At 64.2% G+C, this 57,242-nt stretch carries 59 protein-coding genes and 1 other RNA gene (2 of these 60 only partly in view); 45 read left to right on the forward strand and 15 right to left on the reverse strand.

The features are described from left to right. The 10 genes from T31B1_RS10765 to T31B1_RS10810 all read left to right on the forward strand — a co-directional run. A protein-coding gene (locus tag T31B1_RS10765; protein WP_353249471.1) for a sodium-dependent transporter crosses the window boundary here: on the forward strand, positions 1-827 show its 3' portion. It extends 514 nt beyond the left edge of the window; the window shows 827 of its 1,341 coding nt (coding positions 515-1,341); the start codon falls outside the window, past its left edge; it ends in the stop codon at positions 825-827. Positions 828-884: 57 nt separating this feature from the next. Next, a complete protein-coding gene (locus T31B1_RS10770; protein WP_353249472.1) occupies positions 885-2,225 on the forward strand; it encodes an alanine/glycine:cation symporter family protein in 1,341 nt (446 codons plus the stop codon). Positions 2,226-2,331: 106 nt separating this feature from the next. Then, a complete protein-coding gene (hemH, locus tag T31B1_RS10775) occupies positions 2,332-3,333 on the forward strand; it encodes a ferrochelatase (RefSeq protein WP_353249473.1) in 1,002 nt (333 codons plus the stop codon). Between the two features lie 43 nt (positions 3,334-3,376). Then, the gene (sohB, locus tag T31B1_RS10780) at positions 3,377-4,438 is read left to right on the forward strand and encodes a protease SohB (RefSeq protein WP_353249474.1); all 1,062 of its coding nucleotides are present in this window, start codon (positions 3,377-3,379) and stop codon (positions 4,436-4,438) included. Between the two features lie 137 nt (positions 4,439-4,575). Next, a complete protein-coding gene (locus tag T31B1_RS10785) occupies positions 4,576-5,994 on the forward strand; it encodes a DegQ family serine endoprotease (RefSeq protein ID WP_353249475.1) in 1,419 nt (472 codons plus the stop codon). Positions 5,995-6,162: 168 nt separating this feature from the next. After that, positions 6,163-6,360, forward strand: a complete 198-nt coding sequence (locus tag T31B1_RS10790; RefSeq protein WP_353249476.1) for a hypothetical protein — start codon at positions 6,163-6,165, stop codon at positions 6,358-6,360. A 37-nt stretch (positions 6,361-6,397) separates the two neighbouring features. After that, a complete protein-coding gene (locus T31B1_RS10795) occupies positions 6,398-6,727 on the forward strand; it encodes a cell division protein ZapA (protein ID WP_353249477.1) in 330 nt (109 codons plus the stop codon). 23 nt (positions 6,728-6,750) lie between these two features. After that, positions 6,751-6,932, forward strand: a non-coding RNA gene (ssrS, locus tag T31B1_RS10800) — 6S RNA. Between the two features lie 63 nt (positions 6,933-6,995). Continuing rightward, entirely contained in the window at positions 6,996-7,595 is a 600-nt protein-coding gene (locus T31B1_RS10805; protein WP_353249478.1) for a 5-formyltetrahydrofolate cyclo-ligase, read from the forward strand. A gap of 196 nt (positions 7,596-7,791) precedes the next feature. Next, a complete protein-coding gene (locus tag T31B1_RS10810; RefSeq protein ID WP_353249479.1) occupies positions 7,792-8,268 on the forward strand; it encodes an EVE domain-containing protein in 477 nt (158 codons plus the stop codon). Between the two features lie 140 nt (positions 8,269-8,408). Here T31B1_RS10810 and T31B1_RS10815 read toward each other — a convergent pair whose 3' ends face one another. From T31B1_RS10815 to ilvA, 4 genes are all read right to left on the reverse strand, one after another. Further along, positions 8,409-9,527 (reverse strand): glycosyltransferase family 9 protein, encoded by a 1,119-nt coding sequence (locus T31B1_RS10815; RefSeq protein WP_353249480.1) that lies wholly within the window; start codon positions 9,525-9,527, stop codon positions 8,409-8,411. A gap of 71 nt (positions 9,528-9,598) precedes the next feature. Further along, the gene (locus T31B1_RS10820) at positions 9,599-10,540 is read right to left on the reverse strand and encodes a cation diffusion facilitator family transporter (protein ID WP_353249481.1); all 942 of its coding nucleotides are present in this window, start codon (positions 10,538-10,540) and stop codon (positions 9,599-9,601) included. 119 nt (positions 10,541-10,659) lie between these two features. Then, complete coding sequence (locus tag T31B1_RS10825) at positions 10,660-11,631, reverse strand: cation diffusion facilitator family transporter (RefSeq protein ID WP_353249482.1); 972 nt, start codon at positions 11,629-11,631, stop codon at positions 10,660-10,662. Positions 11,632-11,658: 27 nt separating this feature from the next. Next, complete coding sequence (gene ilvA, locus T31B1_RS10830; protein WP_353249483.1) at positions 11,659-13,236, reverse strand: threonine ammonia-lyase, biosynthetic; 1,578 nt, start codon at positions 13,234-13,236, stop codon at positions 11,659-11,661. A 152-nt stretch (positions 13,237-13,388) separates the two neighbouring features. Here ilvA and proC point away from each other — a divergent pair, with 152 nt between their 5' ends. The 5 genes from proC (at position 13,389) to T31B1_RS10855 (ending at position 17,003) form a co-directional block, all read left to right on the forward strand. Further along, entirely contained in the window at positions 13,389-14,219 is an 831-nt protein-coding gene (gene proC, locus T31B1_RS10835) for a pyrroline-5-carboxylate reductase (protein WP_353249484.1), read from the forward strand. Beyond that, complete coding sequence (locus tag T31B1_RS10840; RefSeq protein WP_353249485.1) at positions 14,216-14,782, forward strand: YggT family protein; 567 nt, start codon at positions 14,216-14,218, stop codon at positions 14,780-14,782. The genes proC and T31B1_RS10840 overlap by 4 nt, the downstream gene beginning before the upstream one ends. 6 nt (positions 14,783-14,788) lie before the next feature. Then, on the forward strand, positions 14,789-15,934 hold the full coding sequence (gene metX / locus T31B1_RS10845; protein WP_353249486.1) for a homoserine O-succinyltransferase MetX: 1,146 nt from the start codon (positions 14,789-14,791) through the stop codon (positions 15,932-15,934). Continuing rightward, positions 15,931-16,566 (forward strand): methionine biosynthesis protein MetW, encoded by a 636-nt coding sequence (gene metW, locus T31B1_RS10850; protein ID WP_353249487.1) that lies wholly within the window; start codon positions 15,931-15,933, stop codon positions 16,564-16,566. Before metX ends, metW begins: the two co-directional genes overlap by 4 nt. 68 nt (positions 16,567-16,634) lie before the next feature. Then, the gene (locus tag T31B1_RS10855; protein WP_353249488.1) at positions 16,635-17,003 is read left to right on the forward strand and encodes a DUF4426 domain-containing protein; all 369 of its coding nucleotides are present in this window, start codon (positions 16,635-16,637) and stop codon (positions 17,001-17,003) included. Positions 17,004-17,065: 62 nt separating this feature from the next. On the opposite strand, the gene T31B1_RS10860 is transcribed toward T31B1_RS10855, so the two are convergent. The 4 genes from T31B1_RS10860 to T31B1_RS10875 form a co-directional block, all read right to left on the reverse strand. Then, positions 17,066-17,512, reverse strand: a complete 447-nt coding sequence (locus T31B1_RS10860; RefSeq protein ID WP_353249489.1) for a tellurite resistance TerB family protein — start codon at positions 17,510-17,512, stop codon at positions 17,066-17,068. A 75-nt stretch (positions 17,513-17,587) separates the two neighbouring features. Continuing rightward, positions 17,588-18,223 (reverse strand): alpha/beta hydrolase, encoded by a 636-nt coding sequence (locus T31B1_RS10865; RefSeq protein WP_353249490.1) that lies wholly within the window; start codon positions 18,221-18,223, stop codon positions 17,588-17,590. A 3-nt stretch (positions 18,224-18,226) separates the two neighbouring features. Next, positions 18,227-20,110, reverse strand: coding sequence for a cation:proton antiporter (locus T31B1_RS10870; protein ID WP_353249491.1), 1,884 nt, complete (start codon positions 20,108-20,110; stop codon positions 18,227-18,229). Between the two features lie 122 nt (positions 20,111-20,232). Then, positions 20,233-20,898 carry a TIGR04211 family SH3 domain-containing protein gene (locus T31B1_RS10875; RefSeq protein WP_353249492.1) on the reverse strand — a complete coding sequence of 222 codons (666 nt, stop codon included), beginning with the start codon at positions 20,896-20,898 and terminating at the stop codon, positions 20,233-20,235. A 174-nt stretch (positions 20,899-21,072) separates the two neighbouring features. On the opposite strand from T31B1_RS10875, the gene T31B1_RS10880 reads away from it, so the two are divergent. The 4 genes from T31B1_RS10880 (at position 21,073) to T31B1_RS10895 (ending at position 24,292) form a co-directional block, all read left to right on the forward strand. After that, the gene (locus T31B1_RS10880) at positions 21,073-21,864 is read left to right on the forward strand and encodes a TatD family hydrolase (protein WP_353249493.1); all 792 of its coding nucleotides are present in this window, start codon (positions 21,073-21,075) and stop codon (positions 21,862-21,864) included. 73 nt (positions 21,865-21,937) lie between these two features. After that, entirely contained in the window at positions 21,938-22,207 is a 270-nt protein-coding gene (locus T31B1_RS10885; protein ID WP_353249494.1) for an ElaB/YgaM/YqjD family protein, read from the forward strand. 3 nt (positions 22,208-22,210) lie between these two features. After that, positions 22,211-22,699 carry a hypothetical protein gene (locus T31B1_RS10890; protein WP_353249495.1) on the forward strand — a complete coding sequence of 163 codons (489 nt, stop codon included), beginning with the start codon at positions 22,211-22,213 and terminating at the stop codon, positions 22,697-22,699. A gap of 441 nt (positions 22,700-23,140) precedes the next feature. Next, positions 23,141-24,292 carry a carbohydrate porin gene (locus T31B1_RS10895; protein ID WP_353249496.1) on the forward strand — a complete coding sequence of 384 codons (1,152 nt, stop codon included), beginning with the start codon at positions 23,141-23,143 and terminating at the stop codon, positions 24,290-24,292. Between the two features lie 94 nt (positions 24,293-24,386). Here T31B1_RS10895 and ilvD read toward each other — a convergent pair whose 3' ends face one another. Continuing rightward, positions 24,387-26,081, reverse strand: a complete 1,695-nt coding sequence (gene ilvD, locus T31B1_RS10900) for a dihydroxy-acid dehydratase (RefSeq protein WP_353249497.1) — start codon at positions 26,079-26,081, stop codon at positions 24,387-24,389. A 110-nt stretch (positions 26,082-26,191) separates the two neighbouring features. Continuing rightward, positions 26,192-26,827 carry a peroxiredoxin gene (locus T31B1_RS10905; protein WP_353249498.1) on the reverse strand — a complete coding sequence of 212 codons (636 nt, stop codon included), beginning with the start codon at positions 26,825-26,827 and terminating at the stop codon, positions 26,192-26,194. A 293-nt stretch (positions 26,828-27,120) separates the two neighbouring features. Between T31B1_RS10905 and dsbD the strand changes: the two genes are divergently transcribed. The 10 genes from dsbD to T31B1_RS10955 all read left to right on the forward strand — a co-directional run bounded on the left by dsbD (position 27,121) and on the right by T31B1_RS10955 (position 38,524). Beyond that, positions 27,121-28,854, forward strand: coding sequence for a protein-disulfide reductase DsbD (gene dsbD, locus T31B1_RS10910; RefSeq protein ID WP_353249499.1), 1,734 nt, complete (start codon positions 27,121-27,123; stop codon positions 28,852-28,854). Then, on the forward strand, positions 28,851-29,396 hold the full coding sequence (locus T31B1_RS10915; RefSeq protein ID WP_353249500.1) for a TlpA family protein disulfide reductase: 546 nt from the start codon (positions 28,851-28,853) through the stop codon (positions 29,394-29,396). The genes dsbD and T31B1_RS10915 overlap by 4 nt, the downstream gene beginning before the upstream one ends. Before the next feature lie 162 nt (positions 29,397-29,558). Beyond that, the gene (gene aroQ, locus T31B1_RS10920) at positions 29,559-30,014 is read left to right on the forward strand and encodes a type II 3-dehydroquinate dehydratase (protein WP_353249501.1); all 456 of its coding nucleotides are present in this window, start codon (positions 29,559-29,561) and stop codon (positions 30,012-30,014) included. 7 nt (positions 30,015-30,021) lie between these two features. After that, entirely contained in the window at positions 30,022-30,495 is a 474-nt protein-coding gene (accB, locus tag T31B1_RS10925; protein WP_353249502.1) for an acetyl-CoA carboxylase biotin carboxyl carrier protein, read from the forward strand. Then, positions 30,495-31,850, forward strand: coding sequence for an acetyl-CoA carboxylase biotin carboxylase subunit (gene accC / locus T31B1_RS10930; protein ID WP_353249503.1), 1,356 nt, complete (start codon positions 30,495-30,497; stop codon positions 31,848-31,850). The genes accB and accC overlap by 1 nt, the downstream gene beginning before the upstream one ends. Further along, complete coding sequence (prmA, locus tag T31B1_RS10935; protein ID WP_353249504.1) at positions 31,843-32,739, forward strand: 50S ribosomal protein L11 methyltransferase; 897 nt, start codon at positions 31,843-31,845, stop codon at positions 32,737-32,739. Before accC ends, prmA begins: the two co-directional genes overlap by 8 nt. Before the next feature lie 87 nt (positions 32,740-32,826). Next, positions 32,827-33,099 (forward strand): DNA-binding transcriptional regulator Fis, encoded by a 273-nt coding sequence (gene fis, locus T31B1_RS10940; RefSeq protein ID WP_353249505.1) that lies wholly within the window; start codon positions 32,827-32,829, stop codon positions 33,097-33,099. Between the two features lie 73 nt (positions 33,100-33,172). Further along, complete coding sequence (purH, locus tag T31B1_RS10945) at positions 33,173-34,780, forward strand: bifunctional phosphoribosylaminoimidazolecarboxamide formyltransferase/IMP cyclohydrolase (protein WP_353249506.1); 1,608 nt, start codon at positions 33,173-33,175, stop codon at positions 34,778-34,780. Between the two features lie 175 nt (positions 34,781-34,955). Further along, the gene (locus T31B1_RS10950) at positions 34,956-37,508 is read left to right on the forward strand and encodes a galactose oxidase early set domain-containing protein (protein ID WP_353249507.1); all 2,553 of its coding nucleotides are present in this window, start codon (positions 34,956-34,958) and stop codon (positions 37,506-37,508) included. After that, on the forward strand, positions 37,505-38,524 hold the full coding sequence (locus T31B1_RS10955) for a serine/threonine-protein kinase (protein ID WP_353249508.1): 1,020 nt from the start codon (positions 37,505-37,507) through the stop codon (positions 38,522-38,524). The genes T31B1_RS10950 and T31B1_RS10955 overlap by 4 nt, the downstream gene beginning before the upstream one ends. 31 nt (positions 38,525-38,555) lie before the next feature. Here T31B1_RS10955 and T31B1_RS10960 read toward each other — a convergent pair whose 3' ends face one another. From T31B1_RS10960 to gatC, 4 genes are all read right to left on the reverse strand, one after another. Then, positions 38,556-38,972 carry a secondary thiamine-phosphate synthase enzyme YjbQ gene (locus T31B1_RS10960; RefSeq protein WP_353249509.1) on the reverse strand — a complete coding sequence of 139 codons (417 nt, stop codon included), beginning with the start codon at positions 38,970-38,972 and terminating at the stop codon, positions 38,556-38,558. Between the two features lie 62 nt (positions 38,973-39,034). Continuing rightward, complete coding sequence (gene gatB, locus T31B1_RS10965; protein ID WP_353249618.1) at positions 39,035-40,498, reverse strand: Asp-tRNA(Asn)/Glu-tRNA(Gln) amidotransferase subunit GatB; 1,464 nt, start codon at positions 40,496-40,498, stop codon at positions 39,035-39,037. Further along, the gene (gatA, locus tag T31B1_RS10970; protein ID WP_353249619.1) at positions 40,498-41,943 is read right to left on the reverse strand and encodes an Asp-tRNA(Asn)/Glu-tRNA(Gln) amidotransferase subunit GatA; all 1,446 of its coding nucleotides are present in this window, start codon (positions 41,941-41,943) and stop codon (positions 40,498-40,500) included. The genes gatB and gatA overlap by 1 nt, the downstream gene beginning before the upstream one ends. Positions 41,944-41,957: 14 nt before the next feature. Next, entirely contained in the window at positions 41,958-42,245 is a 288-nt protein-coding gene (gatC, locus tag T31B1_RS10975) for an Asp-tRNA(Asn)/Glu-tRNA(Gln) amidotransferase subunit GatC (RefSeq protein WP_353249510.1), read from the reverse strand. 397 nt (positions 42,246-42,642) lie between these two features. Between gatC and T31B1_RS10980 the strand changes: the two genes are divergently transcribed. The 16 genes from T31B1_RS10980 (at position 42,643) to T31B1_RS11055 (ending at position 56,872) form a co-directional block, all read left to right on the forward strand. Then, complete coding sequence (locus T31B1_RS10980; protein WP_353249511.1) at positions 42,643-43,683, forward strand: rod shape-determining protein; 1,041 nt, start codon at positions 42,643-42,645, stop codon at positions 43,681-43,683. A gap of 275 nt (positions 43,684-43,958) precedes the next feature. After that, positions 43,959-44,885 carry a rod shape-determining protein MreC gene (gene mreC, locus T31B1_RS10985; RefSeq protein WP_353249512.1) on the forward strand — a complete coding sequence of 309 codons (927 nt, stop codon included), beginning with the start codon at positions 43,959-43,961 and terminating at the stop codon, positions 44,883-44,885. Next, a complete protein-coding gene (gene mreD, locus T31B1_RS10990; RefSeq protein WP_353249513.1) occupies positions 44,882-45,367 on the forward strand; it encodes a rod shape-determining protein MreD in 486 nt (161 codons plus the stop codon). Before mreC ends, mreD begins: the two co-directional genes overlap by 4 nt. Positions 45,368-45,583: 216 nt before the next feature. Beyond that, positions 45,584-47,467 (forward strand): penicillin-binding protein 2, encoded by a 1,884-nt coding sequence (gene mrdA / locus T31B1_RS10995; protein WP_353249514.1) that lies wholly within the window; start codon positions 45,584-45,586, stop codon positions 47,465-47,467. Continuing rightward, positions 47,464-48,582, forward strand: a complete 1,119-nt coding sequence (gene rodA, locus T31B1_RS11000) for a rod shape-determining protein RodA (RefSeq protein ID WP_353249515.1) — start codon at positions 47,464-47,466, stop codon at positions 48,580-48,582. Before mrdA ends, rodA begins: the two co-directional genes overlap by 4 nt. Continuing rightward, the gene (gene mltB, locus T31B1_RS11005) at positions 48,579-49,595 is read left to right on the forward strand and encodes a lytic murein transglycosylase B (protein WP_353249516.1); all 1,017 of its coding nucleotides are present in this window, start codon (positions 48,579-48,581) and stop codon (positions 49,593-49,595) included. Before rodA ends, mltB begins: the two co-directional genes overlap by 4 nt. After that, positions 49,592-50,542 (forward strand): septal ring lytic transglycosylase RlpA family protein, encoded by a 951-nt coding sequence (locus T31B1_RS11010; RefSeq protein WP_353249517.1) that lies wholly within the window; start codon positions 49,592-49,594, stop codon positions 50,540-50,542. Before mltB ends, T31B1_RS11010 begins: the two co-directional genes overlap by 4 nt. A gap of 88 nt (positions 50,543-50,630) precedes the next feature. Continuing rightward, positions 50,631-51,776 (forward strand): D-alanyl-D-alanine carboxypeptidase family protein, encoded by a 1,146-nt coding sequence (locus T31B1_RS11015; RefSeq protein ID WP_353249518.1) that lies wholly within the window; start codon positions 50,631-50,633, stop codon positions 51,774-51,776. A gap of 67 nt (positions 51,777-51,843) precedes the next feature. Beyond that, positions 51,844-52,689 carry an aminotransferase class IV gene (locus T31B1_RS11020; RefSeq protein ID WP_353249519.1) on the forward strand — a complete coding sequence of 282 codons (846 nt, stop codon included), beginning with the start codon at positions 51,844-51,846 and terminating at the stop codon, positions 52,687-52,689. Further along, positions 52,682-52,966 carry a YbeD family protein gene (locus T31B1_RS11025; RefSeq protein WP_353249520.1) on the forward strand — a complete coding sequence of 95 codons (285 nt, stop codon included), beginning with the start codon at positions 52,682-52,684 and terminating at the stop codon, positions 52,964-52,966. The genes T31B1_RS11020 and T31B1_RS11025 overlap by 8 nt, the downstream gene beginning before the upstream one ends. Next, a complete protein-coding gene (gene lipB / locus T31B1_RS11030; protein ID WP_353249521.1) occupies positions 52,963-53,619 on the forward strand; it encodes a lipoyl(octanoyl) transferase LipB in 657 nt (218 codons plus the stop codon). Before T31B1_RS11025 ends, lipB begins: the two co-directional genes overlap by 4 nt. Before the next feature lie 33 nt (positions 53,620-53,652). Beyond that, positions 53,653-54,498, forward strand: coding sequence for an ABC transporter ATP-binding protein (locus T31B1_RS11035; RefSeq protein ID WP_353249522.1), 846 nt, complete (start codon positions 53,653-53,655; stop codon positions 54,496-54,498). Continuing rightward, positions 54,495-55,280: a lipid asymmetry maintenance ABC transporter permease subunit MlaE gene (gene mlaE, locus T31B1_RS11040; protein ID WP_353249523.1), complete on the forward strand. Its 786-nt coding sequence runs from the start codon at positions 54,495-54,497 to the stop codon at positions 55,278-55,280. Before T31B1_RS11035 ends, mlaE begins: the two co-directional genes overlap by 4 nt. A 21-nt stretch (positions 55,281-55,301) precedes the next feature. Beyond that, a complete protein-coding gene (mlaD, locus tag T31B1_RS11045) occupies positions 55,302-55,823 on the forward strand; it encodes an outer membrane lipid asymmetry maintenance protein MlaD (protein ID WP_353249524.1) in 522 nt (173 codons plus the stop codon). Positions 55,824-55,921: 98 nt separating this feature from the next. Next, positions 55,922-56,557 carry an MlaC/ttg2D family ABC transporter substrate-binding protein gene (locus T31B1_RS11050; protein ID WP_353249525.1) on the forward strand — a complete coding sequence of 212 codons (636 nt, stop codon included), beginning with the start codon at positions 55,922-55,924 and terminating at the stop codon, positions 56,555-56,557. A gap of 3 nt (positions 56,558-56,560) precedes the next feature. Further along, positions 56,561-56,872, forward strand: a complete 312-nt coding sequence (locus T31B1_RS11055; RefSeq protein WP_353249526.1) for an STAS domain-containing protein — start codon at positions 56,561-56,563, stop codon at positions 56,870-56,872. A gap of 92 nt (positions 56,873-56,964) precedes the next feature. Here the strand turns inward: T31B1_RS11055 and T31B1_RS11060 are convergent, their stop codons facing one another. After that, positions 56,965-57,242, reverse strand: partial view of an acetoacetate--CoA ligase gene (locus tag T31B1_RS11060; protein WP_353249527.1) — the 3' end only. It continues 1,696 nt past the right edge of the window; the window shows 278 of its 1,974 coding nt (coding positions 1,697-1,974); the start codon falls outside the window, past its right edge; it ends in the stop codon at positions 56,965-56,967.

Consider the following 57,242-nt stretch of genomic DNA (forward strand, 5'->3'; position numbering starts at 1 on the left):
AGATACTCATGCCGCTTTTATTCTTGATACTGATCGCGCTGGTCGTGCGGGCGCTGACCCTGCCCGGTGCCGCCGCCGGACTCGAATTTTTCCTCATTCCAGATTTCAGCAAGGTGACGGGGGCGACCTTCACTGCCGCCATCGGACAGGCATTCTTCTCGCTGTCACTGGGCATGGGGGCGATGCTCACCTATGGCTCCTACATGCCTCGTGAGCGCAATCTGCCCACCGATGCCCTTGCAGTGGTCTCGCTGGATACCCTGATCGCGGTACTTGCCGGGCTGATGGTGATACCGGCAATGTTCGCCGCCGGCATGACCCCGGGCGAAGGCGGCGCCGGCACCACGTTCAAGGTACTGCCGGCCGTGTTCGACGCCATGCCCGGCGGCATGTGGTTTGCGCTGGGTTTCTTCCTGCTCCTGGCGGTCGCCGCGCTGACGTCGTCGGTATCGCTGCTGGAGACAGTGGTCTGCTATTTCGTGGACGAACATGCCGTCAGCCGACGCAAGGCGACCGCATATAGCGCCGTGGCGGTGTTCGCGCTGTCTCTGCCGGCGGCCCTGTCGTTCGGCCTGATGGCCGATACAAAGCTCTTCGGCATGACGTTCTTCGCGCTAATGGACTATCTCTCGAGTTCGATCACCCTGCCGCTGGGCGGACTGCTGACCGCGCTATGCGTGGGCTGGGTCATGGGCCCGCGGGCAATCGACGCATTGTCCAATCAGGGCCGTATCCATGCGCCGTGGGCGCCCGTATGGCTGTTCATACTTCGGTTCGTGGCACCGCTGGGCATCGGCTGGATACTGCTCCAGGGACTGTTCAGCTGAAACAACTCGCGGGTCATGGTGGCCCGCTCAATCAAGGGACTAAGGGGAACAACGCTCATGGAAACGCTATCGAACGCGCTGAGCACGCTCAGCGGCTGGGTCTGGGGCCCGGTCATGCTCATCCTTCTGCTGGGCACCGGTATCTATCTGACCATCGGCCTGAAAGGTATCCCGCAGCGCAAGCTGTTCTACGGCTTCTCGATGATGTTCGCCGGGCGCAAACAGACCACCGAGCCCGGCGATATCACCCCCTTCCAGGCTCTGGCAACCGCTCTCGCGGCCACCGTCGGTACCGGCAATATCGCGGGCGTGGCCACGGCGATCCACCTGGGCGGCCCGGGCGCCATCTTCTGGATGTGGGTCACCGCCATCGTCGGCATGGCCACGAAATACGGCGAAGCCGTGCTTGCGGTCAAGTATCGCGAAACCAACCGTGACGGCGCCTATGTAGGCGGGCCGATGTACTACATCCGCAACGGCCTCGGCGCGAACTGGAAATGGCTGGCCTTCGCGTTCGCGCTGTTCGCCACCGTGGCGGCGTTCGGTATCGGCAACACCGTACAGTCCAACTCCGTGTCGCAGGTGTTCGACGAAACTCTGTCGATACCGCGCTGGCTGACCGGGCTGGTCATGGCCGCCGCCGTGTTCGCGGTGATCATCGGCGGCGTCAAACGGCTGGCCAATGTTACCGACAAGCTCGTGCCGGTCATGGCCATCATCTATGTGCTCGGCGCCCTGCTCGTGCTGATTCTCAACGCCGGCGAAGTGCCCGGTGCCATCGCCCTGATCTTCTCCGATGCCTTCACCGGCACGGCCGCTACCGGCGGTTTCGCGGGCGCCGGCATCATCATGGCGATACGTTTCGGTGTGGCACGCGGCATTTTCTCCAACGAGGCCGGCCTGGGGAGCGCGCCCATCGCGCATGCGGCCGCTCGTACCGACAGTCCGGTACGCCAGGGCGTGGTCGCCATGCTCGGCACCTTCATCGACACGATCATCGTCTGCACCATGACCGCACTGGTCATTATCGCCACGGGTGCGTGGTCGTCGGGTACGACCGGCGCACAGCTGTCGGCCGAGGCCTTCACCACCGGCATGCCCGGGCCGGGCGGCTGGATCGTGAGCTTCGGTCTCGTGATCTTCGCCTTCTCGACCATGCTGGCCTGGAGCTACTACGGCGAGCGCACAGCCGAGTATCTGTTCGGAACCGGTGTCGTGATGCCGTACCGGATCCTTTGGGTGATCGCCGTGTTCGTGGGCGCGATCGCCCAACTGGATTTCGTCTGGCTGGTAGCAGACGTGATGAACGCCATGATGGCGATCCCGAACCTGGTCGCGCTGATCCTGCTGGCGCCGGTCGTGTTCAAGCTCACTCGAGCCTATTTCAACCCGTCCTGAACCCTGTCAGGCTGGCGCGAACTCGGACGGGATGCAGCCCGCTGGTTGCATCCCGTCTTATTGCCCCTACGTATCGCATTCCGCGACACGATAGCGAGATGACATCATGAGTTCCCGCCACGCGCCGCGCCCGATCGGGGTGCTGTTCACCAATCTCGGCACGCCCGACGACACGTCGGTATCGGCGGTACGCCGCTATCTCGCGGAATTTCTAAGTGATCGGCGCGTGGTCGATCTCAACCGCGCGTTGTGGCTGCCGATCCTCTACGGTGTGATCCTCACGTTTCGACCAAAGAATTCGGCCGAGGGCTACCGCTCGGTCTGGATGGACGAGGGCTCGCCGCTCATGGTCTATGCCCGGCGCCAGGTCGATGCGATCCAGAAACGGCTGGACGCCGACGTTTCGACGCCGGTTCATGTGGCACTGGCGATGCGCTATGGCAACCCGTCGATTGAGGCCGGCCTGCGTGAACTGGATGCAGCGGGCTGCAAGCAGGTGCTGGTGCTGCCGGCCTATCCGCAGTACTCGGCCACCACGGTGGCCACCACCTTCGACAAGGTCGGTGAAGTGCTGGCCGACTGGCCGGAGCCGCCACAGCTGCGACAGATCAATCGCTATCACGATCATCCGGCCTATATCCAAGCGCTGGCCCAGTCCGTACGCGAACACTGGCAGCAGCATGGCCGCGGTGAAAAGCTGGTGATGTCGTTTCACGGCATTCCCAAGCGCTATGTCAAACAGGGCGATCCCTATCCGCGCGATTGTGGAGTGACCGCGCAGCTGCTGGCCAGCGAGCTAGGGCTGGGGCGCAACGACTACAAAGTGTGTTTTCAAAGTCGCTTCGGACGCGAGCCCTGGTTGCAGCCCTATCTCGACGAGACGATGAAGGCCTGGGGCAAGGCCGGCATGAAGCGCGTCGATGTCATGTGCCCGGGGTTTTCGGCGGACTGTCTGGAAACACTGGAAGAGATCCGCGAGGAAAACCGCGAGTATTTCGAAAACGCGGGCGGCGGAGAGCTGCGCTATATCCCGGCGCTCAACGCGCGCGAAGATCATATCGAGATGTTCACCCAGCTGATCCAGCGCGAACTCGCCGGCTGGCTGTAAGCACACACCGACCCCGCCCGCCTGAGCAACCGAGACACTGTCCATGGAGCTGATCGCCGATTTCGCCGTCAACTACGGCCTGTTTCTAGCCAAGGCCGCTACGGTGGTGATTGCCATCGGGCTGTGCGTCACCTGGATCGTATCGGCCCTCGCCCAGGCGCGGGCCGCTCGCCAGGGCGAGTCGCTACAGGTCAACCACGTGAACGAGCGGCTCGATCGCATGGCCGATACGCTCAGCCATGCACTGCTCAACGACACCGAGCGCAAGGCGCGGTCCAAACGTCGAAAGGTCGAGGCGAAGCAGAAGGCCAAGGCGGAAAAACTCGGTAAACGGCATGAGTCGCGCCGATTGTTCGTACTGGATTTCGACGGCGATATCCGCGCCAGCGCGGTGGAATCGCTACGTGAGGCGATCACCGCCGTCCTTCAGGTCGTCGAGGCCGAAGATGAAGTCCTGCTGCGGCTGGAATCCGCGGGCGGCATGGTACATAGCTATGGTCTGGCCGCCTCGCAGCTGGCCCGCCTACGCGATGCGGGCGTACGCCTGACAATAAGCGTCGACCGGCTTGCCGCCAGTGGCGGCTACATGATGGCCTGCGTGGGCGAGCGGATCGTCGCCGCGCCCTTTGCGATCATCGGCTCGATCGGAGTGGTTGCTCAGATCCCCAACTTCAACCGCCTGCTCAAGGACAAGCAGATCGATTTCGAACTGCATACGGCCGGCGATCACAAGCGCACCTTGACCGTCTTCGGCGAGAATACCGACGAGGGCCGGGCAAAGTTCCGCGAGGAGCTGGAGCAGACGCACGGCCTGTTCAAGGATTTCGTTCAGCGATATCGACCGACGCTGGATATCGACCGGGTGGCCACTGGCGAACACTGGTACGGCACCCGGGCGCTCGAACTGGAGCTGGTCGACGAACTCGCCACCAGCGATGACTTGATGCTCGCTGCGGCTCGGGACGGTCGCGATGTATTCACCCTCGAGGTTCAGACCCGGCGCAGCCTGCTCAGCCGACTGACCCATCAATCTCGCCTGGCCGTGCACCGGGGGCTGGTCGACAGCGGTCTGGCGAGAGTGGTGCATCGCTCGCACGAGGCATGAGCCACATGCGCCCAGGGGCTTCATCGGGGCATAGCTGCCAGATGCAATGAAACTCGCGGCAGGGTTGACGGTCTGACACCACGGGACGACCCGGGGATTGCCGGTCGTATGGTCACCACGCCAACGAGTACGAATCTATGAGGACACATGCTTCAACGCGCCTGCAGGCGTTCATTCTTCTTGTTTTTCTGATGCTGGCCGGCGCCAGCGCTCAGGCCACAGTGCCCAGCGGCATGCTGGCCGGCGACAATCCGTCGCTCGCGCCGATGCTGGACAAGGCCCTGCCCGCGGTCGTGAACGTCGTGGTCACCGGCAAGCCGCAGCAGATGCCGGATAACCCGTTGTTCAACGACCCGTTCTTTCGCCGCTTCTTCGATATGCCCGACCAGCAGAAGCGTCAACAGGCGCCGAGCCAGCCGACCGCGACCGGCTCGGGCGTGATCGTCAACGCCGACAAGGGCGTGGTGATCACCAACCACCACGTGGTCAAGGACGCCGAGAAGATCGTGGTCCGGCTCAACGACAACCGTGAATACGATGCCAAGGTCATCGGCGACGATCCGGAAACCGATATCGCCGTGCTCAAGATCGACGCGGGCAACGACAAGCTCACCCAGCTGCCGATCGCCGACTCCGACAACCTGCGCGTAGGCGATTTCGTGGTGGCCATCGGCAATCCGTTCGGGCTGCGCCAGACGGTGACCTCGGGCATCGTCAGCGGTCTGGGCCGCCATGGCCTGGGCAATCGCTACGAGGACTTCATTCAGACCGACGCCTCGATCAACCCGGGTAACTCCGGTGGCGCGCTGGTCAATCTAGACGGCGAGCTGGTCGGCATCAACAGCGCCATCCTGTCGCGCACGGGCGGCAATATCGGCATCGGCTTCGCGATTCCCAGCAATCTGGTGAACACGGTCTACAAGCAGATCTCCAAGTACGGCGAGGTCAAGCGCGGGCGGCTTGGTGTAGTCGGCCAGGACCTGACGAGCGACCTGGCCAAGGCGTTCGATCTGGATATCAATCAAGGCGTCGTCGTAGCGCAAGTCATGCCGGATTCGCCGGCCGAAAAGGCCGGGCTCAAGGAGCGCGACGTGATCACTCAGGTCAACGGCAAACCGATCAACGACTTCTCCGAGCTGGCCAATGCAATCGGGCTGAAATCGCCGGGCGAGAAAGTCAAGATCACGATTTTGCGTAACGGCAAGCAGCAACAGGTCGAGGCCACGCTCGCCAACGCCGAGGACGTCGCCTCGGCCGACTCGGCCGGCGGCAACGCGGGGGGCGATCTGGCCAAAGGGCTGGCCGGGGCGAGCTTCGGCCCCATCGGCGACGACAATCCGCTGGCCGGCGAAGTCGAAGGCATCGCCGTGACCGATATCCAGCCCGGCAGCCCGGCGGCACGTGCCGGTTTGCAGCCCGGTGATGTGATCACCTCCATCAACCGCCAGCCGATCACCGATGTATCGCAGTTATCGGAGCTGGCAGGCCCTGATACCAAGCAGCTGCTGCTGCACGTCAGACGCGGACGCGGCGCGCTGTTCCTGCTCATCCGCTGATCGTCCGATCTCGGGATCGGCATCGGGCCTGGCGTCCTCGGACGCCGGGCCTTTTTGCTGCAATCATCCGGCATCGCGGCCGCAGGTCACGGCCTGTTTCAACCGGCCGCGACCTGCGGCTATACTCATTCAGGCGGTGCCGCAGCCAGCGGCGCCCATGGAGCGTTCATGAGCCAGTTCGATATCGGGCAATTCGAAGACAGCGTCGATACGCTGCTCAGAGCCCACCAGCGGCTGTTGGCCGACTACCGCGCCCTGCGCGAGGCACTCGAAGCCGAGCAGCAGCGCACTCGCGAGACGCGCGAACGACTCAACGGTGTGATCGAGCGTATCAAGGCGCTCGAAACCGAAGCCGATAACGTCTGATCGGCCCCCCAATTCTTCCACGCGCGACAGAGAGACCATGCCTCCAGAAAAAAAACAGACCGCGCTGACGATTCGTATTCTGGGCCGGGATTATTCGGTCGCCTGCCCGGACGGTGAACGCGAAACTCTGTTGAACTCCGCCGAGTATCTTTCGCGCCGCATGCAGGCGATCCAGCGACAGGGAAAGACATTGGGCATCGAGCGCATCGCCGTCATGGCCGCGCTCAATATGGCCCGCGACCTGATCGCCGCCGAGCGCCGGCTGGAAGCACGCAACGCGCCCGCGTCAGACTCGCCACGCGATCTCGACGAACGTCTCACCCAACTGCAACTGCGCATCGACACCGCGCTTGATGAGCAGCCCTGAGCACGCGTATTATCGAGTGGCCGACACTCCTGCGGTGTTCGACGACCTCCCGGTTCCCCTTGAGCCTAATTACCTAAACCGGGGTGGAAAACGTCGCAGGTGAGTACGCCCGCCTCGCTGCGGGAAACCTAATGCGGCGTGGAACGCCCCACTTGAGCGTCTGTCTCAAGGATAGTGGACGGTCGACGGCACAGGCGGGAGTGGCGGTCCTTATTTGCCAGCATTTCAACGCACACGCCTCGGCGTGTTTTTTTATGCGCAGGTTTACGTGAGTGATCCGGCCGATCAACGCCGCTGTGCGCTTGCCGCACGGCGCCGGCTCACCCCCGCCGTTCGACGGCGGTTCAGCCACCGTGCCTGTACCCGACTGTCCCGGCTGGCGGTATTCCGTCGTGCGCGGCGGATCGGCCTGTATTGGCCGTTGTCTAGCGAAATCGATCCTCGCCCCCTGCTGGCCGCATGCCGGGCCGAACAACGTGTGTATCTGCCGCGCGTGCAGGCACATCACCTGCGTTTTGTAGCGATCACCGGCCCCGACTTTCCCAGTCGTAACAGCTCGTTGGGCGTACGGGAGCCGCGCGGCGGACGTAGCGTGGCCGTCCACACCCTCGACCTGCTGATCATGCCGCTGGCCGCATTCGATGCCCGAGCCCACCGGATCGGGCTGGGCGGCGGATTCTACGACCGCACACTGTCCGGGTATCGCCAACGTCCATATGCCTGTCCACAGCTGGTGGGCTTGGCCTATGACGTGCAGCGGGTCGACGCCATACGGCCGAAGCCCTGGGACGTCAGCCTCGATATGGTCGTCAGCGAACGCGCCGTCTATCCAGGTTATCGCCGAGTTGACGGGCCTGGGCTGTATTGAAAGAACATATAGCGCGACCCGTCCATATGGCGTCCGGCGCTGGCCCCGGCACTCGCCATACGTGCTCGACGTCCGGCCACTCCGCGCCTTGCAAAGACCACGGCGGCGCCGTTGGGCGCAGCGTTGGACAGCTCTGGACCCGGAGCCAGTGTCGGCTAGAATGGCGGTCGTTTGAAAGCATATTAAGGATCGCCGCATGCGCTACTGGCTGATGAAATCCGAGCCCGACGAGTTCAGCATTCAGGATCTGCAGGAACGCGCCGAGCAGACCGAGGGCTGGGACGGGGTGCGTAACTATCAGGCCCGCAATTTCATGCGCGACGACATGTCGGAAGGCGATCTGGCGCTGTTCTATCATTCCAACACCAAGGTGCCGGGGGTGGCTGGAATCATGCGTATTTCGCGTGCCGGCTATCCGGACGATACGGCGTTCGACCCGAATGATCCGCACTACGATCCGAAATCGGACCCGGCCAACCCGCGCTGGTACCGCGTCGACGTTACATTCGAACGTGAACTCGATCGGCTCGTCCCGCTGGCTGAAATCAAGGATCACGCCGACGCGCTGGAGGGCTTCCCCTTGGTGCGCAAGGGCAACCGTCTGTCGGTGATGCCGGTCGACAAGCGGCACTGGGACTTCATTCTCGAGCTGGAGAAAAAACCGGCCGAGTGAATTCGCCTGCCCCCTCGATGCGCGCCGCTTTCCGGCGGCATATCGCCGCTGATCGACGCCCTGCCGCCCGTTAGGCGGACAATGACAACACGATGTACCGCATCAAGCCCGGCTGTTGCAGGGGGGACGCGTGGCTATAATCAGCGCGTGATGCGTTCGCGGCAGACGGGCATGTCGGACGACACGCGCGCACGGGGCGGGCGCGCCATGGCCTGGTCGATACGCTCGGTGACCGCGGCGACCGGGATTAGCGCCATCACGCCGTCGTCGTCTTCGATCCGTGTCCCCCACTTCAGCGTATCCGGCGTCGCGTTTCGATAGACCCGAGCGGCCTCTGCGAAATAATCGACACATAGTTGGCGGCTGCGATAGGCACCGCTTCGTCGCGGATCGGTGGCCGCATGCAGCGAGATCGTGTCGATATTGCTGGCATTGGCCATATGAGCCGGCCCGGAATCCGGAGTGAGCAGAATCCGACCCTGCTCGAACACCGCCAGCAGCTGCTTGAGTGACGTCTGGCCGATCAGATTCAGCGCCGGCGACTGCATCGCGGCTTCGATATCCGACCCCATCCGGCGTTCGATATCGCTGGGCCCGCCGACAAGCACCACACGCAGACCGTGGGCGCGTGCGGCATGGTCGGCCGCGGCCGCATACCGCTCGGCCAGCCAGTTGCGGCGGGTATGGCTGGAACAGGGGCTGATCAACAAAAGCTCGCCGGGTGTCTCGGCGACCAACGCCTGCGCGTGTGCACGATCGGCATCGCTGATGGGCACGCGCCAGTCCATGATCGGAGCGCGCGCACCGAGCCGTCCGGCGAACGCGAGGAAACCGTCGACTACGTGTCGACTCGCGATCGCCGATATGCGCTCGCGCACGAACAGCCGCTGTGCATCGCGAGCGCGCCTGGCATCGAAGCCGATCCGGCGCCGGGCCCGAATGAGCAGGCTGATACGGTTGGCCCGCCAGCTGGCATGCATATCAAGCAACGCATCGAAGCGCCGGCCGGCCAGCGACCGCTTGAGCTCGCTGATCGCGGATCGGCCGCCCCGCTTGTCATAGGCCACGCATTCCACGCCCGGTAGATCGGCAACCAGCCCGGCCTCGGCGCGGTTGACCACCCAGGTGATACGAATATCCGGCCGCGCCGCCTGTAATGTATGGATCGTGGGTACGACGTTGGCACAGTCGCCAAGCGCCGAGAGCCGCAGAATACAAACCTCCCGCGGCACTTCGTACGTATCGGACAGATCGGTCATCGGCAGTCAGCAACGAATGGGCGACCCGGCAGGTTCCCGGGCCGTGCACCGAGCAGGCATAGACACACGGCTCACGCCGGCTGACCGGCCGGCTTGCCGTTCGGGCGATCGGCCTCGCGCTCGGCCTCGATGAATATACGCTCGACGTGCTCGCAGCCGGCCTTGATCTCGCCATCCATCCGTTCGATCGCCTGCTGGATCTGCTCGCCGGTCAGCCCGGCCCGGAAACGTACGCTGATATTGGCCAGGATGTATTCGGGCCCGACATGCATGGTCAGCACCTCGTTGACCCGTGCCACTACGTCTTCGCGGCCGACGATGGCGCGGATCTTCTGTACGACGTGCTGATTGGCCGCCTCGCCCAGCAACAGGCCCTTGGTCTCGATGGCAAGCCATACGGCGGTCACCGCCAGGATCAGGCCGATACAGATCGAGGCCGCACCGTCGAACCAGGCGATGCCGGTGAGCTGACCGGCGAGCAGCGCGGCAAACGCGACGACCAGCCCCAGCATGGCGGCGCTATCCTCGAACAGCACCAGAAACGAGGCCGGATCCTTGCCACGGCGAACCGCCTCGAATACGCCCCACTTGCCGCGCACCCGATTGAATTCGCGCGCGGCGATGAACCAGGCAGCGCCTTCAAACAACATCGCAAGACCGAGGACGACATAGTTGACGATCGGGCTTTCCACCGGATGCGGATGCAGCAACCGGTTGACCCCTTCATAGATCGAAATGCCCGAACCCACGGCAAAGATGAGCACGGCCACCATGAAGCTCCAGAAGTAGATCTCCTTGCCGTAACCGAACGGGAAACGCGCGTCCGCCGGGCGCTTTGCGCGTTTCATTCCGTAGAGCAGCAGTCCCTGGTTGCCGGTATCCACCGTGGAATGAATCCCTTCGGCCATCATCGCGGCACTGCCGGTGAACGAGGCAGCGATGAACTTGGTGATCGCAATCAGCAGATTACCGGCCAATGCCGCATAGATGACGGTCTTGGAACCTTTGGCCATGAACTCTGCCCCCCTTTCAGACGCGATGCGCCGGTTGTCGACGCGTTCTCACGTCATGATCGGAATGAGTCTGACACAAATCGAACCTGCCCCCGCAAGCCAAGTGCCGGGCCGTACGGTCAGGCGGGCGTTGTGGAATCTTCGCCGATCTTGTCGGCCGTCTGGCCGTGCGCCGGCGACCGATCGGCCTCGTATTCGGCTTCGATGAACACCCGTTTGACCGTGGGACAACGCTGCTTGATGTTGCGATCCATGCGCGCAATCGCATCCTGCAGCTCCCGACCCGACAGGTCCGGCTTGAATCGCAGGCTGATATTGGCGAGCACGTACTCCGGGCCGATATGCATGGTCGGGATCTCGTTGATCCGCTCGACGGCCGGATCCGCGGTCAGCACCTCATGAATATCGCTGACCACGTATTTGTTGGCAGCCTCGCCGATCAAAAGTCCCTTGGTCTCGATGGCCAGGCCCACCGAGGCCACGGCCAGGATCAACCCGATGCCGATCGAGGCCACGCCATCGAACAACTCGATGCCGGTGATCTGTACGAGCGCCAGTCCAGCGATCGCCAGCAGCAGGCCGGCGATCGCGGCCGTATCCTCGAACAGCACGAGAAACTTGTTCGGATCCTTGCCGCGCCGAACCGCCTCGAACACGCCCCAGCTGCCCTTGATTCGTCGGAACTCGCGCGCCGCGATCAGCCAGCTGGTGCCCTCGAAGACGATGGCGAGCCCCAGGACCAGGTAGTTGATGTAAGGATGCGAGATCGGGTGCGGGTGCAGGATCTTCTCCACCCCTTCGAAAATCGACAGCCCGGCGCCGAGCGTAAACAGCAGCACGGCCACCATGAAGCTCCAGAAGTAGATCTCCTTGCCGTAGCCGAACGGATATTTCGCGTCCGGCGGCTTGGCGGCACGCTTCATGCCGAACAGCAGCAGACCCTGGTTGCCGGTATCGATCACCGAGTGGATACCTTCGGCCAGCATGGCAGTACTGCCGGTGAATATGGACGCCACGAACTTGCTTACCGCAATCAGGCTGTTGCCCGCCAGTGCAGCCAGAATGACGGTCTTGGAACCCGATTCAGACATCGGCGACGCTACCTCGAAACAACGACATCAGGCGTCGTGGAGAAACAGCTGATAGGCGGGATTGCCGGTCTCCTCGGCATATTCGTAGCCGAGTGCGTCCAGCGCGGCACGGCAGTCGGCCTGCTCGTGCGCGCCGACCTGCATGCCTACCAGTACCAGGCCATGGGCATGGCCATGATTTCGGTAGTGGAACAACGAGATGTTCCAGCGATCGCCGACACTTTCCAGGAATTTCAGCAACGCCCCGGGACGCTCCGGGAACTCCACCCGGAACAGAATCTCGTCGCCGGCACCACGCGCCCGGCCACCAACCATATGGCGCACATGGAGCTTCGCCATTTCGTTACGGCTCATGTCCAGCACGGCATAGCCGCCGTCCTGGAGCTCGCCGATCAGGGCATCGCGCTCGGCGACGCCGTTGGTCAGCTTCACGCCCACGAAGATCTGGGCAGAGGCAGCATCGGCATACCGATAGTTGAACTCGCTGATCGAGCGATCGCCAATGATCGTGCAGAACCGGCGAAACGAGCCCGGTTTCTCGGGAATGGTGACCGCCAGCAGAGCCTCGCGTTGCTCGCCCAGCTCGGCGCGCTCGGCGATATAGGACAGCCGATCGAAATTGACGTTGGCTCCGGACTGTATGGCGACCAGATGTTCGTCGATGATGCCGGTTTCGGCGGCATACTTCTTGGCTCCGGCGACCGCCAGGGCCCCGGCCGGCTCGGCGAGCGACCGCGTGTCTTCGTAGATGTCGCGCACGGCCGCGCAGATCTCGTCGACCGAGACCGTCATCATCGCGTCCACGTGCTTGGAGCACAGCCGGAACGGCTCCACACCCGCCTGTTTGACCGCCACGCCGTCGGCAAACAGGCCGACGTCCTTGAGCATGACGCGTTCGCCCGTGGCCAGCGCTGCACCCATACTGGCCGCATCCTCGGGCTCGACGCCGATCACCCGTATCGACGGCCTCACGCTCTTGATATAGGCCGCGACACCGGCCAGCAGGCCCCCGCCACCCACGCAGACGAACACAGCATGAATATCCTGCGGATGCTGGCGCACGATCTCCATGCCGATGGTCCCCTGCCCGGCGATCACGTCCGGGTCGTCGTAGGGATGTACATAGACCAGTCCGTCGCGCTTCTGCAATTCGGCAGCGTGGGCGGCGGCCTCGTCGTAGCTATCGCCATGGAGCACGATCTCGCCGCCGAATCCGGCCACCGCGCGTACCTTGATCGCCGGTGTGGTGCGCGGCATGACGATCACCGCACGAATCCCCATGTTGCGCCCGGACAGCGCCACACCCTGGGCATGATTGCCGGCCGAGGCACAGATCACGCCACGCGCCCGTTCCTCCGGACTCAGCTGCGCGATCTTGTTGTAGGCACCGCGCAGTTTGAACGAATGGACGGGCTGCAGATCCTCACGCTTTAGAAACAGCCGATTGCCGATACGCTGGCTGAGCTGCTCGGCAGCGACCAGCGGCGTTTCGATCGCGACATCGTAGACACGGGCCGTGTTGATACGCTTGAGATACTCGGCGTCGCCGATATCAACGGGCGATGCCGATACGGCTTCTGCGGTCTGTTTGAGACTGCTGTTCATGACGAGCAACGGTTGGAACAGGCGTCAATGCTAAATGAAGCCACCACCTATTCATATATGTCTGTCGCCGACGGGGCGCCCGGCTCGCCCTGTGCGCACGCGATCACGTATCATGCGCCGAGTTTGAAGGCACTGGAATTCCGGGTTCCCCAATGAACCAGACCATCGTATTCGTGGGCGGCGGCAACATGGCCACCAGCCTGATCAGCGGCCTGCGTAGCGCCGGCCATCCGGGCGAGCGGATCACCGTGGTCGAGCCCGATGCCGACAAACGCACCACGCTGACCGAGCGCTGGGACGTATGCGCCGTCGCCGAGGCTTCGTCGGAGGCGCTCGACGCCGACGTGGTGGTGCTCGCAGTCAAGCCACAGATGATGCGTGCCGTGGCCACCGATCTTTCCGAGCGACTGGACGGGGCCTCGCCACTGGTGATTTCCATCGCGGCCGGCGTCCCCCTGGCGGGTTTGCGCACGTGGCTGGGCGAGCACCTGGCCTACGTACGCTGCATGCCCAACACGCCGTCACTGATCGGTGCGGGCGCGACCGGACTGTATGCCGACGACAGCGTGACCGCCGACCAGCGGGAGGTCGCGGAAACGATGCTCGCCAGCGCGGGCATGACCGCCTGGGTCGGGCAGGAGTCGCTACTGGATGCGGTCACCGCCACATCGGGCAGCGGGCCGGCCTATTTCTTCGCTTTCATGGAAGCCATGGTCGAAGGCGCACGCGCTCTGGGGCTTGATGAAGACGCTGCCCGAACGCTGGTGCTCAACACCGCCCTGGGCGCGGCCCGCATGGCGATCGAATCCGGCGACGACCCGGCCACGCTGCGTCGCAACGTCACCTCACCCGGCGGTACCACGGAACAGGCGTTGAACACCTTTTCCGAAGGCGATCTGGCCGGGCTGGTCGCGCGCGCGATGCGCTCGGCGGCCGAACGCGCCGATACGCTGGGCCGCGAACTGGTAGACGACGCGTCATGATGCTCGGTCACGCCAACAACGCGCTGCTGTTCCTGGTCGATACGGTCTTCGCGCTGTATATCGTCGTGGTACTGCTGCGGGTCATCCTGCAGCTCGTGCACGCTGATTTTCGCAACCCCATCTCGCAGTTTGTCTGGCGGTTCACAGCCACACCGGTGGGCCTGATCGGACGCTTGGTGCCACGCTGGCGCAATCTCGATGTGCCTGCATTGGTCTTCGCTATCGCGCTTTGCTTTATCAACATCGAGATCGACCTGGCCTTGGCAGCGCCCGGATTCGGGGCACAGCCGGCCATGGCCGTTGTATGGGCGGTGCTCAAGGCCGGCGTGCTCATCTGCAACTTCTATTTCTTCACCATCCTGATCCAGGCGCTGATGTCGTGGATATCGCCGAACCAGTATTCGCCCGCGACCGCCATGCTGTTCACGATCAACGAGCCGCTGCTGCGGCCGGTACGCAACATCCTGCCACCGCTGGGCGGGCTCGATCTGTCGCCGCTGGTGGTGATCATCGGCCTGCAGGTCATAAGCCGTCTGTTGCCGCTACCGGGCCTGTTCCGCTGATCGATCATGGCTGAGCGACGCTCTCACTCGGTCGGGCTGGTCGAGCCCCAGACACTGCATGTGGATACGCCGATGGGGCTGGACTGCGGCAAGACCCTGTCGCAGTTCGACCTCGTCTACGAAACCTACGGAAAGCTCAACGCAGCCCGCTCCAACGCGATCCTCATCTGCCATGCGCTGTCAGGCAATCACCATGCCGCGGGGTATCACAGCGAAGCCGACGTGAAACCCGGCTGGTGGGACAAATGCATCGGCCCCGGCAAGATGATCGATACCGACCGCTTTTTCGTGGTCAGTCCAGCCAATCTGGGCGGCTATAACGGCTCGACCGGGCCACACAGCCTGCACCCCGAAACCGGGCGCCACTACGGCCCCGACTTCCCGGTGCTGACCTGTGCCGACTGGGTCCGCTCGCAGGATATTCTTCGCCGCGCGCTGGATATCGAGCAGTGGGCTGCCGTGGTCGGCGGCAGTCTCGGCGGCATGCAGGTCATGCAGTGGTCGATCGACTACCCGGACCGGCTGGCCCACGCCATCGTGATCGCGGCCGCGCCGAAACTCTCGGCCCAGAACATCGCCTTCAACGAAATCGCCCGTCAGGCGATCGTCACCGACCCCGAGTTCCACGGCGGACGCTACTACGAACACGATGTCGTTCCCCGGCGCGGGTTGATGCTCGCGCGCATGCTGGGCCATATCACCTACCTGTCGGACGAAGCCATGCGGGCCAAGTTCGGCCGCGATCTACGTGCCGGGCGGATCAACTACGGGTTCGACGTCGAGTTCCAGGTCGAATCCTATCTACGCTATCAGGGCGCATCGTTCGTCGACCGGTTCGATGCCAACACGTATCTGCTGATGACCAAGGCGCTGGACTATTTCGATCCGGCCTATGCCACCGGGGGCGATCTCGCAGCAGCGTTCGCACCGGTGACCGCTCGGTTCATGGTGGTGTCGTTCACTTCGGACTGGCGCTTCTCGCCGGCGCGCTCACGCGAGATCGTCGATGCGCTCGTCGATGCCGGCAAGGAGGTCAGCTATGCGGAGGTGACCTCCGATCTGGGCCATGACGATTTTCTCTTGACCATGCCGCATTATGTGAACTCGCTGCGTGCTTATCTGGGGCGAGTCGCCGACGAGGCCGGTACGTGAACACGCTGCTCACCCAGACCCACGACGGCCTGCGCGATGATCTCGCGCTGATCTCGAACTGGATCACCCCGGGCGCGCGCGTGCTCGATCTGGGCTGCGGCGACGGCACCCTGCTCGCCCATCTGCAGCGCACCAAGAACGTCACCGGCTACGGCCTGGAAATCGATCCCGACAACGCCATCGCCTGCATCGGCCTCGGCGTGAACGTGCTCCAGCTCGATCTCGACGCGGGCCTGGATCAGTTCGAGGACAATAGCTTCGATTTCGTGGTCATGAGTTCGGCGCTACAGGAAGTCCAGCGACCGGATCAGCTCATCGAGGAAATGCTTCGCATCGGCCGTGATTCGATCGTGACCTTTCCCAACTTCGGTCACTGGCGGCCACGGCTGTCGCTGGGCCTGCGTGGTCTCATGCCGGTGTCCAAGGCCCTGCCGAACCGGTGGTACGATACGCCCAATATCCATCTGTGTACCGTTCGGGACTTCGAGGGACTATGTCGGGACAAACAGGTCGATATCGTACGGCGCCATGTCGTCAATCATGCCCACCGCAGCAATCTGGGCATGCGCGCGTTTCCCAATCTTCTGGGCGAGATCGCGCTCTACCAGCTGCGTCGTACCGTGGGCTTCTGAATCTGATCCTGCTGGCCGGGCTGGTCGCCGGCCAAGTCGCCGCGAACCTCGCACATGCGGCTGGCTCGGTGGGCAGCGGCGCGTTTACCGTCCAGTACAGCGCGGTCAACAGCCTGCAGATTCCACCGGCGGTCGCCCAGGCCAACGGCATCGAGCGCGACGGCGAAACCGCGGTCGTCATGATCACGCTGCAAAAACCCGCGCCGGACGCTCCGCTACAAGCGGTACCCGCGACGGTCACCGGCAGCGCGAGAACCCTGATGGGCGATCGCCGTACGCTGACGTTCCGCCGCGTCGAAGGCGCGGGCAGTGTCTATTCCCTGGCCCGCGTCGCCGTCGAGGACGATCTGACCCTGACCTTCGATCTGACCGTAAAAGCCAGCGACGGCAGTGCGACCATCCCCGTCCGCTTCAACCAGACGTTCTATACCGAATAGTGATCTGCGCCCGAACGGGTGGGACCGACCGCTGGGACCGACCGCGGCATGGCCCCCGAGGCCTACTCGCCGGTTACGGCCAGCTTGGCGCGAATGAACTCGCTGTGCGGCAGATAGAGCAGCTCGGCGAGCTCGCGCAGCAGATGTTCTTCCTGAGCGTCGAGACGCTGGTCGGCGTAGGCCACGCGCCATAGCATCTCCAGTACTTCGCGCTTTTCCTCCGGCGCGAGCCCATCGTTGAGCGTTTTCAGATAGCTGTAGAGCGATACCGATTGTTCCGCGCGCGGCGCCGCAGCGTCGATGAGGTCTTCGACTTCCACGTCATCGAGCGAGAAATGCGTTTTCAGCTGGCGACGGATCTCGTCGTATTCTGCCAAATCGTGCTCGTGATCGGCGTGCGCCATTTCCAGCAGAAGCACGGCCGCTGCAATACGTTTTGCCCGTTCCGGGTCACGCTCGGTGTGGTGCTCGGGCTCCAGCGCCTGGCGCAATGTATCGAATAATCCCATGCTGTCCTCTTGACGATTCCTGTCACCGACAAATGCCTGGCGGGCAGATCGCGCTGCCGTTCCGGTCCACCGAGCCTAGCCTTGGAGAAAGGCAGCCACGCGTTTTCGCAGATCGGTCAGCCGCCCGTGCAGGAAATGGCCTGCACCCTCCAGAATCTGGACATCCACCGGCGGTCGGAGTTCGGAAACCGTCTCGATCGAGGCCCGGACATCGATCACATCGTCTGCATCGCCGAAGATCGCCAGCCAGTCAGTGTCCGGGCGCGGGACCGAGGCCTCGAAATAGGCCGCCGGAAACCCGACGGTCACCAGTCGCGGCACCGTCCGGCGCTCGGCGGCTCGCAGCGCGGCGGCCGAGCCGAACGAAAACCCGGCCAGCCCGCCGAGCTCGAGCGCCGAGGCGTCCGCGGCCCAGTCGCACACTGCGTGTACATCGTCGACCTCGCCAACGCCGGCATCGTAGCCGCCTTCGCTGCGGCCCACGCCGCGGAAATTGAAGCGAACCGAGGCAAAGCCGGACTGGGTCGCTGCCCGGCCGAGCATGAACACGACCTTGTTGTCCTTGGTGCCGCCCTGCTGAGGATGCGGATGACAGACCACGATCACCCCGCGCGGCGAATCGTCCGGCAGATCGACATCGACCTCGATTGCGCCGGCCGGACCATCGATCAGACCGGTAGCGGACCGGGCGTCCACGGGCCATTCGAGCATGGTTCAGGCTCCCTCGTTGTACTGTATCGCCGCCGAACGTTCACTGGCCGCCTCGGCGCGTTCGGCGCGCGCCCGCCGCCGTTCGCTGGCGTCCTTCTTCGGGGCGTAGTAGATCACGGTATCGCCCTCGTCGGGCCGCGCATTGCCACTGGCCGGATGGAACAGCAGCGTCTTGTCGGCATACAGTGTGGCGATGACGACTGCATCCGACGGGCAGTCACGCTTGAAGTCGTCGCGCGTGTAGCTGTCGGTGATACGGGTCTTGTAGAACTGCCAGTTCTGGAAGTGTTTGCGCCAGAGCTCTTCGTACTGGGCATCCTCGTGAAAGGCCGGCCGGCCACGCAGCGGGCGGGCCACCACGCGCGAGTCGTTGGATTCGTCCGCCGCATACATGGGCAGCTGGAATACCCGGTCGTGCTCGAGGCTGGTCACGAAATGCGAGCACACCAGGGCGTTGTATGCGTCGTTGCTGGTCGCGGCCAGCAGACAGGCGATTTCGTTGAGTTCCAGCGATTGCTGGATCTGATCGGACAGCACCTCACCGTAGAGCACGCGCACACCGGCAAGGCGCGCAGTACGCAGACGGTGCCAGGATGAGTCCACCAGCAGCACCTGGACATTGAGCTCATTGGTCAGCGCTCTCGCCAGCTCGGTCGACCAGGGCGATGCGCCGACGATGAGCACGCCATTGGGCTCGGCCGACAGCCGCAGCCAGCGCGACAGTCGGCCGATCGAAAAACCGTGCAGGATGACCGTGGAGAACACGATCGCGAAGATCAACGGCAGCAGCTGCTCGGCGCCGCCGTAACCGGCCTCGACCATCCGCGGGCCGAACACACCGGCGACCGCGGCGGCCACGATACCGCGCGGCGCGATCCATCCGACCAGCACCCGATCGCGCCAGTTCATGTCGGTGAACATCGTCGAGATGAATACCGCAGCCGGGCGCACTACGAACAGCACCGCCAGCACCAGCGCGGCCGCGTGCCAGTCCAGATGCAGCAGCACGTTCGGGTCGAGGTCCGCGGTCAGCACGATGAACACGGTCGAGACCATGAGAATCGTGATGTATTCCTTGAATCGGCGGAGCTCGGCCATGCCGGCGATGGTCAGGTTGCCCATCACCATGCCCATGACCGTTACCGCCAGCAGCCCGGCCTCGGCGAAGATCTCGCTGGCGATACCGTAGATCACCAGCACGAAAGCGAACGTCAACGGCGCCTTGAGATACTCCGGCACCCAGATCTGGTTGAATGCCTTGGCCAGCATCCAGGCGACACCGCCGCCCAGAACGAGCGAGATCAGGATCGCCCAGCCCAGATCCACGAACACCTGGGCACCGTCGCCGGCGTCCACGCCGGCAAACACGAAATACTGGAAAACCAGCACCGCCAGCAACGCCCCAATGGGGTCGTTGATGATGCCTTCCCATTTCAGATACGACGCCGTGCGGCGGTTGAGCCCAGCCTGGCGCAGCATCGGTATGATCACGGTCGGGCCGGTGACGATGAGAATCGCGCCGAACAATAACGACACGGGCAGGCTCAGCTGGCCGATGTAATAGGCGGCCAGCGTGTACAGCAGCCACGACAGGGCCGCCCCCACAGAGACCAGCCGCTTCACCCCCGAAGCGGCTTCCTTGAACTCGTGCAGCCGCAGGCTCAACCCGCCTTCGAACAGGATCACGGCGACCGCCAGCCCCACCAGCGGCGACAGGACGGCGCCGATATCTTCGGACGGGTGCACGATTCCGAGCACCGGCCCGGCGAGTACGCCGCTGACCAGAAACAGCACGATGGCCGGCATCTTCAACGACCAGGCGATCCACTGGGAGAACACGCCCAGCGCGACGATGGTGATGAGGATCAGAGAAAGATGATGTTCCATGCGGTGTCCGGGGTCGTCGCCCGAAGGGCGGCGGCGCGCTCGACGTCGCGTGCGCGGGAATTCACGCAACCATAGACAGGTTGCCTACGCGGGACAATACAGCGATCGGCCGACGCTCGGGACTAGAGCGAATCCCAGCTGCCCTTGCGACGCTTGCGGAACAGCGGCAGCAACAGGCCGACGACGATACCGCCGATCATGATCAAGGCGCCGATCTTCATGCCTTCGCGGCGACTCTGCAGCGCCTCGTTCTCGTGGCGCAGGCGTTCGTTGTCGCTGCGCATTGACAGCAGCTGCTCGCGGAATTTCTCGTTCTCATCGCTGATCCGGATCGCATCGGCAGAGGTCTCGCGAATCTGCTGCAGCTGGCTGGACAACGACTTGTTTTCCGCGACGAGCTCACGCTTGGTATTGCCAAGTTCTTCAGAGCCGCTCAACGCCTCGGACAGCTCGCTCTTGAGATCCGCGTTCTCGCTTTCGAGCTGCTGGGTCTGTGCCTTGAGCTGGTCGATCTGGGTGCGCGCGGCCGGCTCGTCCGACAGAAAACGGGTGAGCACGTAGCCGGTCGCCCCGCCGGCGGTGCGGATCTGGGTCCAGCCGCTGTCTTCGGACAGGGTTTCGAGTTTCTCCCCGGCATCCAGCAGCTGAGTAATCCGATAACCCGTACCCGGGCCCCGCCGCATGTTGATCGACAGCTCGTCACTGACATACCGGGTGGCTGCGGTGGCGACGGTGCTGACGATGAGCAGACCCGCCAGGCCGGCGAGCAGTCCGATTCTGTAACGCATGCGTGACCCTTGATGAACGGCACGGAACCCGGGGCCGGAGCCAAGCCGGCGACGTCGAGGCGCGAGTGTAGCAAACCGCTCGGAACCGGTGACACGTCATCAGAAGGCGCGACGGTTCTCGTCGGTCGCGATCGTCGCTAGACTGCGCGGGCCATTCGTTGTGACCGCCTGTCCATGCAGCTGACCGATATCGGCGCCAATCTCGCGCATGAAAGCTTCGACGACGACCGCGACGCCGTCATAGACCGGGCGCAAGCCGCCGGCATCGAGCGCCTGATCGTCACCGGTAGCGATGCAGCGAGCAATGCCCATGCCATCGATCTGGCCGCCCGCCACGGATCCTGCTTTGCCACGGCCGGTCTGCATCCGCATCACGCCGCCGAGTGGTCCGACACGCTGCTCAGCCAGATCGACGATGCGGCAGCACGTGGGGCAATCGTGGCGGTGGGCGAAACCGGGCTGGATTTCTTCCGCGACATCTCGCCGCGCGATCGCCAGGAACAGGTCTTTGCAGAGCAGCTGGATATCGCCTGCCGTCATCGGCTGCCGGCCTTTCTTCATCAACGCGATGCGCACGAGCGCTTCCTGCCGATTCTCGAAGCGGCACGCCCGCGGTTGTCTCAGGCGGTCGTACACTGCTTTACCGACAGCCATGCAGCGCTGGATGCCTATCTGGCGCTTGATGTCTATATCGGCATTACCGGCTGGGTTTGCGACGAACGACGGGGCCGCACGCTCTACGATCTGGTTGCGCGTATCCCCGACGATCGGCTGCTCATCGAAACCGACTGCCCCTATCTCATGCCGCGGACCATTCGCCCGCGGCCCAAAACGCGCCGCAACGAGCCCGCCAACCTGCCGTGGGTGCTCGCTACCGTCGCTGCGGCACGTCACCAGACGCCGGAGCATGTCGCCGCCGCCACCCATGCCAATGCCGCACGCCTGTTCGGCCTGACCGATCAGTGACGACTACGGATGGCCGCATGCTGCCCAAGCGCGCTATGCTGGCTCAGATCAACCAACACAAGGATCAAGCGGTATGAGCGACAACGCAGACACCCAGGCGCTGAAGAAAGACATCGAGCGGCTGCGCAACGACCTGTCCGAGCTTGCCAAGAGCTATCGGGCGGAAGGCGAGAAACGCGCCCAGGCCGGTCTGGATTCGGCCCGCGGCCACTACGACGATCTGCGCAATGAAGCGGTTCGCCGCAAACAGGATCTGGGCAGCGAGATCGAATCCCGCCCGTTTACCAGCGTGCTCGCCGCGTTCGGCATCGGGCTCGTGCTCGGCAAACTCATCGGTCGATAATCGATGAATCCGAAGGCCACGCTGGCGAAGGTGTTCAGCCTCAACGTCATCATCTGGATGGCGATGCTGACGTTCTTTGCCGGACTCATGTTCTGTGCCGTCGGCGTCTACATGCTGCTGGCCGAGCGGTTGGGCGCCACTCAGGCGTCGCTTCTGACCGGAGGCGGGCTGATCGCGATCGTGGCGCTCGCGCTGATCGTCGTGCTCATCGCAAGTAGCAGCGGCGGCAAAAAGAAGAAGAAGGCATCGGCTAGCAAGAATGCCACGCACGAGCCGGACAACATGATCGAACAGCAGTTGCGACCCGTGCTGGGCGACCGCGCGACCAACTGGGCCAAGCAGAATACCGGTCTGGCCGTGGTCGGCGCGCTGTCGGCCGGCGTCATCCTGGCCGCCAGCCCGCGTTTCCGCTCGCTGCTGATCGGTGCGGCCGGCCCGCTGGCGACACGCCGGATCATGCAGACGTTCAACGATCTGACCGACAGTCACTGACCGCCGCGCCGCGGCTGGCTAAGCCACGCGAAGCCGATCAAGGCGCCGACTCGTTCACGCGATTCGGCGCTTTTTTTTGGCACGCATGCCGCAAACCGGACACGTATCAAATGCGCCTGGCCGGCCAGACCGGCCGAACGACCAATCCGCGGATTCACGCCGGGCGATCACCTACTTGCCAATGGGCTCGACCCGCAGCAGAGGCTGCGCGCCCCATGCCCACGCGCCGCCAGGCGTCTCTCGGCAGGCTTGTGCCCACCTTTCGTTATGTCGAGATCAGGCTCGGCTCACCCCGGCTATTCCAACATGTCGGTGAACGCGCTTGCCCGCGCCACTGACCCGTAGTCGTATCCGATCCGGGTGAGCGCGCATCCGAAGCTGCTCATTCGCACTACCTCACTACAGGGCCCGATAGAGGACACCGTTTTCCAAGGGGGAGAAATGAATCACCGTATAACGGCAGCCTGCGTACTCATGCTCACCGGAACCGGCCTCGCCTGCGCGGCGGACCAGAGCGCGGCGCAAGGCGCCGAGCAGATCACAGCCCAGCAGGGCAATACCCGGCAAGACCGTGCCGCCGTCTCCGGCATTCTCATCGGCACGTTCCAGAATACGAGCCAGGATCGCGTTGACGGACAGTCGGTCGAGGCGGAAGGCAACGGCCAGCTTTATCTGTTCGGCGACCGCGATATGGGGCCAGGCACCTGGCACCTGGAGGTACGCGCCGGCACCACGCCGCGCAGCCGCGGGGTGACACGCTTCTATGGCGAGGTCAACGATTCCGTCGGTGAAACGGTCGATGCCGACGGCAACGGACGTATTGCGGCCACCCAGTTCTACTACGAGCTCGACGCGGCCGGCGGCGACCTCGCGGTGGGCCTGCTTGATGCCACCGGCCTGCTGGACGCCAACGACGTCGCCGACGACGAGTACACCCAGTTTCTCGGCACCTCGTTCGTGAACAATCCCAGCGTCGACTACCCGAGCTTCGCTCTGGGCGCGGACTACCAGCGCGACATCAATGACAATCTCGGTTTTCAGGCCTTTCTGAGCAGCTCTGGCGGACTAGGCGACCAGGACGATCCCACTTACGGCAACGTCTTCGACGTGGGCGAAAGCGGCAAGGGCGTGTTCGCCGGAACCGAAATGCTCTGGGAAGCCGGCCCGCTCTATGGTGATGTGGGGGTATGGTACAACGGCGCCGATCACACCGAACTCGCCCATCCGGGGCGCGACAGGAAAACAAATTACGGCACCTATACCAGCATCGGCAGTGGTCTGGCGGGCGGTCAATGGGTCGCCCAGGGCGGTATCGCCAACGACAAGGTCGCCGCGGCGGCCAACTTCATGGGTCTGGCCTACGAACACCCCGCTGGCGATGTCATCGTCGGCACTGGCGTCGCGCGTATCGGTGTCTCCGACGACCAACCGGAACCCGCCGATTCGGTCGTCCAGGCCGAGGTGTATGCGCGCATACCGTTGGGCAGAGACGTCTATGTCACCCCTGATCTGCAGTACGTCAACAACAGCGGCTTCGACCCGACGCTGGACGACGTGCTCGTCGCCGGTGCACGAGCCGGCCTGGAGTTCTAGCCTGGGCGCGACTGGCCGGCAACGCCGGAGCTGAAAAAGGCCACGCTGCGGCGTGGCCTTTTCAATACGCCGATTGGTGGACGCACAGCCGCGGCTAGTCCGGCTGATCCGTCACGGCGCCCTTGGAGGCGGTGCCGACAAGGCGCGCGTACTTGGCCAGCACGCCGCGGGTCGCCTTCGGCGGCTTCGGTTTCCAGGCTGCGCGCCGCTTTTCCAGCTCGGCGTCGTCGACTTCCAGCTGCAACAGGCGTTTACGCGCATCGATGGTCACGGTGTCGCCTTCCTCAATCAGGCCGATCGCACCGCCCACCGCTGCCTCGGGCGCCACGTGGCCCACGACCATGCCGTAGGTGCCGCCCGAGAAACGCCCATCGGTGATCAGGCCGACCTTCTCGCCCAGCCCACGGCCGATGATCGCCGAGGTCGGCGACAGCATCTCGCGCATGCCGGGACCGCCCTTCGGACCCTCGTAGCGGATGACCACGATATCGCCGGCACCGACCCGTTCGTCGACGATGGCGGCCATGGCTTCCTCTTCGGAATCGAACACACGCGCGGGACCGGTAATGGCCGGGTTCTTCAGGCCAGTGATCTTGGCGACGGCGCCTTCTTCGGCGAGATTGCCCTTGAGAATGGCGAGATGCCCCTGGGCATAGAGCGGATCGTCGAACTGGTGGATGACCTGCTGATCGGTGGGCGGCGCATCCGGCACGTCGGCCAGCACCTCGGCCAGGGTCTGGCCGGTAATGGTCAGACAATCGCCGTGCAGCAGGCCGGCGTTAAGCAGCATCTTAAGCACCTGCGGAATGCCGCCGGCGCGATGTAGTTCGGTGACCACGTAGCGTCCCGAGGGCTTGAGATCGCAGAACACCGGCACCTGTGCACGGATACGCTCGAAGTCGTCGATACTCAGGTCGACCTCGGCGGCCTGGGCGATGGCCAGCAGGTGCAGCACCGCGTTGGTCGAACCGCCCACGGCCATGATCAGCGTGATCGCGTTCTCGAAGGCCTTGAAGGTGAGCAGATCACGCGGCTTGATGCCCTTTTCGATCGCCGTGATCAGGGCCTCGGCAGAGGCTGCCGCACTGTCGGCCTTCTCGGCGTCCTCGGCGGCCATGGTCGAGGAATACGGCAGCGATAGCCCCATCGCCTCGATCGCGCTGGACATGGTATTGGCGGTGTACATGCCGCCACACGAGCCCGCGCCCGGGCAGGCATTGCATTCCACGCGGTGCACGCGCTCGTCGTCAATGGTGCCCGCCACGCGCTGGCCGACGGCCTCGAAGGCCGACACGATCGTAAGGTCCTCGCCGTCCAGATGGCCCGGCTTGATGGTACCGCCGTAAACAAAGATGGCTGGCACGTTCATGCGCGCGATGCCGATCATCGCCCCCGGCATGTTCTTGTCGCAGCCGCCAATCGCGATCACCCCGTCCATGGACTCACCCTGGACCGCCGTTTCGATGGTATCGGCGATGACCTCGCGCGAGACCAGCGAATACTTCATGCCCGGGGTACCCATCGAGATACCATCGGACACGGTCACCGTGCCGAACATCTGCGACTTGGCGCCGCCGTTCTCCAGCGCCGATTCGGCGCGCTGGGCCAGCACGTTCAGACCGATATTGCAGGGCGTGATGGTCGAGTAGCCGTTGGCCACCCCGACGATGGGCTTGTCGAAATCCGCGTCGGTATAGCCCATCGCGCGCAGCATGGCGCGATTGGGAGCACGCGCGGTGCCCTGGGTGACGACTTGGCTGCGGCGTTTGAGCGGCTTGTCCTCGGCCATGAACGTTCTCGTTGTGGGAAGGCGCCGTATTATGCCGGCTCGTATGCATCACGCACAAAAAAGGCGCAGCCCCCTGCGGGCTGCGCCTCGGATCGCTGCACGCCGGCGAACTATTTGTTCGGCTGCTTGGTCATACGCAGATAGGGCTTGAGCTCGTTCCAGCCCGCCGGGAAAAGCTTCTCGGCCTCTTCGTTGGACAGCGCCGGCGAGACGATCACGTCGTCACCGTCTTCCCAGTTGGCCGGCGTGGTGACCTTGTAGTTGTCGGTCAGCTGCATGGAGTCGATCACGCGGATGATCTCGCGGAAGTTGCGGCCGGCACTCTTCGGGTAGGTCAGCGTCATGCGGACCTTCTTGTTCGGATCGATCACGAACACGCTGCGTACCGTCGACGTGTCGCCGGCGTTCGGGTGAATCATGTCGTAGAGTTCGGCGACCTTGCGGTCGGTGTCCCCGATGATCGGGAAATTTACCGCGCAGCCCTGGGTCTCTTCGATATCCGAAGACCAGGCTTTATGGTCCTCGACGGAATCCACCGACACCACGATCACCTTGGTGTTGCGCTTGGCGAACTCGTCTTTCAGACGCCCGGTCTCGCCGAGCTCGGTGGTGCACACCGGCGTGAAGTCTGCCGGGTGCGAGAACAGTACGCCCCAGCTGTCGCCCAGCCACTCGTGAAAATCGATATGGCCTTCTGTCGTATCGGCCGTGAAATTCGGCGCGTCGTCACCAAGTCGCAAGCTCATGTAATCCTCCTGTGCAATATCTGGCGCGACTATAGCAGTCGCGTCGCGCGTGCCTAAATAACGATCGCTTCGTTAGTTATGCATGGGGCTGACAGGGCGGCGCCACAAGACCGAGCGTCCGGATCGCTTTAGAATGATCGCGGACGCATGGCCGGCACGGTGAACTTAACCGCCGGCGTCGAAGTCCACAGACCTGCATGCACTCAAGGCGCGCCCGATTGGTTGATCCTGCTGACGATTATCGAAACGACCGTGCAACCCGGCGGACCCGGCGCGGCGCGTGTCGTGTCCTGATGTGGTCGTGGCTGTTCGCTGCGTTGCTGCTGTGCGCGGCTGCTCACGCGGCCGAACAGCCTCTGGCCGTCGATCAGGCGTTTTCGGCAGCCGCCACCTCGGCCGCAAACGACAGTGTGCAGGTCAGCTGGACGATCGCCGACGGGTATTACCTGTATCGACACGGCTTCGATTTCGAGCTGACCGACGCACCTGGACACACGATCGGCGCTATCCGTCTACCAGACGGCGCACGACACACCGATGAGTTCTTCGGCGAAGTCGAGACCTATCGTGATCGCGTGACCGCCGTGATCGATATCGAGGGCGATACACCGCTGCCCGATACCGCGCGGCTCAAGGTCAGCTATCAGGGCTGCGCCGACATGGGGCTGTGTTACCCGCCGCAGACACGGACCCTTGGGATCGCAAGCGAATCGGCCACCACCACGGCCGGGCCCGTCGCTCAGCAAGATGCGCTCGCCGCCCGGTTGGCCGGCGCTCACACGATCGCCACGCTGGCGCTGTTCTTCGGCCTGGGCGTGCTGCTGGCATTCACGCCCTGCATCCTGCCGATGATCCCGATCCTGTCCGGACTGATTGTCGGCGCGGGCGCTGGCCCTGGCCGGGCACTCAAATTGTCGTTGGCTTATGTCGTAGCCATGGCCTGCGCTTACGCGGTGTTCGGCGTGATCGCCGGCGCCTTTGGCGCCAATCTGCAGGCTGCCCTGCAGATGCCGGCGGTCGTCATCGTCTTCGCGGCCGTCTTCGTCGCGCTGGCCCTGGCGGCCTTCGGAGCATTCGAACTGCAGATGCCGAGCGCAATCCAGCAGCGGGTGGGCCGGGTTGGCCAGGGACGTGGCGGGCTGACCGGCGCGGCAGTGATGGGGTTTTTCTCGGCGCTGATTGCTGGTCCGTGCCTGGCGCCTCCGCTGGTCGGTGCGTTGCTTTATATCTCCAGCAGCGGCGACGTATTGCTGGGAGCAAGCGCGCTGTTCATGCTGGGCCTCGGCATGGGCATGCCGCTCCTGCTTATCGGCACGTTCGGTGCGCGCTTGCTGCCGCGCGCCGGCCGCTGGATGGATCAGATCCGGATCTTTTTCGGGGTGGTTCTGGCCGGCGTGGCGCTATGGCTGGTCTCACGCATTCTCGATCCCGAAATCAGTCTCGCCTTGTGGGGGCTGCTCGCCCTGGGCTACGGCGCCTATCTATCAATAGACAGCGGCGGCCCGGCCGTCATACGTGCGGGCCGACGCGCGCTCGTGTTCCTGTTGCTGATCTACGCCGGCTGCGCGCTGGTCGGCGCATCCGTCGGGGGTGGACGCCCCATCTCGCCATTGGCCGGATTGGGCGCCAGCCCGTCGAACATGGGCGCATCGGCCGAACAATCGCCGTTCACCCGTGTCGACGATCTGGCCGAACTCAAGACCGCACTGGCGGATGCAGCGCAGCGCGGCCGTCCGGCAATCGTGGATTTCTATGCAGACTGGTGTGTGGAATGCGTACAGATGGAACATTCCACCTTCGCCGATTCGGCCGTGCGCGCCGAACTTGCCGAGATGACTGCCCTTCAGGTCGATGTGACAGACTATGATGCCGCCGACCGCGCACTGCTGCGCGCGGTCAGCGTATACGGCCCGCCCACGATGCTGTTCTATCGCGCGGATGGCCGCGAGGCCGCCGATCGGCGGGTGATCGGCGCGATCGATGCCCCGGGACTGCTCGCTCATCTCGAAGCACTGGGTGGGCCATGAAGCCATCTGTACGACGCTGGCTGGCCGGCCTGGGGTTGCTCACCGTCGCTGTCGCCGGGGTGCTGGGCGCCTACCATCTCGCAGGGCCGGACAAACCCATGCGGCCGGCCTTCACGCTGGCGGATCTATCCGGCTCGCCGCGATCGATCTCGGACTTCGACGGCCGAGTGGTGGTGCTGAACTTCTGGGCCAGCTGGTGTGCACCCTGCCGCAAGGAGATTCCGATGCTGGTGGCGGCCCAGAACCAATGGCGCGAACAGGGCCTGTCCGTGGTCGGCGTGGCCATCGACAGCCGCGAGGCTGCAAAAGCGTTCGCCGAGCGTTACGAGATCAATTATCCGGTACTGGCCGATGCCACCGAGGGGGCGCGTATCCAGGATCGCTATACCCGCACGGGTGCGCCCGCCGGCGTGCTACCGTTTACTGCCATCATCGATCGACACGGCCGGGTCGTGGCCCGGATCGCAGGCGCAATCACACACCAGCAGCTGGCCGATCGTATCGAACCCCTGCTGGGGGACAACGCCGGCCGTCCCGACTGAACCGCATCACGTTGCATCGCAACAATCGGCGTCATCTCTGTGCTAAACGTCGCCGAATTTTCGACAATACGGCGGCGAACGGTCGCGAAATGATTGGGCCGCTGTTGTAACGCGCTCCTGCATGGGGCAGACTTCGCGCTATCGCACTGCATGGACGGCGATGTGGCTCATCTTCTGCTGCTCAACGGCCCGAATCTCAATCTGCTCGGCACGCGCGAGCCGACGATTTACGGACACGACACCCTCGCCGATGTGCAGGCAAGGCTGACCCGACGCGCCCAGGATAACGGCCATACGCTGAGCTGCTTTCAGTCGAACAGTGAAGGCGCGCTCATCGAGCGTATCCATTCCGCACGCGACGAGCACGTCGCCTGTGCGTTGTTCAATCCGGCCGGCTATACCCACAGCAGCGTCGCGCTGCGCGATGCGCTGCTGGCCACGGATCTGTCGTTCATCGAGATTCACCTGTCGAACACCGCCGCGCGTGAGTCGTTTCGACACCATTCCTACTTTGCCGACATCGCGATCGGCACCATCACCGGTTTCGGCGCACAGGGGTACGACATGGCGCTCGACGCGGCCATGCGACGTGTATCCGATACCCAGCGGGAGCACTAGACGCATCATGGACATTCGCAAACTCAAGAAGCTGATCGAACTGGTCGAGGATTCGGGCATTGCCGAACTCGAGATCACCGAGGGCGAGGAATCGGTTCGTATCGGTCGGTATCCGGCGCCGGGCAGCATGCCGAGCATGCCGCCGCAGAACTACTATGCCGCGCCGCCGGCCCAGGCACCGGCCGAGCAGCCGGCGCCGTCCTCCGCCGCCGACACCGCCGACAACAGCGAGGACGACACCCCGGACGGCCAGCTCGTGCGCTCGCCCATGGTCGGCACCTTCTACCGAGCCCCCTCGCCCGATGCCAAGCCGTTCGTCGAGGTCGGTGACAAGGTCGGCCCGAGCGATACGCTGTGCATCATCGAGGCGATGAAGATGCTCAACCAGATCGAAGCCGAGATCTCCGGCGAGATCACCGCCGTACTCGTGGAGAACGGACAGCCGGTGGAATTCGATCAGCCGCTATTCGTGGTGAAGTGATGCTCGGCAAAGTACTGATCGCCAATCGCGGCGAAATCGCACTGCGTATACTGCGCGCCTGTCGGGAACTCGATATCCCGGTCGTGGCCGCCTACTCCACCGCTGATCGCGACCAGAAGCACGTGCTGCTGGCCGAAGAGGCCGTATGTATCGGCCCGCCGCCCAGCACACAGAGTTACCTGAACATGGCCACGCTCATGAGCACGGCCGAGGTCGCAGGCGCGACCGCGATTCATCCAGGCTACGGCTTTCTCTCCGAGAACGCCGATTTCGCCGAGAGCGTCGAACAGTCCGGTTTCGTGTTCATTGGCCCCCGGGCAGAAACCATCCGGCTGATGGGCGACAAGACCTCGGCCATTCAGGAAATGCAGGCCGCCGGCGTACCCTGTGTGCCCGGTTCCGGCGCACCACTGACCGCAGACGACACCGCCAATCGCAAGCTGGCCCAGAAGATCGGCTTCCCGGTGATCATCAAGGCCGCCGGCGGCGGCGGCGGACGCGGCATGCACGTCGTCTATGAAGCCAAGGCCCTGGCCGGCGCGATCGACATGGCCCGTCGGGAAGCCGCCAGCTTCTTCGGCAACCCGGCCGTGTACATGGAGAAGTACCTTGAGCTGCCCCGGCATATCGAGGTGCAGGTACTGGCTGACAGCCACGGCAACGCGATCCACTTGGGTGAGCGAGACTGCTCGCCACAACGACGTCACCAGAAAGTCGTCGAGGAAGCACCGGCACCCGGCATCACGCCCGAACAGCGTGCCGAGATCGGCAAGCTGTGCGTGGATGCCTGCAAGCGTATCGGCTACCGTGGCGCCGGGACGTTCGAATTTCTCTACGAGAACGGGGAGTTCCATTTCATCGAGATGAACACCCGTATCCAGGTCGAGCACCCGGTGACCGAAATGGTCACCGGCGTGGACCTGGTCGCCGAACAGCTTCGGATCGCTGCCGGCGAAGAACTGCGTTATCGACAGGAAGACATCGTGGTGCGCGGGCACGCCATCGAGTGCCGGATCAACGCCGAGCATGCCGAGACGTTCGTGCCCTCGCCCGGCAAGATCCAGGCTTATCATGCCCCTGGCGGCCCCGGCATCCGGATGGATTCGCATATCTATGCCGGTTACAGCGTACCGCCTCACTACGACTCGCTCATCGGCAAGCTGATCGCACATGGCGATACCCGTGCCGCGGCGACCGCCCGGCTGGACATGGCGCTGTCGGAAATGGTCGTAGAAGGCATCCACACCAACATCGCGCTGCACAAGCGGATCATTCACGACCCGTCCCATATCGAGGGCGGCGTGTCGATTCATTGGCTGGAAAAGAAACTGCGCGAGGAAGCGGCGCGTGGTTGAAGCCGGCGACCTACCGGCCTGGCATCAGATCACCGTTATCAGCGAGCGGGCGGCGATCGCCGAAGCGGTGTTCGAACAATTCGACGCCGAGGCGGTCACCGTGCTGGACGCCGGCAGCGAAATGGCCGTGGAAAACGCCCCACACGAGCATCCCGATTTCGAGGCCTCACGCATCGTCGGGCTGTTCGTGCACGGCACGCCGGTCGAGCCGATCAAGACAGCACTACGACAGATGTTGGGCGCACGGGTCGAAATCGAGATTACCGATCTGGCGAATCAGGACTGGGCGAGCGCCTGGCTGGCTCAGCACCCGCCGCTTCGCTTCGGTGCGCGGCTGTGGATCGCACCACATAGCGCGCCGGTCGAAGCCGACGATCAGGCCGTGGTGGTACGGCTGGATCCGGGACTGGCATTCGGTACCGGCACCCACCCCACGACCGCCCTGTGCCTGGAATGGTTGGCAGGCGCTGACCTGGCCGGACGCCATGTGCTCGACTACGGCTGCGGGTCGGGCATCCTGGCGATTGCGGCGGCGCGGCTGGGCGCGGCCTCGGTGACGGCCGTCGATATCGATCCACAGGCGGTCCGCGCCACCCGTGACAACGCCCGAACCAACGAGGTCGCCGACGTCATCCATACCCCGGACATGGATGCGATCGCCGGCCAGCCCTTCGATGTGGTGGTCGCCAACATCCTCGCCAAACCGCTGATTGCACTGGCCGAACGACTTGCAGAGCATGCCCGGCCCGGCACCCCCCTGATCCTGTCCGGATTGCTCAGCCGCCAGGCGGACTCGGTTCGCAGCGCCTATGAGCGCGCGTTTTCGTTCACGCCCGGGGCCGAACGCGACGACTGGATACGACTGGATGCCCACCGCCGCGCTGATTGACCGGCGCTCGCCGAAAGTCGTCTTTCTCTGAGTGGCGATTGCCGTTATAGTTCGCCGTTCCTCATCCCCCGCCCGCCGCTGGCACGAATGACGCAGACGCAGACCGATACCGATTCTGATGCTGACGGCCAACCCCTCAGCCACTACGTCGGCGCCAGTCTCGATCGCTACTTCGAATCGCTCAACGGCAGCGCGCCCCCCTGCGATCTGTATCGCATGATACTCGAACAAGTCGAGAAGCCGTTGCTCGAGCGTGTACTCGACTACAGCCGTGGCAATCAGTCCAAAGCGGCGGCCATGCTCGGCATCAATCGCGGCACGCTTCGAAAGAAACTCCGCAGCTACGATCTCGACGGCTGACCGGCCGCCGCCTACCCTGCAGACTCCACCCGCGCCGCGGGTGTTTTTATTTCAACCGGACCCATCGCCTACCGTGACTTCGACCACCGATCGCCCCGCCCAGCCTATTCGTCGCGCTTTGATCAGCGTGTCTGACAAGACCGGCGTCGCCGAATTCGCGCGCGCGCTCAGCGCCGACCACGGCGTCGAGATACTCTCCACGGGCGGCACGGCCCGCGCCCTGCGCGACGCCGGCGTGGCCGTCATCGACGTCGCCGACCATACCGGCGCCCCGGAAATCATGGACGGCCGCGTCAAGACGCTGCACCCGAAGATTCATGGCGGCATTCTCGGTCGCCGAGGCATCGATGACACAGTCATGGCCGAACAGCAGATCGCACCGATCGATCTGGTGGTGGTCAATCTATACCCGTTCGAACAAACCATCGCGCGGCCGGAGACCACGCGCGACCAGGCCATCGAAACCATCGACATCGGCGGACCGGCGATGCTGCGCGCCGCCGCCAAGAACCACGCCTTCGTTACACTGGTGGTCGATTCGGTCGACTACGACGCGGTGCTTGCCGATATGCAGGCGCACGGCGGGGCCACCACCCTATCCACCCGGGAGCGTCTGGCGGCCAAGGGTTTTGCGCACACTGCCGGCTACGACCACGCCATTGCTACGTACCTGTCGGACGCCGCCGACAGCGCCGGCAACGATACCGATGATGCCGTCTTGCCGAGTCGCTTCGCGCCCAGTTACGAACGACGGAGGACGCTGCGTTACGGCGAGAACCCGCACCAGCGGGCCGCGCTCTATGCGGCCGCCGAACCGGTCGCGGGCAGTCTGGTCGATGCTCATGTCGTTCAGGGAAAGGCCCTGTCCTACAACAATCTGGCCGATGCCGACGCCGCGCTGGCCTGTGTCCGTGCGTTCGATCAGGCACCGGCGTGTGTGATCGTCAAACATGCCAACCCCTGCGGTGTAGCGGTCGCACGCAGCCTGGAACAGGCCTACGAGCGCGCGTTTGCCACCGACCCGACCTCGGCCTTCGGAGGCATTCTCGCCTTCAACCAGACGCTAGATGTGGCGACCGCCGAACGCGTTCTGGCCAATCAGTTCGCCGAGGTGATCCTCGCCCCAGCCATTGAAGACGCGGCCCTGGCCCTGTTCGCCCGGAAGAAGAATCTACGCGTGATCGCCACCGGCGAGGCGGCGGCCGGCCGGCCAAGCGAACCGGCCATCAAGCAGATCGCCGGCGGTCTGCTGGTTCAGGACGCCGACGAGCAGCTGCTAGACGATCAGCAGCTTCGTATCGTCACCGAGGCCCAGCCCGACGGCAGTCAGCTGCAGGATCTGATGTTCGCCTGGCGGGTAGCCAAGTTCGTTAAATCCAACGCCATCGTCTATGCGCGCGACGGCGCGACCGTCGGCGTCGGCGCCGGCCAGATGAGCCGCGTCGATTCGGCCCGCATCGCGGGCCTGAAGGCCGCCGATGCCGGGCTCGACGTGGCCGGCTCGGTCATGGCCTCCGATGCGTTCTTCCCGTTCCGGGATGGTCTCGACGCCGCAGCGAAGGTCGGCGTGAAGGCGGTCATTCAACCGGGCGGATCGATTCGCGACGAGGAGGTAATCGCAGCCGCCGACGAGGCCGGGATTGCCATGCTGTTCACGGGCGTTCGCCACTTCCGTCACTGATATTTCAGATAGTTGACGCGCACGGCCTGTGCGCTGACGTTGCCCGGCCGCGCGCGCTGCCTTGCGGCAACCGCGAAATCCATGTTACCCCTGACCGACCGGTCGAGCGATTGACCGTTTCGATAACTATAAATAGTCACGACGGTTGCAGACCGTCGGTCAGGGGAGATAACCCATGCGTCTGACTCCTTCCGCCGCCACGGCGACCCTCGTGTTCGTGGCGTTCAGCGCGCCGGCCTCCGCCGGCCTTCTGGGCGATCTGCTCGCCCCTGTCACTGAGCCGGACTCGACCCGTCCGAGCGAGACCATCCGCACCGATGACGCATCAGAGCGCTCGCCCGAGAAGGTCGGTCGCTTCAGCACACCGTTTGCCGAGCCCACCATCGTTGTGGACGGTCAGGCCATGGCCACTGATGAACGCTGTCTTCCCAATGCCGAAGGGATGCTCAGCTGCAAGCCGGCGGCCGGCACGGTCGCCAATCTCGGTGACGGCCGATTCGTATACCTGAACGCGCTTGAAGGCACCGAGAACGTCGAGCTGTCGATCGTCGCCGAATTCGGCGAGGTGTCGGTCAACGACCAGTCGCGGGTACTCACACTGGATGACGAAGACCGCCCGAGCTGGAGCCGGCCCGATCCGGTCGACGGCGGCGCCAATCCCGACGGTGCCGACAGTACGACGCTGTCCGGTGCGCTGACCGGCGTGCCCGAGGGCCTGCTGGACACGGCCGACAATACGGCCAAGAACGACGGCGCACTGTTCTGTGCCGACGTCACGTTCCTGGCTGACGGCCGGATGATGGCGGTCGGCGGCACCGATTACTACACCGAACCCGGTGTCGACGGACTGCCGGTGGGCGTAGTCGAGCTAGAGGGGCTCAAGGCTTCGCGCATCTTCGATCCGGAAACCGAGACCTGGTCGCAGAGCGGCGATATGCGCTACGGGCGCTGGTACCCGTCACTGGTCACCCTGGCCAATGGCGATGTGTTCGTGGCCAGCGGGGTGACCAAGCTGCTCAAGCCGGTCTATCCCGAACAGCCACTCAATTCCGGGCGTAACGTGGTCCAGACCGAGACCTACGATCTTGACAGCGGCACCTGGTCAGAAAACGGCGGCCCCGCCCAGCGCTCGCTGCCCTTGTTCCCCCGTATGCATCTGCTGCCCAACGGCCAGGTGTTCTATAACGCCGGGGGCCAGGCCTTCAATCCCTTCGGACAGGCCTACGATCAGGCGTTGTGGAATATTGTCGCCGCCTACGATCCCGACAGCCAGCAATGGACCGATCTCGGCTACGCCGGCCTGCCGCTCAAGCTCAACGAGGTTGGACTGGGCGCACTGGCCAGCACGCTCAACGTGACCAACCTGAATGCCGGCCAGGTGCAGCGACTGCTTGGCGATCTGGTCGGTCAGACCCTGGCCAACCCGACCGGGTTGATCGAAGGACTGCTGGATACGCCGATCGACGGCCGTGCGCTCGAGCGGGCGATCGGCTCGGGCATGCGTGGCTCCACGTTCTCCGCGATGTTGCCGCTACGCCCCGATGCCAACGGTGGTTATCACGACGCACGCTTTCTGACCGCCGGGGGCGTACCGACCTATGTCACCGTGGGCAGCCCGGGCGGTTACCTGCCGATCTCTTCGTCGCGTATCGACACGGTGCATGTCGACGGCGACACCATGGAGTACAGCTCCGAGCTCACCGGCCCGCTCAACGAACCGCGCTGGTACAGCTATTCAGTGGTCATGCCCGACGACAGCGTGATGATTTTTTCCGGCGGCAACCGCGACGGCGTCGTGTTGCCGGGCCTGGAGGGCGCCTATCGCCAGGCGGAGCGCTTCGATCCGACCACCGGCAACTGGACTCCGATGGCCGTGGCCCATCGCAAGCGGACCTACCACAACACCGCGCTGCTGATGCCCGACGGCCGTGTGCTGGTCGGCGGCCATTCTCCGATCAACACGGCTTATCTGTCTTTCATCAACCTCGACCAACTGGGGCTGGCCGACTACCAGAGCCGTGACCCATCGTTCGAGATCTATACTCCGCCCTATGCGATGCGTGACGATCGCCCGGTAATCGACAGCGCGCCGAGCGAACTGCGCACCGACGGCACAACGTTCGATGTCGCGGTGGATAGCGGCGATGTAGATCAGGCCATGCTCATCCGGCGGACCGCGACCACGCATCTGGTCGACGGCGACCAGCGCGCGGTGGTTCTGCCGATCGTCGCGCGTAGCGGCGGTCAGATCACGCTCCAGATGACCGCCAACCCGGCCGTCCTCCCGGCTGGTCAATACATGCTGTTCGTCAGCCGCGAAGCTGATGACGGCATGCGCCTGCCGTCCGAGTCCACCCCGGTGGCAATACTGCCTGGTCAGGATGACGCGCCCATCGTTCAGCCCGCGCCGGTGGTGACTTCGGGCGAGGCTAACCACGGACTGGTCGGCAGCCTGCTCGGCAAGATCGGTGAAGTCGGCCGGATCGGCGACACCGACGGCGTGTCGCCCTTGCTGCCGGTCACCGACCTGCTTTCGGGCGTGACCAGCGTCATTCCCGGGCCGCAGACGCTGATCGAAGGCGCACCGGGTACGGCAGGTGAACTCGCAGGTGCGCTACAGCGGGGCGCCGACATCGGCCGGGACACCGCGGCCAGTACACCGGACGCCGTACGTGGCCTGGCCGAGGATGCTCAGCGCGCGGGCCAGACCGGCGGCGAAGCCCCGTGAGCGGTATAGCCCCCCGGATCCGCCAGCTGATCGGAATGATCGTCCTGGCCGGGCTGCCGCTGACCGGCGTTCAGGCGCACGGCGGTGACACGGCCGGCGGCCAGGCGGAGGTACGCGCGGTACTCGATGAGCTCCCGCCGGCGTTGTCGGATCTGCGCGTGCAGCTGCGGCATACGCTGGCGGCTCAGCTGCTGGTCTACAACCCGACCGATCGGCTGCTGGTCGTCGAAGACGCGCGCGGGCGCCCCTTTTTGCGAATCGGAGCACAACGCGTGCAGGCGGATCTCGGCGCGGCGGCCTTTCATCGCACCAATACGCTGATGGCCCCCGGGGCGATCGATGCCGATGCCTCGAGTCGACCCGATTGGCAGGTCGTCGAGTCGACGCCCAGCTGGGGCTGGTTCGATCTGCGGCTGCGCAGTGATTCGATCGCGGTACCCCATCACGTCGTGGATGGCGGTCAGCCGCGTTCGGTGGCGCGCTGGTCAATCCCGGTGCGCTATGGCAGCCAGCGCAGCGCGATCCGTGGGCACTTCGAGTATGTCCCGCCGGCGCGCGGCATGATCGAGGCCCGGGTCATCGACGCCGGCCTGCTCGACGGCCAAGCCGTTGTCCGTGCGATGACGGGCAGCGCGCGGCCCGGGTTGTTCGTGTCCTATCGCGGCACGGAGCCGCTGATCGTGCTCGATGCCGACGGCGCGCCGTTTCTACGCTTTTCGGAGACGGGCGTCGACGCCAATCGCGCGAGCGCGACCTGGGCGCGTGTACGCCCATCGGGCGCGCCGGCCGCCACGCCCGACAGCACGCCGGCGGTGGCCTGGGCGCGTGTATCGTCGACCGGCAGCTACGGCTGGATCGAACCGCGTGCGGCGGCCGACGCGCCGGCACACGATGGCCACGATCTGGCCGTAGTCAAGCGTTGGCGCATTCCGGTACGTATCGGCACGATGGACAGTTCGATCAGCGGCCAGACCGAATGGGCGCCCATCGCTCCGGCGGCCGCATCTCACCACTAGAGGCCGGCGCCGAAGGCGCCGGCAACTCTTCTCAACCAGCGGCCGACAGCAGCGTCACCACGACTTCCCGGCGATGTGGCGCACTCCGGTGCTCGTAGAGATAGATTCCCTGCCAGGTTCCGAGGTTGAGCGCGCCGTCAGTGATCGGCACGCTCAGATCCATGCCGGTCAGAATGCTGCGGATATGGCCGGGCATATCGTCCGGGCCTTCCATGTCGTGCACGAACCTCGGATCGCCATCGACTACTGCACCAGCCATCCAGCGCTCGACGTCGGCACGCACATCCGGGTCGGCGTTCTCGCAGATCATCAGCGACGCCGAGGTATGCCGGATGAAGACATGAGCCACCCCGGTGCACAGCCCGGCATCACTGACCACGCGTCCGACGTCTGCGGTGATGTCACGGGTCGACCGGCCGGGCGTATCGAACGTCAGCGTTGTCTGCATCGGCTTCCTCTACGGGCAGGCGACTGTTTGTTCGGCCGAGCCCGGCCGCATTCTCGACAGGGTCAGGCCAGCGCGTCCAGCTTGGCCACCATCAACTGATTGACCTCTTTCGGGTTGGCCTTGCCCTTGGATGCCTTCATGACCTGCCCCACCAAAAACCCGAGAATCTTGGTCTTGCCGTCCAGATACTGCTGGACCTGATCCGGGTTGTCGGTGATGGCGGCATCGACGAAGGCTTCGATCGCCGAGCTGTCGGTGATCTGCTTGAGCCCACGATCGGCGATGATGGCGTCCGCACTTTCGCCCTCACCGGCCGCCAGCGCATCGAATACGTCCTTGGCGATCTTGCCGGAAATGGTGTTGTCGGCAATACGGGCCAACAGCCCGCCCAGCTGCTCGGCGCTGACCGGCGCCTCTGTGATCGGTCGACTTAGGCGATTGAGCACCGCCGTGAGCTCGCTGTTGATCCAGTTCGCCGCCGGCTTGCCCTGTACCGACGGCACACCACCGGTCGCGGCGACGGTCGCCTCGAAATAATCCGCCAGCGCGCGGGAGTCGGTCAGCGCCATGGCGTCGGCGCCACCGAGCGCATAGTCGGACTCGAATCGACGCCGCTTGGCATCGGGCAACTCCGGCAGTGCCGTGCGTGCGGCCTCGATGAAATCCGCATCGATCGCAACCGGCAGCAGATCCGGGTCCGGGAAGTAACGATAGTCGTGCGCTTCCTCTTTGGAACGCATGCTGCGTGTTTCGTCGGCGTCCGGGTCGTAGAGGCGGGTCTCCTGAACGATCGTGCCGCCGGATTCGAGTACATCGATCTGACGCTCGACCTCGTACTCGATCGCTTTTTCCAGAAAACGGAACGAGTTGACGTTCTTGGTTTCGGTGCGCGTGCCAAATTCGCTGGTCCCGCGCGGACGCACGGACACGTTGGCATCCACGCGGAACGAGCCCTCGGCCATGTTGCCGTCGCAGATGCCCAGATAGGTGACCAGCGAATGCAGCTTGCGGGCGTAAGCCACCGCTTCGGCCGCACTGGCCATCTCGGGTTCGGAGACGCATTCCACCAGCGGCGTTCCCGCGCGATTGAGATCGATACCGGTTTCGCGATCGAAGGCTTCATGCAAGGATTTGCCCGCATCTTCCTCCAGATGAGCGCGGGTAATGCCGATGCGCTTTTCCCCACCATCGGCCGTTGCGATATCCAAATGGCCGCGAGCCACGATCGGCAGCTCGAACTGGCTAATCTGATAGCCCTTGGGCAGATCGGGATAGAAATAGTGCTTACGCGCGAATACCGACCGCGGTGCGATCTCGGCGTCGATGGCCAGGCCGAACAGCGTGGCCATGCGAATGACCTCTGCGTTGATCACCGGCAACACGCCGGGCAAGGCGATGTCCACCGCGCTGGCCTGCGTATTCGGCGCAGCACCGTAGGCCGTCGGCGCGCTGGAGAAGATCTTGCTCTGGGTGGCGAGCTGGATATGAACTTCGAGCCCGATCACCGTCTCCCATGCGCTCGTCATCATTCGAACCCCGCCGGACGTCGGGTGTGCCAGTCGGTTGCCTGCTGGAAAGCGTGAGCGGCATTGAGCAGGCGCGCCTCTTCGAACCAGGGCGCCAGCAGCTGCAGGCCCACGGGCAGACCGTCGACGAACCCGGCCGGCACCGACATGCCCGGCAGGCCGGCCAGACTCGCCGGTAACGTGTACACATCGTTGAGATACATCGACACCGGGTCGTCGACCTTTTCGCCCAACCTGAATGCCGGCGACTGGGTCACGGGCGCGGCGATCAGGTCGACGTCTGCATAGGCACGGCGGAAATCGTCGGCGATCAGCCGGCGTGTCTTCTGCGCCTTGAGATAGTAGGCATCGTAATAACCGGCCGAGAGTACATAGGCGCCGACCATGATCCGGCGCTGGACCTCGCGACCGAAGCCTTCGGCACGGGAACGGCTGTACAGATCCTCCAGATCCACCGCCGCCTCGCAGCGATAGCCATAGCGCACACCGTCATAGCGGGCCAGGTTCGACGACGCCTCGGCCGGGGCCAGCACGTAATAAGTCGATACCGCGAGTTCGGTATGCGGCAGATCGATCTCCACCAGCTGCGCACCGAGCCGCTCGTATTCGGCGATCGCAGTGTCCAGCACGGTGCGTGTGCCGGCTTCCAGGCCCTCGGCGAAATATTCGCGCGGAAGGCCGATTCGCAGACCGGAAATATCGCCGCTCAGCGCCGCGCCGTAATCGGGCACATCGCGCTCGACCGAGGTCGAGTCGCGCGCATCGAAACCGGCCATGGCGCCCAGCACCGCCGCACAGTCGGCGGCCGAACGCGCGAAGCAACCACCCTGGTCCAGGCTGGATGCGAACGCGATCATTCCGTAGCGCGAGACGCGCCCATAGGTCGGCTTGATACCGGTCACTCCACACAGTGCGGCCGGCTGACGGATCGATCCGCCCGTATCGGTGCCCGTGGCCGCTGGCACCAAACCGGCGGCCACGGCCGCCGCCGAGCCGCCCGACGAGCCGCCCGGCACGAAGGCTTCGTTCCAGGGGTTGCGCACCGGCCCGTAGAAACTGGTTTCGTTGGACGAACCCATGGCGAATTCGTCCATGTTCGTCTTGCCCAGGGTCACGGTGCCGGCCGCATCCAGACGCTCGACCACATGCGCATCGTAGGGCGCGACAAAGTTGTCGAGCATGCGCGAGCCACAGCTGGTACGTAGGCCCTGGGTACAGAAGATGTCCTTATGGGCGATCGGCAGCCCGGCAAGCGCACCGGCAGGCTCGCCCCGATCGACGGCGGCCGCCTGGGACAGCGCGCGCTCTCGACACACGCTGATCAGGCTGTTCAACCGCGTGTCGTGGGTATCGATACGCGCCAGAAAATGCTCGGTCAGGGCCACTGCGGACAGCCGGCCGTCGCGACAGGCCGCGCTCAGCTCGGCGACGCTCATTTCGTCTATCGGCTGCTCGGTACTCATTCGATGACCTTCGGCACCAGATAGACGCCGTCGCGTGTCGCCGGAGCGATCGCCTGGAATGCCTGGCGACGGTCGTCGACATCGGCTCGATCTGCGCGCAGGCGCGCGGTCAGGTCCAGCGGATGCGCCATGGGTTCCACGTCATGGGTATCGATGCGTTCGAGTGCGGCAAAGACATCCACGATGGTCGACAATTCGCCGACATAGTCGGCGATCTGGGCTTCATCCAGGCCCAAACGCGCCAGTCGGGCAACGTTTCGGACCTGATCGGCAGTCAGATTCACGGCAGCAGCCTATATTTACTCATCGGATTACACCACGCGCCTTGGGCACGGAGGCAGCAAAACTAGCATAAACCGCCCCCCGTGCGACCAGATCGCAGCCCGCGGGCGTGGGCGAATGCGGCCTCGACGGCGCGCGGAATCAACCCGGACACGCGCGCCCGTCGACCTGCAGCGCGGCCCGGGCGCCTGCGCCAATCCGCGTACCGGGCTTGGCCGGACAGGGCCGCCGACCACGCCGGGGCGCGGGCTCGGTGTTGCACCGGCGTTCGCGCCGGATCGGCGTTGCCGTGGCCCACCGCCGTTGCTAGCATTGCGCCACTTTATTGCAACGCGTCACGATCGCGCTGCGTCCTGCGCGTAATCGACGCGTTTATTTTTCGCGCTTGGGTGTGCCTCCATGCTGGATAATTTTCGTGGCCTGTTCGTCAACGATCTGTCGATCGATCTCGGCACGGCCAACACGCTGGTCTATGCACGCGACCAGGGAATCGTGCTCAACGAACCATCCGTGGTTGCCGTGCGTACCGACGCCCGCGGTGGCAAGCGCATCGAGGCGGTGGGCGCCGACGCCAAGCGGATGCTCGGTCGTACACCGAGCCATATCACCACGATCCGCCCGCTCAAGGACGGCGTGATCGCCGACTTCACCGTTACCGAGAAGATGCTGCAGCACTTCATCCGGAAGGTGCACAAAAAGCGTTTTCTGCGGCCGATGACGCGCGTGCTGGTCTGCGTGCCCTACGGTTCGACCCAGGTCGAGCGACGCGCGATTCGCGAGTCCGCCTCCAACGCGGGCGCTCGCCGTGTGTATCTGGTCGAAGAGCCGGTCGCCGCGGCCATCGGTGCCGGCATTCCGATCGGCGAGGCGCGCGGCTCGATGGTATTGGACATCGGCGGCGGCACGTCGGAAGTGGCGGTCATCTCCCTCAACGGCATCGTCTACGCAGAGTCGGTGCGTACCGGTGGCGACAAGTTCGACGAGGCGATCGTCAACTACGTGCGGCGTCAGTACAACATGCTCATTGGCGAGGCCACGGCCGAATCGATCAAGCACAAGATCGGTACCGCCTTTCCCGGCCACGAGGTCAAGGAGATCGAGGTCGTGGGCCGGCATCTGTCCGCTGGCGTGCCGCGGGCGTTCACCCTCAACTCCAACGAAGTGCTGGACGCGCTCCAGGAGCCGCTGTCCAATATCACCAGCGCGGTCAAGCTCGCACTCGAATCGACACCCCCGGAGCTCGGCTCGGATGTGGCCGAACGCGGCATCGTGCTCACCGGCGGCGGCGCGCTGCTGGCCGATCTCGACAAGCTGATCTCCGAAGAGACGGGACTGCCCGTGATCGTGGCCGACGATCCGTTGACCTGCGTCGCCCGCGGCGGCGGTATCCTGCTGGAGATGATCGACCGCAAGACAGGCCAGCTGTTCGCACTCGAATAGCTCGCCGGGCGGTTGCACGCCGGTGTTGGGCCGGCCTACTCTGATTCGTTATTGATAGTCGACTCGAAGAACGTCGACGGTCATTGCATGATGTCACGAAAATGCACGCCAGCCGCATCGCCCGTGCCGAGGAGCCATACCGGGTGTATCCCATGACACAGCAGCCGTCAGCACAGGCCCGGACCATCCGCCGCGCCCGCCGGCGTCCGCTCGGCGCCGCACCCGGCGTGAAGCCGCCCGTCTTAGCTGGCGCGCGGCGCGCGTCCGGGGGTTAAGTGCGCGGCCTGACCGACGACGACAAGACACCGCTGCTCAACCGTCGCGTGGCGCCGGGTATCAAGATCGTCATCATCATCGTGGTTTCGATCGTGCTCATGATGGTCGACCACGCACACGACAGCCTGGCGCCGGTGCGCAGCACCCTGGCCGTCGCCTTGCAGCCGATCCAGATCGCTGCCGAACTGCCTGGCGAGCTTACCGAATACCTCGGCCGTTATTTCGATCGCGGCGAACTGATCGCCGACAACGAAGCGCTGTCGCAGAAGGTTCTGCTGCTCAAGGTTCGGCTCCAGAAGCTTGCCGCGCTCGAAGCCGAGAACGAACGCATTCGCGCCCTGTTGGCCTCGGCGAGCTCGCTGGACCAGAACGTACTGATCGCTCGTATCCTCTCGGTCACACCCGACCCTTATCGCCATTACATCAAGCTCAACAAGGGCTCGGCCGACGGCGTATTCGTCGGTCAGGCGCTGGTCGATGCCAATGGCATCATGGGCCAGGTCACGGACGTCACGCCGCTGGATTCGCGTGCCATCCTCATCACCGATGCCAATCACGGCATTCCTGTCGAAATCAACCGAACCGGACTGCAAACCATCGCCCAGGGCACCGGCAAGTCCGACGAGCTGCGTCTGCCCTTTCTGGCCAACAATTCGGACATTAAAGCCGGCGATCTCCTGGTGTCCTCCGGGCTGGGCGGGCGTTATCCCGCCGGTTATCCGGTGGCACGGATCAGTACCGTCACCCATCAGCCAGGCGACGAATTCCTGGACGTAATCGCCCAGCCAACGGCTCATCTCAACCGAGGCCGAGAAGTACTGCTGGTCTGGACCCAGGATGATGATCGTCTGACCGGGCCCGAGTCGCCCGACACATCCACGACCGACGATACGGACGCCGGAGCCCCCGCCGATTCGGGCTCATGATCATCAATCATCACATCAGCGGATTATTGATTCTTTTCACCCTGGGCGTCGGCCTGATCCTGACGCTGCTGCCTGCCCCGGATGCGATCGCTGCGGCGCGGCCGGCGTTCTACCCTGCCACGGTGTTGTTCTGGGTACTGATGCAACCGTTGCGATTCGGGCTGTTGACGGCCTGGGCCTGCGGCATTCTGATCGATGTCATCTACGGCACGCCGTTCTCTGAACACGGGCTGGCACTGGCCGTGGCGGCCTATGCCGTAGTCAAGCTGCGAGAGTTGCTTTGGGCTTTCCCTCTCTGGCAGCAGGGTCTGTTGCTGACGCCGGTGTTCGTGCTCTACGAGTTCGTGCTGTTCTGGATCGATGGCGTCGCCGGCGCAGAGGTCGACCAGTGGTGGCGCTGGCTTCCGATCGCCACCACGGTGCTCGTGTGGCCGGTCTGGGCGTTCGTTCTGGAACGTCTGGCCGAATTGGAGGTCCGATAGAACCAGGGGTGCGCACGCGCGGCGACCTGAGCGCGACAGCGACAGCTATTGCACCGTGCCGTGCGGCCGGGTTTCACACATCTCGACAGTTTCGTGCGAGCAGCATACGCTGAGCTCGATAGTCTACTTTAGCTTTTTTCGATAAGTCTTTGACTTCGCTGATTTCGGACCCTCTGGGCTCCGACGCAATCGCGACCAGGGAGATCTCACGCGCGCATGCCCGCAGACGACGCGATCAAGAATCACGCAGCCGAACGGCGCCTGTTCTTCCTGCGCACACTGGTTGCCGGCGGAGTGCTGTGCTTGCTCGTATGCGTGCTCGTGTCGCGCGTGATGTATCTACAGGTCCTGCGCCACGGCTATTACGAGACCCGGTCGCAGGACAACCGCATGCGCGTACAGGTCATGCCGCCCGTGCGCGGGCTGATCTACGACCGCAACGGCGTGCTGCTGGCCGACAATCTGCCCGCCTATCGGCTCGAGATCGTGCCCGAACAGGTCGATGACCTGGACGCGACGCTCGACCGGCTGGGCCGGATCGTGGAAATACGGCAGGCCGATCGCGACCGCTTCCGGGATCGGGTAGCCAAGACGCCGCGTTTTCGCGGGGTGCCGATTCGACTGAACCTGAGCCAGCGCGAGGTGGCCCGGTTCGAAGTCAATCGCGGCAATTTCCCCGGCGTGGAGATTCGTGCCGGTCTCACCCGCCACTATCCGCTGGGCCGGGTCGCCGCGCATCTGGTCGGTTATGTGGGCGGAATCACTGCCCGCGATCTGTCGCTGGTCGATGACAAGCGGTATCGCGGGTCCAACCATATCGGCAAGTCGGGCGTGGAATACAGCTACGAGTCGCGCCTGCACGGTTACCCGGGTTCGCGCGTGGTCGAAACCAATGCCAGCGGTCGTTCGCTGCGCGAACTGGAAATGCATCGCCCGACCGCTGGCGAGAGCCTGTATCTGACCATCGATGCTCGACTCCAGAGCGCCGCCTACGAGGCGCTGGGCGATAACGACGGCGCCGTGGTCGCGATCGACCCGGAAACCGGCGGGCTGCTGGCCATGGTATCCAAGCCCAGCTACGACCCGGATCTGTTCGTCGACGGCATCAGTCACAGCAACTACAAGCGTCTGATCTCGGATCCGCACAAGCCCTTGTTCAACCGCGCGCTGCAGGGCCAGTATCCGCCGGGCTCGACCGTCAAACCGGTGATGGCCCTGGCCGGGCTGGAAACCGCGTCCATCGAACCGCAGAAGAAGGTGTGGTGTCCGGGCTATATCACCCTGCCCGGTAGCGATCATCATTACCGGGACTGGAAACGCTCCGGCCATGGCTGGGTCGATATGCGTGAAGCGCTGTATCGCTCTTCAGACGTCTATTTCTACAAGCTCGCGCTCAAGCTGGGCATCGACAATATTCATCGCTACGGCGCCATGTTCGGTCTGGGCGAAGTCACGGGCGTGGATCTGCCTCGCGAGAACAGTGGCATCATGCCCTCGCGCGCCTGGAAGCATGGCAGCCGCAATCTGCCCTGGTATCCGGGCGAGACGCTCAATACGGTGATCGGCCAAGGCTTCATGACCGCGACGCCTCTCCAGCTGGCACAGATGACGAGCCTAATCGCCGAGCGCGGACACAGTTTCAAGCCGCACGTGCTGCGCGCCTGGAAAGACCCGGCCAGCGGTCGAATCAACGACACCGTGCCCACGCCGCTGGAGCCGATCGAGCTCAAGGATCGACGCCACTGGCAGGTCGTCATCGAAGGCATGCAGCAAGTAATCACCGCGCCACGCGGCACCGCCCATCACTATGTCGGGCAGAACCTGGACTACAGCATCGCCGGCAAGTCCGGCTCGGCCCAGGTCGCGGGCTTGGCCCAGCATCAGGCGGCGCCGGATATCGAAGACGTCCAGCGACAACTGCGGGATCACGCGCTGTTCATTGCTTTTTCGCCGATCGACCAGCCCAAGATCGCGGTCGCCGTACTGGTCGAACACGGCGGCGGCGGTTCGAGCGTCGCCGGCCCGATCGCTCGCAAGGTCATCGATGCATTCCGCAGTCAACCGCCGGTCCTGCAGGCCTCTGCCCGGAGCCCTCGATGAGTGCAAACGCCACCGACAGCCCGTCGAGCCTGGCCGAGTGGCTCGTCTACTGGCGTATCGATCTGCAACTGCTGGTTGCCTTGATCTGCTGTGCCGCACTCGGGCTGTTCGTACTCTACAGCGCATCCGGCCAGTCGCAGGCGGTCGTGCTCAACCAGGCGATCCGGCTGGGCATCGGCCTGATCGGCATGATTCTCATCGCCCAGATTCCCCCAGAATGGTTCCGGGTGGCCGCGCCCTGGGTGTTCGGCTTCGGCGTGCTGCTGCTCGTGCTGGTGATTGCTCTGGGCGATACCGCCATGGGCGCCCAGCGCTGGCTGGATCTCGGCGTCGTGCGCTTTCAGCCTTCTGAACTCATGAAGCTCGCCGCCCCGCTGACCGTGGCGGCCTATTTCCGCGATCGCAGCCTGCCGCCGACCCTGCGCGACGTGGCGATCGCCGCCGCGTTGATCGCCGTACCCGTGGTGCTGGTGGCCGACCAGCCCGATCTGGGCACGGCGCTGCTGATCGCCGCGGCCGGCGGATTCGCGTTGTATTTCGCCGGCCTGCGCTGGCGCGTGATTCTCGTGCTCGTGCTCATGGCAGCCGCGGCGGCACCGCTGCTGTGGTTCAACATGCACGATTACCAGCAGGAACGGGTGCTGACGTTTCTCAACCCGGCCCGCGATCCGACCGGTGCGGGCTACCATATTTCGCAGTCCAAGATTGCCATCGGCTCGGGTGGCCTGTTCGGCAAGGGTTGGCTCAACGGCAGCCAGGCCCATCTGAACTTCCTGCCGGAGTCGGATACCGACTTCGTGTTCGCGGTCTACGCCGAGGAAACCGGTTTGCTCGGTGTGGCGGCTCTGCTTGCGATCTACTGCTTCATCGTTGCACGCGGTCTGTATATCGCCATGAAGAGTCAGGATACCTTTCAACGACTGGCCGCCGGTTCGCTGAGTCTGACGTTCTTCATCTATGTCTTCGTCAATATCGGCATGGTGGCCGGACTGCTGCCGGTGGTCGGGGTGCCGTTACCGCTGATCAGCTACGGCGGCACATCCATGGTGATCCTGCTGGCTTCGTTCGGCATTCTCATGTCCATCCATACGCACAGGAAGTTGCTCGCCACATGACTCGTCCATTATTCCGACTCGTGCTGAGCGCCGCGCTCGGCCTGACCTGCACGACCGTCCTGGCGGCCAGCGCGACCGGCAATTACGCCGAACGCCCGGAGGGCAAGGCACTGCTCGAACGCCTGCAGCGCGTTGACCACGTGGATATGGACGCTGCACGCGCCCTGCTCGCCGACGCCAAGTACCAGCCCAAGATCGTGGCGACCATGCGCAAGCCGGCCGAGCGCACGCTCACCTGGGCGGATTACCGGCCGATCTTCCTGCAGCCCGAACGGGCCGACAAGGGAGCGGCTTATATCGCCGAACATCAGGCGATATTCGACGCGGCCGAGGCCGAATATGGGGTCCCGGCCAACGTCATTGCCGCGATCATCGGCGTGGAGACCAAATACGGTGCGTTCATCGGCCGCGACCGGGTGCTCGATGCGCTGGCCACGCTGGGCTTCGATTATCCGGAACGGTCGAGTTATTTCATCAAGGAACTCGAGAACTTCATCGTCCTGTGCGTGGAAGAGGATCTCGACTGCGATAGCGAAATCGGCTCCTATGCGGGGGCCATGGGCCTGCCGCAGTTCATGCCGTCGAGCTATCGTGCCTATGCCGTCGATGGCAACGACAACGGCAAGCGCGACCTCTGGGGCGAGCCGGCCGATATCATCTATTCGGTGGCGAACTATCTGGCCGAGCACGGCTGGCAGCGCGACGGCGAGGTAGCCTTGCCGGCCTGGCTGGCGCAACCCAACGACATCGATGCGATCGAGCGCAGCAAGCGAAAGAGCGCCTATCGCTGGAGCGCACTCAGAAAGCTCGGCGTGCGCGTGGACCGCGAGCCGCCCGGCGATGCCGACGTGGGCCTGCTCGAATTCCAGGGCGCCGACGGCACCGAATACTGGGTGGCACTGAACAATTTCTTCGTGATCACCACTTATAACCACAGTCCGCTGTACGCGATGGCCGTCTATCAACTCGGACAGGAGATCGCCGCACGCCAGCAGACGTCGAGTGCTTCGTGAGACGCGTCTACGCGATCGCCGCCGTATCGCTTCTGGTTGGCTTGCTGGCCGGCTGCGCCGGCACGCCGTCAGGCGGCGGCGGTGGCTCGGCGCGCACGGGCGGCGGCTATTACCAGAACGACGGGCCGCCGGACGACGAGAACATCGACATCAGCGCCATTCCCGACGCGGTGCCTCGTGACGAACCCATGTCTCGTTATGGCAATCCGAGCAGCTACGAGGCACTCGGCAAGACCTACTACGTGATGCCGAGTGCGGCCGGCTTCACCCAGACGGGTATGGCCAGCTGGTACGGGCGTCAGTTCCATGGCCGCCGCACATCCAGCGGCGAGCCCTACAACATGTTCAAGATGACCGCGGCGCACAAGCGGTTGCCGATTCCCAGCTATGTCCGAGTGACGAATCTGGACACCGGCAAACACGTGATCGTACGAGTCAACGATCGAGGGCCGTTCCATGACGGACGCATCATCGATCTGTCGTATGTCGCCGCGCGCCGGCTGGGCGTGGTCGCCGCCGGCAGCGTGCCTGTACGTATCGAGACCGTCACGCCTGCGTCGTTGCGCGCCGAGCGCAGCCGTCGCAACGTCGAGGCGGTCCGCGGTGGCCGCACGCCTGCGCCGTCGAACACCGCCGCGTCGGATGCGACGGCAGGCGGCGCGCAACCCGCGGCGCGTCCGGTACCGGTGGCCAACCGGGGCAATGCGGCCGTACCGGGCGGTGGCCTGTTCCTTCAGAGTGGCGCCTTCGGCAGCGTCACCAACGCCCGCAGCATGCAGTCGCGCCTGGCCGGCGCCGGCTTCGAACACGTGCGTATCGTGAGCCCGGACAGCACCACCCCGCTCTATCGGGTGCGCGTGGGGCCGTTCGAAAGCGCCCGCGCCCGCGCCCTGACGCGGCAGAGGCTCGTAGAGCGCGGCTTTGCAGCGCGTGATGTCGAGCGTTAGCCGCCAGCATAACGAGACGCTAAACTGCCGCTCGTCCGCCGAAATGGTCCTTATGTCCAGTCCATGTCAAGTCCAAGAGCCCATGTCGATGAACCACGCTAACCGACTGTTCTGCTTCCTATTCGCTCTGCTCGCATGCGCCAGCGCGCTGGCCAAGCCGCTGCCGATTCCCGAGCCGCCGAGTCTGGATGCGCGCAGCTATATCCTGATCGACTTCGATTCAGGACAGGTGCTGGCGGGCAAAGATCCCGACAAGCGAATCGAACCGGCGAGCATCACCAAGCTGATGACCACCTTCATCGTCTTCGACGAGATCAAGAAGGGGAACCTGTCGCTGGACGACAAGGTCACGGTCAGCGAAAAAGCCTGGCGCATGGGCGGCTCCAAGATGTTCATCGAGGTCGGCAGCCAGGTGACCGTCGACCAGCTTCTGCACGGCATGATCACGGCATCGGGCAACGATGCCACCGTGGCGCTGGCCGAATATGTCGGCGGTACCGAGTCCACATTTGCCGACTACATGAACCAGTACGCCAAGGAACTGGGGTTGACCAACAGCCACTTCATGGACGCCAGCGGCTGGCCGCATGAGAACCACTACATGTCGGCGCACGATATTGCACGGCTGCTCTCGGCGCTGATCCGCGACTATCCGGACCTCTACGAAAAATACTTCCACGAGAAGAAGTTCACCTACAACGGGATCGAGCAGTACAACCGCAATTCGCTGCTGTGGTCGGATGACAGCGTCGACGGCGGCAAGACCGGTCATACCGAGTCGGCCGGCTACTGTCTGTCGGCCTCGGCCAAGCGCGAGGGTATGCGGGTGGTCGCCGTGGTCACCGGCACCAACTCGAACAACGCGCGCAAGTCGCAGACGGCCGCCCTGCTGAACTACGGCTTCCGTTTCTATGAAAACGGCCACCTGTTCGATGCCGGCAAGCAGATCGCCGAAATACGCGTCTGGAAAGGCGACCAGACCATGCTGCCGGTGGTCGCCGACGGCGCGGTCAACGTGGCATATCCGCGCGGACAGCGTGACGCGCTGACCACCAGCGCTGAATTGCCGTCGCACCTGTCGGCGCCGGTCAACAAAGGCGACCGCCTGGGCACGCTCAACGTCAAGTACGACGACCAGATTCTGGCCGAGGTACCGCTCTATGCGGGCGCCAACATCGCCGAGGGCGGCATCTTCCGCCAGCTGACCGACGAAGTGATGATGATGTTCGAATGACCCTGTCCGACGGCGGCCAGGCCGGCCGCCGTCTTGACCGGACGTTCCCGATACCGCGGATACGCTCATGAACACCGCCTATGTGAACGGCGAGTATGTCGCGCTCGACCAAGCCCGTGTGTCGATACTCGACCGCGGATTCCTGTTCGCCGATAGCGTCTATGAGGTCGTGCCGGTCTATGCCGGGCGCGGCTTCGGGCTACGAGCGCATTTAGAGCGTCTGGATCGCAGCCTGGCCGCCCTGCGCATCCGCAACCCGCACGATATTCAGAGCTGGGCGGCGCTGCTCGAATCGCTGATCGAGCGCAACGGCGGCGGCGACGTGTCAGTCTATGTCCAGGTCACCCGCGGGGCGGCCGCACGGCGTGATCATCGCCTGCCCACGGATATCGAGCCCACCGTGGTCGCGTTCTGTCAGTCACGCACCGCGCCCGAGGCGGCCGTCATCGAACAGGGTATCGCCGCCATCACGCTGGCCGATACGCGCTGGCGCTACTGTTCGGTCAAATCGACGGCCCTGCTCGCGAACGTGATGGCCGCCGACGAGGCGCGCGCCGCGGGCGCGACCGAGGCTATTCTCGTGCGCGACGGGGCCGTCATGGAAGGTACGTCGTCGAACGTGTTCGCCGTGGTCGAGGGACGATTGCTGACGCCGGCGCTGCGGGAGACCATCCTGGCCGGTATCACCCGGGCAATCGTGCTCGAGATCGCCGCCCGCGATGGTGTCGATCATGCCGAAGTCCAGACGCTCAGCCCGGACGCGCTGGCCGCGGCCAGCGAAATCTGGATCACCTCCTCGACGCGCGAGATATTCGCCGTCACCCAACTCGACGGCGCACCGGTCGGCACGGGTCGCCCGGGCCCGCTGTGGACGCGCATGCGGGTTGCCCTGCAAGCTATGACCCATGACTGATTCCACACCCGACAACGAACGCGAGACGCTGCTCGAGTTTCCCTGCGAGTTTCCGATCAAGGCCTTCGGCAAGAAGGACGGTGACTTCGCCAAGCGTGTATTCGAGATCATCAAAGTTCATGCGCCCGAGCTCACACGCGAGGATCTGAGCGCGCGCGAAAGCAGCGGCGGCAAATATGTCGCGGTCACTGCACAGATCACGGCCCATAGCCAGAGCCAGCTCGATGCCATTTATTCCGACCTGACCGACAGCGGCGCAGTGCTGATGTCGCTATGATCGACCCGGCGCTGGAGATTCACCGCTTCGGCTGGCAACCGCAGGCCTATCGGCCGGTCTGGCAGGCGATGCAGGCGTTCACCGACGAGCGCGACGAATCCACTCCGGACACGTTGTGGCTGCTCAATCACGCGCCGGTGTTCACCCAGGGCAAGAACGGGCGCCCCGAGCACCTGCTCGCGCCCGGCGATATCGAGGTGGTTCCCATCGACCGCGGCGGTCAGGTGACCTACCACGGCCCTGGCCAGATCATGGCCTATGTCATGGTCGATCTGCGGCGGCTGGGTATCGGCATACGCAGCCTGGTGAGCGCGCTGGAGAACGCCATGATCGCAACGCTGGCCGGCTACGATATCCACGCGTTCGCCAAAATCGACGCCCCGGGTGTGTATGTCGGTCAAGACAAGATCGGCTCGATCGGGCTGCGCGTACGCCGCGGCGCCAGCTATCACGGCCTGGCGCTCAACGTCGATATGGACCTGGAACCCTTCTCGCGTATCGACCCCTGCGGGTATCACGGACTGCGCATGACTCAGGTCGCCGACCTGGGCGGGCCGACCGCCCTGGATCGCGTGGCCGATGACCTGTCGATACAGCTGGCGCGCAGCCTGAATATACCCGCCCGATCGGCCAGCAGCGCGGTTGTGATCTGATAGGCTTGCGCGCAAGTTCATCGCGCCATACCCATGACTGACGACAGCTCACACAACGACCGCGCGGCGCACACCGCCGACAATCTCGTGGAAGTGCGCGATGTGCATTTCTCGCTGGGCAAGCGCGTGATCTACAAGGCCGTCGACATGGATATCGCGCGGGGCCGCGTCACGGCGATCATGGGCCCCAGCGGCACCGGCAAGACCACCCTGCTGAGACTGATCAGCGGTCAGTGGCGGCCCGATTCAGGCACCGTGCATTTTGACGGCCAACATGTGGCCAAGCTGTCCCAGAGCGAACTCTTCGAGCAGCGCAAGCGTATGGGCATGCTGTTCCAGTCGGGCGCACTGCTGACCGATCTGTCGGTGTTCGACAACGTCGCCTTTCCGCTGCGAGAGCACACCAGGCTGCCCGAGCGGCTGATACGCGACATCGTGCTGATGAAGCTCGAGGCGGTGGGCCTGCGCGGTGCGCGCCGCCTGTATCCGGCGCAGCTGTCGGGCGGCATGGCGCGCCGCGTCGCACTGGCCCGGGCGATTGCGCTCGACCCGGAAATGATCATGTACGACGAACCCTTCGCCGGCCAGGATCCGATCTCCATGGGTGTGCTCCTGCGCCTGATCCGTCGGCTCAACGATGTGCTGGGCCTGACCGCGATCGTGGTCAGTCACGACGTCAAGGAAACCCTGGGCATTGCCGATTACGTGTATGTCGTCTCCGATGGCGAAGTGATCGACCATGGCACGCCGACACAGATTCGTGAATCCGACTCGCCCTGGGTGCAGCAATTCATCCATGCCGAGGCAGACGGCCCGGTGCCGTTTCACTACAGTGGCCGGCCCTACGCAGAGGACCTGCTCGAGGACGGCTCGCGATGAACGCAGCGCAACGGACTTTCTTGACCGCCACGAACTGGATCGCCGAGCTCGGACGCAGCTTCATCTTTCTGCTGCGTATTCTGCGCAGTCTGCCGTCGCTTGTGACCAAACCGCGGCTTCTCATCGAACAGATCTACTCGGTCGGCGTGTTGTCGCTGGTAATCGTGGTGGTGGCCGGACTGTTCGTGGGCATGGTCCTGGCACTGTCGGGCTATCGCCTGCTGGTGGGCTTCGGCGCCGAGGAGGCGCTGGGCACCTCCGTTGCTCTGGTCGTGGTTCGCGAGCTCGGCCCGGTGGTCACCGGCCTGTTGTTCGCCGGACGCGCCGGCAGTGCGCTGGCCGCGGAGATCGGGCTGATGAAAGCCACCGATCAGCTCTCGGGCATGGAGATGATGGCCGTCGATCCGGTCCGGCGTATCGTCGCACCGCGCTTCGCGGCCGGGGTGATCGCCCTGCCGCTGCTGACCTCGATCTTCTGTGTCATGGCGATCGGCGCCGGCGGCGGCTATTTCGTCGGCGTGGACATGCTCGGCGTGGATGCCGGTTCATACTGGTCGGGCATCCAGGCCAACGTGGACTTCGGCCGCGACATCATCAACATCTTTCTCAAGAGCGGCGTGTTCGGCGCCATCATCACATGGGTTGCCGTCTACCAGGGCTACCACGCACCGCCGACGTCCGAAGGCGTGTCGCGGGCGACCACCAACACGGTCGTGATCGCGTCGCTGGCCATTCTCGGCGCCAATCTCATGCTCACCGCTGTGCTGTTCAGCGGCGGCTAGGCAACTAGGGTATTCGAGCTTATGCAATCTAGAGCGGTAGAACTGCTGGTCGGTTTCTTTGTCTGTCTCGGCATCGCCGCGATTTTCATTCTGACCATGCGGGTAAGCAATCTGGCCGACACCAGCGGTATCTCGGGCTATACCGTGGCCGCCGACTTCAACGATATCGGCGGGCTGAAGGTCGGCTCCCCCGTCAACATGGCCGGCGTGCGCATCGGCCGGGTGACCGACATCACCCTCGACCAGCAGACGTTTCAGGCCGTGGCCAAGCTGAGCATCAGCGACCAGTACAAGATTCCTAAGGACTCGGACGCGTCGATCCTGACCTCCGGCCTGCTCGGCGAGCAGTATGTCGGTATCGGCCCGGGCGGCTCCATGGACAACATGAAAGACGGCGACAAGTTCATCATCACGCAGAGTGCGGTGGTGCTCGAAAACCTGATCGGCCAGTTCATGACCACCATGGGCAGCGATAGCGGCGGCGGGGGCGGAAGCGGTGGCCAGAACAACGGTGGCCAGGCCCCGGCCGGCAACAACTTCTAGTCGCCGGTTGGCCCCCGCACCGGCTTCACCCAGGCCGAGTTAAGGGCCGATTCATGGATCTGTCTCGATACTCGATGGCAACCTCACCGGACCAAAACATGGACCACACTATGTCGCGCTGGAAATCCTCGATTACCCGCCTGCTTGCGATCGCCCTGCTCGTGCCCGGCCTCGCGCTGGCGGCTCCGACGCCGCCCGATCAGTTGGCCAAACAGACCGTGCAGGATGTGCTGTCGCGCATGGACGGCCATCGGGCGGAATTGCGCAACAATCCTCAGCAGCTGTATGCGCTGATCAACGAAGAGCTGCTGCCGCTGGTCGATCTGCCGTACATGTCGCAGCTCGTCCTCGGCCGGGCCTGGCGTACCGCCACGCCGGATCAGCGCCAGCGCTTCCAGACAGCGTTCAAGAACATGCTGATCCGCACGTACGGCAACGGACTGCTGGCCTTCGACGACGATACCGATATCGAGTATCAGCCGGTGCGGGCCGCCGACGATGCCAAGGACGTGACCTTCCGCGCGATCGTCACCACCGACGACGGCACCAAGACGCCGGTGACCTTCCAGATGCACATCGTCAACGACGAATGGAAGATCTACGACGGCAGTGTCGGCAACCTGTCGTTCGTGACCAACTATCGCGGTCAGTTCAACTCGCAGATTCGCAACGGCGGGCTGGAGCAGCTGATCGAACGGATGGAATCGCGTTATAACGGCGGCAGCGGCAGCTGATCCGTGGACACGCCTGAAGAGATCGACGCCAATCGCGAACTGGTGCATCTGACCGGCGAACTCGACGCCGAGACCGTGCCACGCCGGCTGCGCGAGTCCGAAGACTGGTTCGAGCGCGGCGAGGAAACGATCATCGATCTATCGGGCGTGACTCGGGCCGACAGTGCAGGGGTGGCGCTCCTGCTCGAATGGGTGCGCGATGCGCATGCCAATCAAGCGTCGCTCAGCTTCGTCAACGCCCCGGCGCAGATGCGGGCAATCATCGACTTCTGTGCGCTCAACGACGTCATTCGCCTTAGACGACAGCGGTTGTAGAACCACGCCCGCCTGCAACCGGCTCCGCGATGGCCGGCCTCGATGAGGCCGGCCTTTTTCATACAGCGGAATCTGCGGCGATAGCGTGCGGCTCAGCCGCGCGGCACCTCGAGCGCATCGATCGCCGCGATCTCTTCGAGCGCCTCGGGATTGGCGATTGCTTGGGTATTGTCAACACGCATACCGCGCAGCAACTTGGCCACCGCCACCTCGACCTTCTTGCCGCTGCGTGTGTACGGCAGCGCCGAGACGGGCGCGATCACTGCTGGCACATGCCGGGGGCTGGCCTGTTCACGCAGGCGTCGACGGATCGCATCGGCCAGGGTCTGATCGAACTCGTGGCCTTCGTTGACCACGACCAGCATGACGA

It is taken from the genome of Salinisphaera sp. T31B1 (genome assembly GCF_040361275.1).
GTDB lineage: Bacteria > Pseudomonadota > Gammaproteobacteria > Nevskiales > Salinisphaeraceae > Salinisphaera.

Coding starts and splice junctions, on each gene's coding strand:
- T31B1_RS10770 (WP_353249472.1), top strand. CDS start 885: ATGGAAACGCTATCGAACGCGCTGAGCACGCTCAGCGGCTGGGTCTGG.
- hemH (WP_353249473.1), top strand. CDS start 2,332: ATGAGTTCCCGCCACGCGCCGCGCCCGATCGGGGTGCTGTTCACCAAT.
- sohB (WP_353249474.1), top strand. CDS start 3,377: ATGGAGCTGATCGCCGATTTCGCCGTCAACTACGGCCTGTTTCTAGCC.
- T31B1_RS10785 (WP_353249475.1), top strand. CDS start 4,576: ATGAGGACACATGCTTCAACGCGCCTGCAGGCGTTCATTCTTCTTGTT.
- T31B1_RS10790 (WP_353249476.1), top strand. CDS start 6,163: ATGAGCCAGTTCGATATCGGGCAATTCGAAGACAGCGTCGATACGCTG.
- T31B1_RS10795 (WP_353249477.1), top strand. CDS start 6,398: ATGCCTCCAGAAAAAAAACAGACCGCGCTGACGATTCGTATTCTGGGC.
- T31B1_RS10810 (WP_353249479.1), top strand. CDS start 7,792: ATGCGCTACTGGCTGATGAAATCCGAGCCCGACGAGTTCAGCATTCAG.
- T31B1_RS10815 (WP_353249480.1), bottom strand. CDS start 9,527: ATGACCGATCTGTCCGATACGTACGAAGTGCCGCGGGAGGTTTGTATT.
- T31B1_RS10820 (WP_353249481.1), bottom strand. CDS start 10,540: ATGGCCAAAGGTTCCAAGACCGTCATCTATGCGGCATTGGCCGGTAAT.
- T31B1_RS10825 (WP_353249482.1), bottom strand. CDS start 11,631: ATGTCTGAATCGGGTTCCAAGACCGTCATTCTGGCTGCACTGGCGGGC.
- ilvA (WP_353249483.1), bottom strand. CDS start 13,236: ATGAACAGCAGTCTCAAACAGACCGCAGAAGCCGTATCGGCATCGCCC.
- proC (WP_353249484.1), top strand. CDS start 13,389: ATGAACCAGACCATCGTATTCGTGGGCGGCGGCAACATGGCCACCAGC.
- T31B1_RS10840 (WP_353249485.1), top strand. CDS start 14,216: ATGATGCTCGGTCACGCCAACAACGCGCTGCTGTTCCTGGTCGATACG.
- metX (WP_353249486.1), top strand. CDS start 14,789: ATGGCTGAGCGACGCTCTCACTCGGTCGGGCTGGTCGAGCCCCAGACA.
- T31B1_RS10860 (WP_353249489.1), bottom strand. CDS start 17,512: ATGGGATTATTCGATACATTGCGCCAGGCGCTGGAGCCCGAGCACCAC.
- T31B1_RS10865 (WP_353249490.1), bottom strand. CDS start 18,223: ATGCTCGAATGGCCCGTGGACGCCCGGTCCGCTACCGGTCTGATCGAT.
- T31B1_RS10870 (WP_353249491.1), bottom strand. CDS start 20,110: ATGGAACATCATCTTTCTCTGATCCTCATCACCATCGTCGCGCTGGGC.
- T31B1_RS10875 (WP_353249492.1), bottom strand. CDS start 20,898: ATGCGTTACAGAATCGGACTGCTCGCCGGCCTGGCGGGTCTGCTCATC.
- T31B1_RS10880 (WP_353249493.1), top strand. CDS start 21,073: ATGCAGCTGACCGATATCGGCGCCAATCTCGCGCATGAAAGCTTCGAC.
- T31B1_RS10885 (WP_353249494.1), top strand. CDS start 21,938: ATGAGCGACAACGCAGACACCCAGGCGCTGAAGAAAGACATCGAGCGG.
- T31B1_RS10890 (WP_353249495.1), top strand. CDS start 22,211: ATGAATCCGAAGGCCACGCTGGCGAAGGTGTTCAGCCTCAACGTCATC.
- T31B1_RS10895 (WP_353249496.1), top strand. CDS start 23,141: ATGAATCACCGTATAACGGCAGCCTGCGTACTCATGCTCACCGGAACC.
- ilvD (WP_353249497.1), bottom strand. CDS start 26,081: ATGGCCGAGGACAAGCCGCTCAAACGCCGCAGCCAAGTCGTCACCCAG.
- T31B1_RS10905 (WP_353249498.1), bottom strand. CDS start 26,827: ATGAGCTTGCGACTTGGTGACGACGCGCCGAATTTCACGGCCGATACG.
- dsbD (WP_353249499.1), top strand. CDS start 27,121: ATGTGGTCGTGGCTGTTCGCTGCGTTGCTGCTGTGCGCGGCTGCTCAC.
- T31B1_RS10915 (WP_353249500.1), top strand. CDS start 28,851: ATGAAGCCATCTGTACGACGCTGGCTGGCCGGCCTGGGGTTGCTCACC.
- accB (WP_353249502.1), top strand. CDS start 30,022: ATGGACATTCGCAAACTCAAGAAGCTGATCGAACTGGTCGAGGATTCG.
- accC (WP_353249503.1), top strand. CDS start 30,495: ATGCTCGGCAAAGTACTGATCGCCAATCGCGGCGAAATCGCACTGCGT.
- fis (WP_353249505.1), top strand. CDS start 32,827: ATGACGCAGACGCAGACCGATACCGATTCTGATGCTGACGGCCAACCC.
- T31B1_RS10950 (WP_353249507.1), top strand. CDS start 34,956: ATGCGTCTGACTCCTTCCGCCGCCACGGCGACCCTCGTGTTCGTGGCG.
- T31B1_RS10960 (WP_353249509.1), bottom strand. CDS start 38,972: ATGCAGACAACGCTGACGTTCGATACGCCCGGCCGGTCGACCCGTGAC.
- gatB (WP_353249618.1), bottom strand. CDS start 40,498: ATGACGAGCGCATGGGAGACGGTGATCGGGCTCGAAGTTCATATCCAG.
- T31B1_RS10980 (WP_353249511.1), top strand. CDS start 42,643: ATGCTGGATAATTTTCGTGGCCTGTTCGTCAACGATCTGTCGATCGAT.
- mreD (WP_353249513.1), top strand. CDS start 44,882: ATGATCATCAATCATCACATCAGCGGATTATTGATTCTTTTCACCCTG.
- mrdA (WP_353249514.1), top strand. CDS start 45,584: ATGCCCGCAGACGACGCGATCAAGAATCACGCAGCCGAACGGCGCCTG.
- rodA (WP_353249515.1), top strand. CDS start 47,464: ATGAGTGCAAACGCCACCGACAGCCCGTCGAGCCTGGCCGAGTGGCTC.
- mltB (WP_353249516.1), top strand. CDS start 48,579: ATGACTCGTCCATTATTCCGACTCGTGCTGAGCGCCGCGCTCGGCCTG.
- T31B1_RS11015 (WP_353249518.1), top strand. CDS start 50,631: ATGAACCACGCTAACCGACTGTTCTGCTTCCTATTCGCTCTGCTCGCA.
- T31B1_RS11020 (WP_353249519.1), top strand. CDS start 51,844: ATGAACACCGCCTATGTGAACGGCGAGTATGTCGCGCTCGACCAAGCC.
- T31B1_RS11025 (WP_353249520.1), top strand. CDS start 52,682: ATGACTGATTCCACACCCGACAACGAACGCGAGACGCTGCTCGAGTTT.
- lipB (WP_353249521.1), top strand. CDS start 52,963: ATGATCGACCCGGCGCTGGAGATTCACCGCTTCGGCTGGCAACCGCAG.
- T31B1_RS11035 (WP_353249522.1), top strand. CDS start 53,653: ATGACTGACGACAGCTCACACAACGACCGCGCGGCGCACACCGCCGAC.
- mlaE (WP_353249523.1), top strand. CDS start 54,495: ATGAACGCAGCGCAACGGACTTTCTTGACCGCCACGAACTGGATCGCC.
- mlaD (WP_353249524.1), top strand. CDS start 55,302: ATGCAATCTAGAGCGGTAGAACTGCTGGTCGGTTTCTTTGTCTGTCTC.
- T31B1_RS11050 (WP_353249525.1), top strand. CDS start 55,922: ATGGACCACACTATGTCGCGCTGGAAATCCTCGATTACCCGCCTGCTT.